The 57,671-nt window shown below is 59.8% G+C and carries 46 protein-coding genes (1 of these 46 running past the window's edge); 18 read left to right on the top strand and 28 right to left on the bottom strand.

Going from position 1 to position 57,671, the window contains the following annotated elements:
* The 5 genes from pyrH to U9R61_RS10400 all read right to left on the bottom strand — a co-directional run.
* On the bottom strand, positions 1–297 hold the 5' end (the start) of the coding sequence (gene pyrH / locus U9R61_RS10420; protein WP_322488753.1) for a UMP kinase. 438 nt of this gene lie to the left of the window's left edge; only the first 297 of its 735 coding nucleotides appear in the window; its start codon is at positions 295–297; its stop codon lies off the left edge, out of view.
* A gap of 69 nt (positions 298–366) precedes the next feature.
* The gene (locus U9R61_RS10415) at positions 367–894 is read right to left on the bottom strand and encodes an elongation factor Ts (protein WP_322488752.1); all 528 of its coding nucleotides are present in this window, start codon (positions 892–894) and stop codon (positions 367–369) included.
* 387 nt (positions 895–1,281) lie between these two features.
* A complete protein-coding gene (gene rpsB, locus U9R61_RS10410) occupies positions 1,282–1,998 on the bottom strand; it encodes a 30S ribosomal protein S2 (protein WP_322488751.1) in 717 nt (238 codons plus the stop codon).
* Positions 1,999–2,290: 292 nt separating this feature from the next.
* The gene (tpx, locus tag U9R61_RS10405; RefSeq protein ID WP_322488750.1) at positions 2,291–2,806 is read right to left on the bottom strand and encodes a thiol peroxidase; all 516 of its coding nucleotides are present in this window, start codon (positions 2,804–2,806) and stop codon (positions 2,291–2,293) included.
* 166 nt (positions 2,807–2,972) lie between these two features.
* Complete coding sequence (locus U9R61_RS10400; RefSeq protein ID WP_322488749.1) at positions 2,973–4,229, bottom strand: MFS transporter; 1,257 nt, start codon at positions 4,227–4,229, stop codon at positions 2,973–2,975.
* Positions 4,230–4,418: 189 nt separating this feature from the next.
* On the opposite strand from U9R61_RS10400, the gene U9R61_RS10395 reads away from it, so the two are divergent.
* Positions 4,419–4,610 (top strand): hypothetical protein, encoded by a 192-nt coding sequence (locus U9R61_RS10395; RefSeq protein WP_322488748.1) that lies wholly within the window; start codon positions 4,419–4,421, stop codon positions 4,608–4,610.
* A gap of 216 nt (positions 4,611–4,826) precedes the next feature.
* Here U9R61_RS10395 and U9R61_RS10390 read toward each other — a convergent pair whose 3' ends face one another.
* Together U9R61_RS10390 and U9R61_RS10385 are read right to left on the bottom strand one after the other, a co-directional pair.
* The gene (locus tag U9R61_RS10390; protein WP_322488747.1) at positions 4,827–5,549 is read right to left on the bottom strand and encodes an RNA methyltransferase; all 723 of its coding nucleotides are present in this window, start codon (positions 5,547–5,549) and stop codon (positions 4,827–4,829) included.
* Between the two features lie 329 nt (positions 5,550–5,878).
* Positions 5,879–7,249: an ATP-binding protein gene (locus U9R61_RS10385; RefSeq protein ID WP_322488746.1), complete on the bottom strand. Its 1,371-nt coding sequence runs from the start codon at positions 7,247–7,249 to the stop codon at positions 5,879–5,881.
* Positions 7,250–7,455: 206 nt separating this feature from the next.
* Here U9R61_RS10385 and U9R61_RS10380 point away from each other — a divergent pair, with 206 nt between their 5' ends.
* From U9R61_RS10380 to U9R61_RS10365, 4 genes are all read left to right on the top strand, one after another.
* Positions 7,456–8,637 (top strand): glycosyltransferase 87 family protein, encoded by a 1,182-nt coding sequence (locus U9R61_RS10380; RefSeq protein ID WP_322488745.1) that lies wholly within the window; start codon positions 7,456–7,458, stop codon positions 8,635–8,637.
* A gap of 4 nt (positions 8,638–8,641) precedes the next feature.
* Positions 8,642–9,247, top strand: a complete 606-nt coding sequence (locus U9R61_RS10375; RefSeq protein ID WP_322488744.1) for a metal-binding protein — start codon at positions 8,642–8,644, stop codon at positions 9,245–9,247.
* A gap of 125 nt (positions 9,248–9,372) precedes the next feature.
* Positions 9,373–9,864, top strand: a complete 492-nt coding sequence (locus tag U9R61_RS10370; protein WP_322488743.1) for a hypothetical protein — start codon at positions 9,373–9,375, stop codon at positions 9,862–9,864.
* Complete coding sequence (locus U9R61_RS10365) at positions 9,864–11,735, top strand: DUF5671 domain-containing protein (RefSeq protein WP_322488742.1); 1,872 nt, start codon at positions 9,864–9,866, stop codon at positions 11,733–11,735. Before U9R61_RS10370 ends, U9R61_RS10365 begins: the two co-directional genes overlap by 1 nt.
* 60 nt (positions 11,736–11,795) lie before the next feature.
* Here the strand turns inward: U9R61_RS10365 and U9R61_RS10360 are convergent, their stop codons facing one another.
* Positions 11,796–12,740 carry a cation diffusion facilitator family transporter gene (locus U9R61_RS10360; protein WP_322488741.1) on the bottom strand — a complete coding sequence of 315 codons (945 nt, stop codon included), beginning with the start codon at positions 12,738–12,740 and terminating at the stop codon, positions 11,796–11,798.
* 187 nt (positions 12,741–12,927) lie between these two features.
* Here U9R61_RS10360 and U9R61_RS10355 point away from each other — a divergent pair, with 187 nt between their 5' ends.
* The gene (locus U9R61_RS10355; RefSeq protein WP_322488740.1) at positions 12,928–13,467 is read left to right on the top strand and encodes a cob(I)yrinic acid a,c-diamide adenosyltransferase; all 540 of its coding nucleotides are present in this window, start codon (positions 12,928–12,930) and stop codon (positions 13,465–13,467) included.
* 112 nt (positions 13,468–13,579) lie between these two features.
* Here U9R61_RS10355 and U9R61_RS10350 read toward each other — a convergent pair whose 3' ends face one another.
* Complete coding sequence (locus tag U9R61_RS10350; protein WP_322488739.1) at positions 13,580–14,539, bottom strand: response regulator; 960 nt, start codon at positions 14,537–14,539, stop codon at positions 13,580–13,582.
* A gap of 534 nt (positions 14,540–15,073) precedes the next feature.
* Here U9R61_RS10350 and U9R61_RS10345 point away from each other — a divergent pair.
* Complete coding sequence (locus U9R61_RS10345; protein WP_322488738.1) at positions 15,074–17,071, top strand: tRNA uridine-5-carboxymethylaminomethyl(34) synthesis enzyme MnmG; 1,998 nt, start codon at positions 15,074–15,076, stop codon at positions 17,069–17,071.
* On the opposite strand, the gene U9R61_RS10340 is transcribed toward U9R61_RS10345, so the two are convergent.
* The 3 genes from U9R61_RS10340 to U9R61_RS10330 all read right to left on the bottom strand — a co-directional run bounded on the left by U9R61_RS10340 (position 16,959) and on the right by U9R61_RS10330 (position 21,575).
* On the bottom strand, positions 16,959–18,188 hold the full coding sequence (locus tag U9R61_RS10340) for an aspartate aminotransferase family protein (RefSeq protein WP_322488737.1): 1,230 nt from the start codon (positions 18,186–18,188) through the stop codon (positions 16,959–16,961). The two genes, U9R61_RS10345 and U9R61_RS10340, sit on opposite strands and share 113 nt — an antisense overlap.
* Complete coding sequence (menD, locus tag U9R61_RS10335; RefSeq protein WP_322488736.1) at positions 18,185–19,957, bottom strand: 2-succinyl-5-enolpyruvyl-6-hydroxy-3-cyclohexene-1-carboxylic-acid synthase; 1,773 nt, start codon at positions 19,955–19,957, stop codon at positions 18,185–18,187. The genes U9R61_RS10340 and menD overlap by 4 nt, the downstream gene beginning before the upstream one ends.
* A 169-nt stretch (positions 19,958–20,126) precedes the next feature.
* Complete coding sequence (locus U9R61_RS10330) at positions 20,127–21,575, bottom strand: isochorismate synthase (RefSeq protein ID WP_322488735.1); 1,449 nt, start codon at positions 21,573–21,575, stop codon at positions 20,127–20,129.
* Between the two features lie 192 nt (positions 21,576–21,767).
* On the opposite strand from U9R61_RS10330, the gene U9R61_RS10325 reads away from it, so the two are divergent.
* Complete coding sequence (locus tag U9R61_RS10325; protein WP_322488734.1) at positions 21,768–22,415, top strand: transposase; 648 nt, start codon at positions 21,768–21,770, stop codon at positions 22,413–22,415.
* 156 nt (positions 22,416–22,571) lie between these two features.
* Here the strand turns inward: U9R61_RS10325 and U9R61_RS10320 are convergent, their stop codons facing one another.
* A complete protein-coding gene (locus U9R61_RS10320; protein ID WP_322488733.1) occupies positions 22,572–23,339 on the bottom strand; it encodes a helix-turn-helix transcriptional regulator in 768 nt (255 codons plus the stop codon).
* Between the two features lie 220 nt (positions 23,340–23,559).
* On the opposite strand from U9R61_RS10320, the gene U9R61_RS10315 reads away from it, so the two are divergent.
* The gene (locus U9R61_RS10315) at positions 23,560–24,807 is read left to right on the top strand and encodes a hypothetical protein (RefSeq protein ID WP_322488732.1); all 1,248 of its coding nucleotides are present in this window, start codon (positions 23,560–23,562) and stop codon (positions 24,805–24,807) included.
* 47 nt (positions 24,808–24,854) lie between these two features.
* Here U9R61_RS10315 and U9R61_RS10310 read toward each other — a convergent pair whose 3' ends face one another.
* Positions 24,855–26,081, bottom strand: a complete 1,227-nt coding sequence (locus tag U9R61_RS10310) for a J domain-containing protein (RefSeq protein WP_322488731.1) — start codon at positions 26,079–26,081, stop codon at positions 24,855–24,857.
* Positions 26,082–26,228: 147 nt separating this feature from the next.
* On the opposite strand from U9R61_RS10310, the gene U9R61_RS10305 reads away from it, so the two are divergent.
* The 6 genes from U9R61_RS10305 (at position 26,229) to U9R61_RS10280 (ending at position 33,874) form a co-directional block, all read left to right on the top strand.
* On the top strand, positions 26,229–26,648 hold the full coding sequence (locus tag U9R61_RS10305; RefSeq protein WP_322488730.1) for an EVE domain-containing protein: 420 nt from the start codon (positions 26,229–26,231) through the stop codon (positions 26,646–26,648).
* A 311-nt stretch (positions 26,649–26,959) separates the two neighbouring features.
* Positions 26,960–27,664, top strand: a complete 705-nt coding sequence (locus U9R61_RS10300) for a response regulator transcription factor (RefSeq protein WP_322488729.1) — start codon at positions 26,960–26,962, stop codon at positions 27,662–27,664.
* Complete coding sequence (locus U9R61_RS10295) at positions 27,661–28,839, top strand: sensor histidine kinase (RefSeq protein WP_322488728.1); 1,179 nt, start codon at positions 27,661–27,663, stop codon at positions 28,837–28,839. The genes U9R61_RS10300 and U9R61_RS10295 overlap by 4 nt, the downstream gene beginning before the upstream one ends.
* Positions 28,836–31,022, top strand: a complete 2,187-nt coding sequence (locus tag U9R61_RS10290; protein WP_322488727.1) for a VC_2705 family sodium/solute symporter — start codon at positions 28,836–28,838, stop codon at positions 31,020–31,022. Before U9R61_RS10295 ends, U9R61_RS10290 begins: the two co-directional genes overlap by 4 nt.
* Before the next feature lie 21 nt (positions 31,023–31,043).
* Positions 31,044–31,571 carry a Uma2 family endonuclease gene (locus U9R61_RS10285; RefSeq protein WP_322488726.1) on the top strand — a complete coding sequence of 176 codons (528 nt, stop codon included), beginning with the start codon at positions 31,044–31,046 and terminating at the stop codon, positions 31,569–31,571.
* Positions 31,572–31,879: 308 nt separating this feature from the next.
* Positions 31,880–33,874, top strand: coding sequence for an acetoacetate--CoA ligase (locus U9R61_RS10280; RefSeq protein ID WP_322488725.1), 1,995 nt, complete (start codon positions 31,880–31,882; stop codon positions 33,872–33,874).
* Positions 33,875–34,041: 167 nt separating this feature from the next.
* Here the strand turns inward: U9R61_RS10280 and U9R61_RS10275 are convergent, their stop codons facing one another.
* The 10 genes from U9R61_RS10275 to U9R61_RS10230 form a co-directional block, all read right to left on the bottom strand.
* The gene (locus U9R61_RS10275; RefSeq protein ID WP_322488724.1) at positions 34,042–36,504 is read right to left on the bottom strand and encodes an ATP-binding protein; all 2,463 of its coding nucleotides are present in this window, start codon (positions 36,502–36,504) and stop codon (positions 34,042–34,044) included.
* Between the two features lie 221 nt (positions 36,505–36,725).
* Positions 36,726–37,415, bottom strand: coding sequence for a lysophospholipid acyltransferase family protein (locus U9R61_RS10270; RefSeq protein WP_322488723.1), 690 nt, complete (start codon positions 37,413–37,415; stop codon positions 36,726–36,728).
* A gap of 223 nt (positions 37,416–37,638) precedes the next feature.
* Entirely contained in the window at positions 37,639–39,117 is a 1,479-nt protein-coding gene (gene gcvPB / locus U9R61_RS10265; RefSeq protein ID WP_322488722.1) for an aminomethyl-transferring glycine dehydrogenase subunit GcvPB, read from the bottom strand.
* Positions 39,110–40,102 (bottom strand): aminoglycoside phosphotransferase family protein, encoded by a 993-nt coding sequence (locus U9R61_RS10260; RefSeq protein ID WP_322488721.1) that lies wholly within the window; start codon positions 40,100–40,102, stop codon positions 39,110–39,112. The genes gcvPB and U9R61_RS10260 overlap by 8 nt, the downstream gene beginning before the upstream one ends.
* An 88-nt stretch (positions 40,103–40,190) precedes the next feature.
* Positions 40,191–41,525: an aminomethyl-transferring glycine dehydrogenase subunit GcvPA gene (gene gcvPA / locus U9R61_RS10255; protein WP_322488720.1), complete on the bottom strand. Its 1,335-nt coding sequence runs from the start codon at positions 41,523–41,525 to the stop codon at positions 40,191–40,193.
* 136 nt (positions 41,526–41,661) lie between these two features.
* A complete protein-coding gene (gcvH, locus tag U9R61_RS10250; protein WP_322488719.1) occupies positions 41,662–42,051 on the bottom strand; it encodes a glycine cleavage system protein GcvH in 390 nt (129 codons plus the stop codon).
* Between the two features lie 11 nt (positions 42,052–42,062).
* A complete protein-coding gene (gene gcvT, locus U9R61_RS10245; RefSeq protein WP_322488718.1) occupies positions 42,063–43,166 on the bottom strand; it encodes a glycine cleavage system aminomethyltransferase GcvT in 1,104 nt (367 codons plus the stop codon).
* A gap of 15 nt (positions 43,167–43,181) precedes the next feature.
* Complete coding sequence (locus U9R61_RS10240) at positions 43,182–44,321, bottom strand: CpXC domain-containing protein (RefSeq protein WP_322488717.1); 1,140 nt, start codon at positions 44,319–44,321, stop codon at positions 43,182–43,184.
* 420 nt (positions 44,322–44,741) lie between these two features.
* The gene (locus U9R61_RS10235) at positions 44,742–46,904 is read right to left on the bottom strand and encodes a glycoside hydrolase family 2 protein (RefSeq protein WP_322488716.1); all 2,163 of its coding nucleotides are present in this window, start codon (positions 46,902–46,904) and stop codon (positions 44,742–44,744) included.
* Positions 46,905–46,965: 61 nt separating this feature from the next.
* Positions 46,966–48,030 carry a glycosyltransferase family 2 protein gene (locus U9R61_RS10230; RefSeq protein WP_322488715.1) on the bottom strand — a complete coding sequence of 355 codons (1,065 nt, stop codon included), beginning with the start codon at positions 48,028–48,030 and terminating at the stop codon, positions 46,966–46,968.
* 175 nt (positions 48,031–48,205) lie between these two features.
* On the opposite strand from U9R61_RS10230, the gene U9R61_RS10225 reads away from it, so the two are divergent.
* On the top strand, positions 48,206–50,236 hold the full coding sequence (locus tag U9R61_RS10225; protein WP_322488714.1) for a cation:proton antiporter: 2,031 nt from the start codon (positions 48,206–48,208) through the stop codon (positions 50,234–50,236).
* A 39-nt stretch (positions 50,237–50,275) separates the two neighbouring features.
* Here U9R61_RS10225 and U9R61_RS10220 read toward each other — a convergent pair whose 3' ends face one another.
* Positions 50,276–52,966: a beta-galactosidase gene (locus U9R61_RS10220; protein ID WP_322488713.1), complete on the bottom strand. Its 2,691-nt coding sequence runs from the start codon at positions 52,964–52,966 to the stop codon at positions 50,276–50,278.
* Between the two features lie 320 nt (positions 52,967–53,286).
* Here U9R61_RS10220 and U9R61_RS10215 point away from each other — a divergent pair, with 320 nt between their 5' ends.
* Entirely contained in the window at positions 53,287–53,565 is a 279-nt protein-coding gene (locus U9R61_RS10215) for a hypothetical protein (protein WP_322488712.1), read from the top strand.
* Between the two features lie 119 nt (positions 53,566–53,684).
* The gene (locus U9R61_RS10210; protein WP_322488711.1) at positions 53,685–54,377 is read left to right on the top strand and encodes a WD40 repeat domain-containing protein; all 693 of its coding nucleotides are present in this window, start codon (positions 53,685–53,687) and stop codon (positions 54,375–54,377) included.
* Positions 54,378–54,700: 323 nt separating this feature from the next.
* Here U9R61_RS10210 and U9R61_RS10205 read toward each other — a convergent pair whose 3' ends face one another.
* From U9R61_RS10205 to U9R61_RS10195, 3 genes are all read right to left on the bottom strand, one after another.
* Positions 54,701–55,474, bottom strand: a complete 774-nt coding sequence (locus U9R61_RS10205; RefSeq protein WP_322488787.1) for a PmeII family type II restriction endonuclease — start codon at positions 55,472–55,474, stop codon at positions 54,701–54,703.
* On the bottom strand, positions 55,471–56,301 hold the full coding sequence (locus U9R61_RS10200) for a site-specific DNA-methyltransferase (protein ID WP_322488710.1): 831 nt from the start codon (positions 56,299–56,301) through the stop codon (positions 55,471–55,473). The genes U9R61_RS10205 and U9R61_RS10200 overlap by 4 nt, the downstream gene beginning before the upstream one ends.
* A gap of 68 nt (positions 56,302–56,369) precedes the next feature.
* On the bottom strand, positions 56,370–57,404 hold the full coding sequence (locus U9R61_RS10195; RefSeq protein ID WP_322488709.1) for an L-threonylcarbamoyladenylate synthase: 1,035 nt from the start codon (positions 57,402–57,404) through the stop codon (positions 56,370–56,372).
* Between the last annotated feature and the right edge of the window lie 267 nt (positions 57,405–57,671).

Raw genomic sequence — 57,671 nt, 5'->3', positions numbered from 1 at the left:
GGTATCGAGGCCATGGCGCTCGAGTGCATCTTGCATCGCCAACGCATTGATGATCGTCGCTAGCATGCCCATATAATGCGACTGAGCAGCATCCATACCGCGTTCGATCGCGCGATGGCCGCGCCAAATGTTGCCGCCGCCGACCACGACGGCTACTTCAACCCCATAGCGGTGAACGCGACCGATCTCTTGGGCGAGAAAATCGAGCATGTCGTAGCTAATCACCTCGCCGTCGCTACCCTTGATCTGTTCACCACTCAGTTTGATCAAAATCCGGCGATATTTTGGTTGTTGCATGGAACTTCTCGCAGCAAAGCAGAGAACCGGGCGGTTCGCCCGCTTGGCAAACCGCCCGATCAGTGTGGGTTAGGCGCCGACTTCGTAGCGCACAAACCGCCGGACGACGATATTTTCGCCAAGTTTGGCGATCGCTTCTTTGATCTTCTCTTCAATGGTGCGGGCCGGATCCTTGATAAACTTCTGCTCGAGCAGCACCGTCTCCTCGATGAATACTTGGCGCGACTGGCCGCTCTCGGCTACCATCTCGTCGGTCACTTCGCTCGCGCTGATAAAGCGCGGGTTGAGCGCAACGATATGCTGGGCCAGATCGTTAGCCAGTTGGCCGAATTCAGCCGTGCGGGCCACAAAGTCGGTTTCGCAGCTCAGCTCAACCATCGCGGCGATGCGCGAGCCATAGTGGACATACACGCCAATCAGGCCCTCGTTCGCCTCGCGCGACGCCTTCTTGGCTGCCGCCTCGATCCCGCGCTCGCGCAGAATCTCGATCGCCTTATTGATATTGCCGCCGGTCTGTTCAAGAATATCCCGGCACTCTTTGATGCCGGCGCCGGTGCGTTCACGCAATTCTTTCACCAGTTCGATTGATACCGCCACAGTCTTGCTCCCTTTGCCTAAGAACCGCTATCCAATGCCGTTGCCGGTAGGTTAGGTAGTGCGGATCGTGCGACGGAGGGGCATGCGCCCCCCCGTGCAACGTCGGTTTGCGCTCTTATGACCGGGGTGCGGCAACCTCATGTGAGGCCGCTTGCCCAGATCTGCCCCTGAGCAACCGGTCAGGTTTGGGATGCGCCTACAGTGTAAACCGATTTGATAGGATCGGGCAAGCGGCATTGCCGGTGCGGTGGTGATGCCCTTTACCCTTTCCCTTCTCCCTACGCGCAGAGCGAAGGGAACCACTCGGTGCGCCTAGTTGCTAATGTTGCGCTGGCGCATGATGCGACGCAGTGTTGGCTTGCCGCAGCGATCCGATCCGGTTATCGGTTATTCCTGTGCCGCTTCGCGCCGCCGCATCCCCTCGATGGCCGCATCGGCGATCTTGCCGGTCATCAGCCGAATGCCCCGAATCGCGTCATCGTTGCAGGGGATGACATAATCGATCGGGTCAGGATCGCAGTTGGTGTCAACCATCGCCACGATTGGAATGCCCTCTTTCGCCGCTTCGCGCACGGCCAGCTCTTCCTTGCGCGGATCGACGATGAACACAGCGCCGGGCAGTCGCTCCATCCCTTTCAGGCCGGCGAAGACGCGATTAAGCCGGACGATCTTCTCTTCGAGCTTAGCCGCCTCAGCCTTGGTCAAGCGACTAAACTCGCCGCGATCGCGCCGCTCTTCGAGATCGCTCAACAGCTTCAACCGGCGCTTGATGGTGGTGAAGTTAGTGAGCGTACCACCCAGCCAGCGGCGATTGATGTAGAATTGACCGGCCCGCACCGCCTCTTCCATAATCGCCTCTTGGGCCTGCTTCTTCGTGCCAACGAAGAGGATCTTCTCGCCGCGCGCGGTCAGGTCAGAAATGAACTGATACGCTTGGCTCAGGCCAGTGACCGTCTTCTGCAAATCGATAATGTGGATCCCGTTGCGAGCCGTGAAGATATACGGCTTCATCTTCGGGTTCCAGCGGTTGGTGGGGTGCCCGAAGTGGGCGCCTGCTTCCAGCAATTCTCGAATCGTGACGATGCGCGGCAATGCTTGAGTCATACCTTTCTTGCTCCTTCTCTGGTCGAAACCACCTCCACCCGTCGTGTCTCGCAGCCTGTACCGGGGTTGGCCGGCAGGAGCGGCTGCGCCTCAGGGTGTGCGTATTTGGCATTTTGCAATGCCGGCGAGCAGTATAGCATAAGGGAGCGCTGGCGGCAAGCGCTCCCTGCTTGCGATTGATGAAGAATAGCCGCAAAGAGACACAAAAAGCGCAAATGGGAATGATATGCTTTCGGGCAACCGGCGCAAGGGATCGAGCAGCGCCGGTATGCCGTACATATCGGCGCGCTGGTTAGAGCAGCGCCTTCAGCGCCTCAAGCGCGGCGTCGTAGTTGGGTTCTTGTCCGGCGACCGGCACGTATTCGCTGTAGCGGATCACGCCATCACCATCCACCACAAACACGGCCCGCTGTTCGATCCGGTAGGCCGGCACGTAGGTGCCATACGCCGCACCGAAGCTCATATCGCGGTGATCCGAGAGCGTCTGGATGGCATCGGCATTGTTGGCACCGCACCAGCGCGCCTGCGCGAAGGGCAGGTCGGCGCTGACGGTGATGAAATTGGCTTGGCCGGCCAGCCGGGCCGCCTCTTCATTGAAGCGGGTGGTTTGCTTGCTGCACACGCCGGTATCGAGCGAGGGCACCACGCTGATCAGCAGCGGCTTGCCAGCAAAGTCGGCCAACGTGATCTCTTTCAGTTTGCTGTTGACCAGTTTGAAATCAGGCGCTTTGTCGCCGGGCTTCAATTCCGGGCCAACGACCGTCTGGGGGCCAAAGAAGACGAACGCTTCCGGGCGCTCGATGGTCATAGTGTGTGTTTCCTTTCCGTCAAAGGGTGGTTCCTGCATAGTGTAGTGTAGGATATGGAAGTAAGAACTGTCAATATTCAGTTGCCCGCATCCCCTCGCCCCTTCTTCCACAACGTGGGAGAAGGGGAACTGCTGGCTTAGCGCAAGCGATGCAGCGTGGGTGTCGCTAATCAGCCGCAGCGGGGGCAGTAGCTGGCGCAGGCCGGCGCCCATCGGTGTAGTTGCGCAAGATTGGCACCTTCGCGGCGACCACGCCGGTCATCAACACACAGGCCAGCCCGCCGAGCGCCACCGAGAGTTGGGTGCCAAACAAGCGGGCAGCGATGCCGGCCTCGATCTCGCCCAGTTGCGGCCCGCCGGCGAAGAAGAGCATATTGACCGCCACCATCCGCCCGCGCAGTTCATCCGGCGTTTCGAGGTTGCGGATATTGCCGCGCACGGCCATGCTCACCGTGTCAGCCGCGCCGTTGATCGCCAGCATCAGCAGCGAGAGGCCAAAATGGGTGCTGATACCAAAGATGGCCGTACTGAGGCCGTAGATCGCGACCGACCACAACAACAACGGCCCTTGCCGGTTGCCGGCGCCCCAGATCGAGCAGATCACGCTGGCGATCACCGCTCCGACTGAGGGCGCGGCGTAGAGCAAACCTAAGCCTTGCGGGCCGACTTGCAAAATGGATTGGGCGTAGATCGGCAACAGGGTCGTAGCCGCGCTGAAAAAGGTGGCGAGAAAATCGAGCAGCATTGTGCTCCAGATCAACGGGGTACGCCAGACGAACCGTAACCCTTCGATGGCCGCGCGCAAGCTAATGTCACGTTTCTCGGCAGCGAGCGGGCGTGGGCGCATCAGCAGCAGCGCGACGAGAATGGCCGTAAAGCTCACCACATCCACCCAATAGACCAACCCCACTCCACCGCGTTCGATCAGCAAACCGCCGATGGTTGGTCCAACAATGGTGGCCAGTTGCCATGCCACGATATTGAGGCTTAACGCACCAGCGAGGTATTCGCGCGGAACGAGCGACGGGATGAGCGCCTGCCGGGCGGGCAAACCGAGCGTATTGGCGGCAGCGGCGAGAGCGGTGACGGCGTAGATAACCCAGAGCGCGGCTAGTCCTAGATTCGCGGTTAGCGCCAGCGCCAACGAGCAAAGCATCATCGCGATCTGCGCGCCGATCATTAAGCGGCGGCGGTCAACTGCATCGGCCAGCACGCCGCTGCCGAGGGCCAGCAACACCAGCGGCCCGAGCCGGGCCGCGCCGATTGTGCCGAGCGCCAGTGGGTCGCCGCCGGATAATTCGAGGATGTGCCAGCTCACCGCCGCCCGCGTCATTTCGGTGCCGGTGAGCGAGACGCAATTGCCGAACCAGAGCAGACGAAAATCGCGTGAACGAAAGGCGGCCAACGGGATGTGGGTGCTCATAGTTGCTCATGAACGCAGATACGGCTTGGGCGAGTAGGCTATTTACCGGTTGAGCGGATATTTGACAATGCAGAAAAGTATACCAGAGATTTGGGATTATGGTGAGCATGGGTGCAACTCGCGCCCTCATTCTTCGTTCTATGAGTCCCACATTTCGTTGCCCCAGCAACTAAGGAAGGAGAGTGCGAGATGCAACGCCCGTCGTTCACATCGTTTGCCGCCCTGCTTGCGTTGGTGATCAGCTTGGCAAATGCCTTCAACCAGACCGGCTATGCCCAAGGCGGCTCGCAGACCGTCGGTAGAGCCTTTACCTATCAAGGCCGGCTCGACTCAACATATTCCTGCCACGTAGCTTCATTCCCGATTCCCGGCGTATCGTAATAACGTTTGCCCCAATAGTGGGGACTGGTGATACGGCAATCAATCGATTGATCAGGAAATGAACACAGGATCGTCTGTGCATTGCCAACGATGAATAACGGCGCAGTGTGTTCTTCACCGAGATATGCAGTAAGTGCAGCGGTCTGCGATGGCGAATCGACAATGGTCATAGCCCCCCAAAAATGATGAGATAGTATAGCACAGCGTTTCATCCCCCTACCGCTCGCGGGTAATCTGCCGCACTGCTTCGCGCAGCAGGGCCGTGACGATGGCGGCGTCGCGTTGGCTGAGGTCGGCGCGAGTGATAATGGCGCGCAGGCGCTGGCGGAGCGAGCGGCCTTCACCACTCTTGACGAAGGCGGTGGCAGTGATGAGTTGGTCGAACATGGCGGCAAGTTGGTCGAGCTCAGCTTGGGTGGCGGGAGGTTCAGCAGGCGGCGGTGGCAGTACGGATGGCGGCGTGACCTGTTGCAATTCGTAGAGGGTGAGCAAGACAGCTTGGGCGAGGTTGAGGGTAGGGTAGGCCGGATTGACCGGCAAACTGACGATCTCGTGGCAACGGATCAGTTCGGCGCGACTAAGACCATTGCCTTCGGCGCCGAAGAGCAACCCAACTGGCCCAGCACTCGCGGCGCGCTGGCGGGTCTCAGCGGCCCACTGCCGCACATCGTTGCGCCATGGCAAACCGGAGTGGGGGCGGTCGCTTAGGCCAACTAGATGGTGAATATCGGCCAGTGCGCTTGTAAGGTCGGGGTAGATGGCGAGCTGCTCAAGTACTAGTTCGGGGCGATGGGCAACAGCGGCAATAGCAGCGTGATCGAACGGGACTGGCTCGACTAGCCGCAGATGGTGAAAGCCGGTGTTGAGCATAGCCCGTACTACCGCGCCGATGTTGCGCGGATCTTGCGGACGATGGAGAATAACGACGATTCCGTTCATGGAATGGTATTGTACCGCAGCGGACGCAGAAGGTTTTTTACCGCAAGGGCGCGGAGGACGCGGAGAGATTGGGAAAGGGATCATCCTCGACGTGCTCGGCACATGTACCCCTCACCCTCAACCCCTCGCCTGCTGGCGTGGGAGAGGGGCTAGGGGTGAGGGCTAACGCCGAGACGCAAAGGCGTTTCCCCGCCGAGCGCGCGGGAGAGCGCAGGGGATTTTTACCGCAGGGGACGCGGAGAGTGCAGAGGGTGGGGACGATCGTTCGGCGCTCGTGGCGTGTGGGCGTGACAGGCATAATGCGGATGGGGCTGCGCGTACTGGCAGGATCACTTCAGAATATAATACGTTGCCCGCTTATTGCCCACTTTCAGCAACAAACCTCGCGACACGAGATCGGACAAATCGCGGCGAATCGTCTCGGCACTCACATCAGGATACATCTCTTGCAGATCGCGGTTGGTAATGCGCTGATGCTCAACCACGAAGAGCAACGCCGCAATTTGGCGGTCATTCAAGCCCATTCGCCGCCAAGCGGTAGTATCAACACCGCCGGGCAGTTCTTCGGCCATAGGTTGGCCGGGGAGAATAACCAAAAAGCCGGCTGCCGTCTCGCGCAAGGTGGCGGGAGGAAGGCCAGCAGCGGCCAACTGGCGAAGCATCCGGTCAATCCCGTAGCCAAGACGCTCGACCAGACCGAGATCGGCCAGCACCTGCACAAGTGCCGGATTGCGCGAAAAGCGTTCGGCGCGGATATTGTCGAGAGTGACATGGCCGGGCAGGCGCCCGGGAGAATAGACTTCGAGCCGGTCACTGAATAGCGTCATACGAATGCCTTCGCCGCGGGCCGTATAATCGCGGTGAGCCACCGCATTGACCAGCGCCTCGCGCACTGCACCGGGAGGGAATTGCGTCCAATCCTCGCGTTCGAGACCAACCATGCGCGACCCCTTCCGCATGTGCTCATTCAGCCAGCGCTCGGCGCGGCGGATCGCTTCAGGCAGCGGCGCACAAATATCTTCCCGCTCAAAGACATCAGCCGGCTCGCGCCCGCGGTAACGCACCAGCGTGATCTCAGCGTGAGGGAAACGAGCAGCGACATCGCGGCCAAACAACAGAAAACCGGCGTTGGTCGGCGCGCCGTCGATCAAGCAGCCACGGCGCGCGAGCAAGGCGAGCGGGTCGTCGCCAGCGGGAGGGCCAACGCGGCGGGCATAAGCAACGATCAGATCGGGATCGAGTTCGGTAAAGGTTGCGCCGGGAGGAACCTGCCGTTCCCAGCCGAGATCGGCTCGCTCGCTAAACAGACGGTGCAGCGCCGCCGGTGAGAGTGGTTGATTACTGGCGCCTTCGCGGCGCAGGTAACGGCCATTGACAGAATAGACATAAGGTAATCCGGCAGGAACTTCCACGACGACGACGGGCATATCGTGGTAGACAACGACTTGGGGCAATGGGATAATCAGTGGAGGCGTGCAGGCCAGCGCCGCCGATAACACCAGCTCAATAGCGGCGGCAGGATCGCGCAGGGGGGCGAGTTGCGAGCCGCGTCCGCCGCTGATCACCAGCGCGCCGCCGTGGGCATTAGCTAGCGCCGCCAGCGACTCGGCGATTTCGTCGTGGCGTTGGCGATCACCGGCAAAGGCAAGGCGCGACCCTGGCGGCTGGCCGGGCAAAGCAGCAATGGGAGACGATTCCATGCAAACCTCCGCCACAGAGCGAACACCTGTGCTATTATAGCATTACTTGGCAGGTACGGCGCAGCTTGTTACCGTAGCCGGTGCGCTCGTGCAGTATGGCATAGTACAATGCGGACGGATCGCATCCTCGCAATGACGTATAGCGTCGATAGGACAATGTCTGCTCATCCGCTGGTATACCCCAGTTGGTAGACTTAGGAGTAGCAATGTCGCGAATTGGGCGCGTGATGGGTGTTGGAGCGGCGCTTGTCATCATGATTGCCGCACTTTCGTTTATTCCACTGCCAATTCCAGCCGTGACCGATTTTCTCACCCTTTATGTGCCTACGGTTGGGCTGGCGCGAGGCATCGGTCTCTACGACTATGCCGCGCAATTAGGATTAGCGCGGCAACTCTTCGGGCCAGTCATCGACACTGTCAAATATCCTCACTACGTGTATCCGCCATGGTTTGCGTACAGCGTCTTCTTTCTCGGCTGGCTAACACCTGAGCATGCTGCGCGCATGTGGTTTTGGATCAATTTGAGCATGCTGGCTGGCAGCGTTATTCTGATCACGTTACCGTGGTCAGCCAAATGGCGAGTGGTAGCGTTGAGCGTGATGATCATATCGCCAACGGTGATTAGTCTGGTCATTGTTGGCCAGTTCACTGTGCCGATCTTGCTAGGGATTGCTATGGTCATCTATGCGGCCTCGCGCCAATCGGCCAGTTTATTTGTGATCGGGATGCTGTTGATGACCTTCAAGCCGCATGTTGGTGTATTGCCATTTGTAGCTGCAGGCGGCTGGCTCGTTATCCAGCGCCGGCCATGGCAATGGGGGGTGCTGGCCGGGGTGACAGCGGTGATCCTCGGCTTACTGGCTGGAGTAACGTTGGCTTATCCGCAGTGGCTGAATGATTATCTTGCTATGTTAGAGATATTTCGCAATCTGCCCGATTTCGGTGTATGTCCGAATTGTTCGGGCGGATCGATTATGGCCGTGCGTTTGTTGTTTGGCGCTCCCGTCATCTCATCTGCGCTTTATGCCGGATTGCTCTTTGGGCTGATGGCAGCCGGCTGGTTTTTGTGGGCAACGTCGCTCTCATTCAACATTGAGCTCGGCTTATACTGGGCAATGCTGGTAGCAATTCTCGCCATTCCCTATTTTAACAACTACGATCACGTCTACTCGCTCTTCCCCTTCCTATGGCTATTACAAACCAGCAAGCGCCGGCTTGAGTATTGGTGGTTAGGCGCAGCCTTTCTCTTGCCATGGGCTGGCGTCATATTGCAAGAACGCCAAATCTTCGCTGTTGGCCTTGTCGGACAAGCCTGCATCCTTTTTATTCTTATGGCGCTTCGGCTGTGGCACGGCCAGCGTGCCGTGAGACCATTGACCCAATCGTAAACCTATGCCATCCGCTCGCACTCATGATCTCATCACAGTACTCAGTGGCGCAGCGATCACCCCGCTGGCGTATTATGCCTATCTGGAATTCACGCCGATCGCACCAGACACAGCCCTCGGCTGTAGTCTCTGGCTCGGCGGCGCCCATCTGCTATCGGGGATCATGTTCTCGCCTGACCTCGACATTGACTCGGCGATCGACAACCGCTGGGGGATCTGCTTCTGGATCTGGCGGCCTTACATGTGGCTCATCCCGCATCGCGGCTTTTGGAGCCACAGCCTCGTCATTTCGCCACTATTGCGGCTCGGCTATTTTGCAGCGGTCGTGTACGGGTTGGCGTTTGCCGTCGTCTGGGTGCTGGGGCAACTCGGCATGACGACGCCGGCCTACCATCGCGAATGGGCAGCGTGGGTGCAAGGATTGATACGAGCGCATCCTACTGAGACTGGGGCTTTCGTCATCGGGTTCTGCACCGGCAGTGCCGCACACACGATCGCCGACTGGTTAGTGACGAACGGCAATTGGTTGTTGGGAAGCCATGGCCGGCGATTACGGCAGCGTTATCGCGACCACGATCAATGGCAGCCACGCCACGAGCGGCGACGGTGAACTTTTCGGATGTTCAATACGTCTTATCTAAGACAGAAAAAAGAGCGTGAGGAATTGCGCCGTGTGTAATATTGTGGTGCAGATAGCGTTACCATCTTGCTGGTGATAAAGAAAGGGATGATCTTATGCGCATTCAATCGGGCGACCGCTTTTTATGGGGTATTGTCGGCGGCGCCGTGGTCTTGGCGGTGATCGCCGTTGTGGTGGTGGTTACGCGCGCCGCACCGGAATATCGAGCCGGCAACGGCCCGGAAGACGTGGCGTTCAATTACATATTGGCGGTGCAACGGGGCGATTACGATCGCGCTTATAGCTATCTCTCGCCAACGTTGCCCGGCCATCCACGCAGTGCGCAAGCCATGCGCGAGCAATTGCAGCGCTTCGGTGTTTCTGATAGCGATACGAGCTACGCGATCATCAATACCGAGATCAACGATAATCAGGCCACGGTAACGGTACGAGAGACGAACGTTTATCGCGGCGGTCTGTTTGGCAGTGCCCAATCAAGCAGCACCTTTACGATGGAAGTAGAGCAGACGGCTGCCGGCTGGCAACTGACCAGCAGTTCCGGCTGGCGGATCTGGATGTGGTGCTGGGAGCAGAAGGAGGGCTGCTGATGGCAGTTGTACGGCGATGGTATCTCTACATCAGCGCCACGATCGGGTTGCAAGGATTTGCATGGTCGCTAATCTGGCTGCTGCACGGCGTCTTGGTCGCATCTATCCGGCCATCAATCAGCGCAACCGCGTTCCAACTAGCGGCGCTCGTGATCTGTTTGCCGCTCTGGTTGATCCACTGGCTATGGGGTGAGCGTCTGGCACGGCGCGATCAAGACGAGCGCGCGTCAGCGGTGCGCAAGCTCTACTTGTATGGCAATCTAGCAGCGTTGTTGATCCCGTTGACCGGCAGCGTCTATGAGTTGCTCGACACCGTATTCGCGTTGCTGAGCGGCGCTCGCCGCACCGATCTGCAAGCGCAAATCTGGTACGGTGTGATCGCCTCGCTGGTGTTAGGTGCGCTGTTTGCCTATCACAGCGTCGTGGCGCGCAACGATGCCCATCAAGCGCCGCTGGCCGGCGCAGGGGCGCTGGTGCGGCGGGTTTACCTGCTCTTTGCCGCTGGGGCCGGCTTGGTGATCTGGGTGAATGGCGTCATGGATCTCATCCGGCTCATTTTCGGCTCAGCGAGCGGCACCGCCGTCGTCCAACTCCTCATCAGCGCCATGCTGAATGTGTTTATCGGTCTCATTGTCTGGCTAGGCCATTGGTGGCGGGCGCAGCGTCTCTTTGCCAGCGCCGATGAAGACGAGCGCAGTTCGGCGTTCCGCAAGTTCTACCTCTATCTGGTGATTGTCGTCGCTGCCATTAGCGCCGTAACGAACGCCACCTTCTTGCTGGCTGGGGTGTTCCGCGGCCTGTTGGGCCTGCGGGTCGAAGGCAACCTCATCGACGTAATGGCGCCGATGGTCGTCTTGGCGGTGGTTGCGCTCTACCACGCTTCTGTCATCCAAACCGACGCGGCGGCGATTGCTGAAGGGCCGCGGCAGGCGGGGGTGCGGCGGCTGGCGTGGTATTTGGTTGCTGCGATCGGCCAAGTGGCAACGCTGGTCGGGATCGGCGGCCTGCTCAGCGTCATTATTCGCGGGCTTGCCGGCGCTGATGCGATCGCCGATCTGCGCGAACCGTTAGCGTGGTTTGGGGCGACTCTGGTCGTAGGCTTGCCAATCTGGGCAATATGCTGGCGGCAGATACAGCGTGCGGCCACCACGACCGGCGAAACCGGCGTTGCCGAACGCAGCTCACTGATACGGCGGATCTACCTCTTTGGCTTTTTGTTCGTCGCGTCGCTCACCCTGCTCTCGGCCTTGATCTACATGCTCTTCCGCTTGATTAGCATTGCGTTGGGTGAGTCATTCAGCGGCAACTTGCTGGCCGATCTGGCGCAAGCGATCGCGTTTGGCCTGATAGCGGCAGGGGTATTGGTTACGCATGGGTTCGCATTGCGCGCTGACACCCGGATGCGCGAAGCGGCTGAATTAAGCCGGCAAGCGCAGGTGCGGGTAGCGGTGGTGGCTGAGGACGAATTAGCTGAGCAGATCGCTCGCGTGTTACGCCAACAGTTTCCGCAACTGGCGCTTACGATTGCCGGTGGCGCGCCCGATGCCGATGCGCAACTGGCCAGCGCCGATCTCATTGTCGGCACGTGGCAGCCACCTGGCGATCCGAACCGGCTCAATCGCTACCCAGCGCGCAAGTTGCTCGTCCCAGTAGCCGACACCAATTGGGCTTGGGTTGGGATAGAGCCAGCAACTATGGCGAATATTCCGGCCCAGCTTGCGCAAGCCGTGCGGCAGACGCTGGCCGGCGAACCGTTACGCCCGCAGCGTGGAGTTGGGGCAGGGGCGATTGTGGGGGCGATCGTCGCAATCGTGATAGTGGTCTTCATCATCGTGGGGATGGTGCAGGTGGCGTTGTTTACGTTCACGTAACGACTGATCACCAAAACATCGCGAGACATGGGCCGCATCCCAGTGCGGCCCGCCAAGGGGTTAACGAGCAACCGGATCGACATGCTCCGATTCATCCGCCCGATCGAGCGCAATATCGGCCAGCGCCGCCGGATCGTTGCGCGGTTCGAGGTGGGTGAAGACGGTGCTGTTGGGTACCGCGGCACGCACCGCAGCCTCTACCTGTTCGGCCATCGCATGCGCCTGCTGGATGCTCCATGTGTCGGGCACGAGCAGGTGAAACGAGATAAAGCGGCGCGCGCCGGATTGGCGGGTGCGCAAGGCGTGATAATCACAGCCATGGTCACCGAGATCGGCGAGCGCGGTCTGAATAGCCGTTAGCTCATCATCGGGCAGGGCAGTATCCATCAACCCCAGCACTGCGCGGCGCACCAGTTGGATGCCGGTCACGGTGATATTCACCGCCACCGCCAGCGCAATCAGCGGGTCAAGGATATACCAGCCGGTAAGTGCCACCAACCCGATCCCGGCCACGACAGCGACCGACGTCCACACATCGGTCATCAGGTGCTGACCATCAGCCTCAAGCGTGAGCGAGTCGTGTTTGCGACCAGCGTGGAGCAACACCATCGCCACTGTGCCGTTAATCAACGTAGCGATGCCGGCTACGGCCAAACCGGCGGCGGCATGGTCGAGCGTCTGCGGTGCGAACAGGCGCTGGATCGCCGTCCAACCAATGCCACCGGCAGCGATAATAATCAGCACTCCCTCGATCACGCCGGCGAAATACTCGGCTTTGCCGTGGCCATAGGCGTGATCGTGGTCGGCGGGCCGAGCAGCGATGGTCAGCATCCAGAGCGCCATCACTGCGGCGGCAAGATTGACCAGCGACTCAAGCGCATCGGCCAGCAAACCGATCGAATCAGTCAGCCAGTACGCAACTAGCTTGAGGCTGATCGTCGCCACTGCGGCGGCAATCGAGAGCCATGCATAACGGGTTAACGTGTGTCGCTCCCTCACGTTCATACTCCTCTGTATTTCCCATCACTTGCAAGGATAGCCGGAAGGAAGCGGTTTTGGCAAGATCGCAGCCGATTCTTTAGGCGACGTGATCAGGCAATTTCGCGATAACGAAATTTGGTGATCGCTTCTCGTGTATACTACGGAGTAGCGAGTATCAGGCATAGAGACCTCTGGCAAGGAGCGCCATTCCATGAAAATTTACACGCGCACCGGCGATAATGGTGAAACAGCTCTGTTTGGCGGGCCGCGAGTGCGGAAAGACGTGCTGCGGGTGGAAGCGTACGGCACTGCTGATGAATGCAATTCAGCGATTGGCGTGGTGCGGGCCGCCGGAGTCGATGCGGCGCTCGATGCGGCGCTGGCGGTAGTGCAAAACCAACTGTTTGTAGTGGGATCGGATCTGGCTGCGCCAGAGGAATCGCCCTACATCCCGCGGGTAACGGCTGAGATGACGGCATTTCTCGAAGCGCAGATCGATGCGATGGAAGCCGAATTAGCGCCGCTCAAGCAGTTTATTCTGCCCGGCGGCACTGCCGCTGCGGCGTATTTGCATCTGGCCCGCACTATCTGCCGGCGCGCCGAGCGGGTCGTGGTCTCGTTGGCCGCCGAAGAGGCGATCAATCCTGAGATCGTGCCGTACCTCAACCGGTTGTCGGACTTTCTGTTTGTGGCGGCGCGTGTTGCCAATGCACGGGCCGGCGTGGCTGATGTGCCGTGGCAGAAGCCGTAGCAGCGGGTTGAGGATTCGAGCCGGCGGTTTGGAGTGCGACAGTGCAACTGCCGCACTCCATAATGAGAAGAGACGGATACCGATGCGACAGTGCAACTGCCGCACTCTCCAATTATGACGATAACGCCCCAAACAGTTGGTTAAAGAACGCCGGATCAAAATAGTAAATAGCGCCGCCAGCAATTGCGAGCGCCAGCACAACCGCGAGCGTAATAATCAGCCAGCGGGGCGGGGTGCGGCGGGTGATGCGCGTGTTAACGTTGCCGACGGTGAATGAGAACGCCGGCGATTTTTCGTCAACTTGATAGCGTGAGCGATACTCAGCTTCGGCAGCCGCCGAGTCGATACCGAAATAGCTCGCGTATGCGCGCATCATCCGTAGCGCTGCCGGCCCGCGCGGCAACAGCGACCACTGCTCATCTTCGATCGCCTGCAAATAATACATGCGCACCTTGATGTCGTTCTCGATCTGCACCAACGTCAAATGGCGGCGCTGGCGTTCGGCGCGCAAGCGGCGACCAAAGCTAGCCTGCTCTTCGCTTTCGGTCAATTGGCGGATCGGTTTGGTCTCAGGGTTGCGCAGCAGCGCCAGTTCCTCGGCCTCGCTCATAAAGACCGGCTCAGGCTCTTCCTCGGCGAGGCGGCGCTTGCTCGGCATCGCAGGGGTATCCTCAACGGTAGCGGCGGTCGCCACCGGCTTCGCCGGCGCGATCACTGGCGCTTCCGGCAGCATACGGGCTTGAATGCGGGCCAACAGCTCGCCGGTGCGGTACGGTTTAGTAACATAATCAGCAGCGCCAGCGGCGAACCCGCGCATAACATCTTCTTCCAACCCGGCGCTGCTCAGCACGATCACCGGTTGCAGGGCCGCCAGCCGCGGAAGCGCTTCCCAACCGGCATCGTGCTCAGTGCGCACTTCGAGCAACACCAGATCGGGGTGCTCGCGGGCACATTCGCGTTCGGCGTGGGCGATGATGCTCGTATTGAGCATGCGATAGCCAGCTTCGCTGAGTTGTTCTTTGAGTTTCGCCGTGAAGGCGACATCATCGTCTATAATGAGAATAGTGCGCATAGCGGTATCTTTATTATAGAGCGCGCACAATGATTGTTGCGCGCGGCGGTATTATACCATGCTCGTTTAGGTACTGCCGTGGCGGGTGGAAATGGCTACGGAAACATACAGGTTGTTATTGGGCGCGGGGCAGTGGCCCTACCCCAACTCTCCCTCTCCGGGGGAGGGAGACATGCTTCCCCTCCCCTAGCAGGGGTGGCGCGAGGGAGCAGGTTCTAGCGCTTGTGCCGCAGGAGACCGCGTTGCGCTTGGCGCATAATGACAACGAGGAGCGGCGATACGCTTGCTCGATGTCATTGCGAGGGAGCGGCGGCATCAAGCAGCGCCGGATGCCGCCCGACCGAAGCAATCTCTCGCTTTAGCGAGAGTCAACACTGTGCGGTTGGTGCTCGTGCTCGCAAGCGATTGCGTCACCGCGTGGGGTAAAGCTCCGTCTTACCCCTGCGATGTGTCCTCACCTTGATAAGGGGAAAGAGCAAACATTCAAAAACGTGAACGCTTTATTGATAGCACCATTCAAATAAACACACTGATATGCAGACACGTTACGATGTGATTGTCGTTGGGGCCGGCCACGCCGGTTGCGAGGCGGCCCACGCGGCGGCCCGGCTGGGGTGCCGGACACTGTTGTTGACGATTGATCTCGACAAGCTGGCCCATATGTCGTGCAATCCGAGCATCGGCGGGCCGGCGAAGGGTCATCTGGTGCGTGAAATCGATGCGATGGGCGGCTTGATGGGCCGCATCACCGACCGCAGCGCGATCCAGATTCGCTTGTTGAACGAGAGTAAAGGGCCAGCAGTGCAATCGTTGCGGGCGCAGTGCGATAAGCGGTTGTACGCACGGTTGATGAAAGAGACGCTGGAGCGGGCGTCGAACCTCGATCTGCGCCAAGCGATGGTGGAACGGATTGCGCCGCCGAGCGCTGACATCCAGTGCTTTACGGTGACGACTCACACCGGCTGGCGGTACCTCGCGCCGGCGGTGATTTTGACCACCGGCACCTTCTTGCGCGGGCGGGCGATTACCGGCGAAGCGATGTGGGGAGCGGGGCGGGCCGGCGAAGCGCCGGCGATGGCGCTGAGCGAAGACCTTGCGGCGCTGGGGTTCCCGCTGGTGCGGCTGAAGACCGGCACTCCGCCGCGGCTGGCGGCAGCGACGATCGATTTCTCGTTGACCGAATTGCAGCCGGGCAGCGATAAGCCGCTGGCGTTCGGCCACTATTACGCCGAATTGGGCGAAACGATACCGCCGCCGGACTATCACGGCCTGCCGGCGCCGGTCTACCCGCACCCGCAACTCGCTGGCTGGCGACCGCAGTTGCCCTGTTACCAAGTGCATACGACGCCGGAGTTTCACGCCATCATTCGCGAAAACCTGCACCGTGCGCCGCTCTTTAGCGGAGTGATCGAGGGGGTAGGGCCGCGCTATTGTCCGAGCATCGAAGACAAGATTGTGCGCTTCGCCGACAAAGAGCGCCACAGCCTGTTTCTGGAACCGGAAGGCTGGACAACCTCGGAAGTGTATGTGCAGGGGTGCAACACCTCGCTGCCCGAAGATGTGCAGTGGGCGATGCTGCGCTCGATTCCGGCGTTGCGCAACGTCGAGCTGATGCGGATCGGCTATGCCATCGAATACGATGCAGTTGCAACCGGCGAGATTACCGCCGATATGCAGACCCGGCGGTTGCGTGGCTTGTTCTTTGCCGGGCAGATCAACGGCACGACCGGCTACGAAGAGGCGGCGGCGCAAGGGTTGATGGCCGGCATCAATGCAGCGCGCTACGTGCAAGGCAAACCGCCGGTGATTTTGGGCCGGGCCGAGGCGTACATTGGTGTCTTGATCGACGATCTGACCACCAAAGAGATTCGCGAGCCGTACCGCATGTTTACCTCGCGGGCCGAATACCGGCTGCTCTTGCGCGGCGACAACGCCGACTTGCGCTTAACGCCGCTCGCCTATCAGCTAGGGTTAGTGGATGGCGAGCGGGCGGCGGTGGTTGAAGTGCGGCGCGCGCAGACCGATCAGGCGGTGCAGCAAGCGCGCGAGCGGCGCATCTACCCGGCGGCGGCGATCAACGCGGCGTTGGAAGAACAAGGCATTAAACCACTGAGCCAGCCGGCGACGGTGGCCGAAGTGCTAGCTCGGCCTGACGTGTGCTACGACCAGCTCCGTGCCGCCATCCCCGATCTGCCGGAACTCGCGCCGGCGGTGGCCGAGCAACTCGAAATCGCCTGCAAGTATAGCGGCTATATTGCCCGCCAAGAGCGGGAAGTGGCGCGCATGCAGAAGATGGAGCACCGGCGCATTCCGCCCGATTTCGATTACACCGCACTGCCGGGACTGCGCAACGAAGCGCGCCAGGTATTGATGCGGTTCCGCCCGGCGACGCTGGGGCAGGCCGGGCGGTTGGCGGGCATCAATCCGGCTGATGTGGCGATTGTGTTGTTTGCGTTGGAGCGGCGGGCAGAGGCGAACGCAACACCGCCGCAATCGCCGCCACTACCCGTTCCAGATCAGCCTGTTCGATAATCAACGGCGGCAACAAGCGCAACACGTTGGGGCCGGCGGGCAATGCCAGCACGCCGTGATCGAGCAGGGCGGCAATCACCGGTTGCGAACGGCTCTTGAGTTCGAGGCCGACCAGCAACCCCAAACCGCGCACCTCGCGCACGGCGGGCAAATTGAGATCGCGCAGCGCCTGTAGCAACCACGCACCCTTAGCCGCCGCCTGCTCAGGGATCCGCTCTTCGCGATAGACGCGCAGGGCGGCGCGAGCGGCGGCGCACGCCAGCGGGTTGCCGCCAAAGGTCGAACCGTGGGTTCCCGGCGGCAAAGGGCCAAACCGTTCGTGGATAGCGACAGCGCCCATCGGCACCCCGGCAGCGATACTCTTGGCCAAGATCAAGATATCGGGCGTCACCCCGCTGTGTTCAATCGCAAACAGCTTGCCGGTGCGGCCAAACCCTGTCTGTACTTCATCAACCAATAACAGCGCACCATTGGCCGCGCAAATCTCAGCTACGCCCTCGAGATAACCGGCAGGCGCGGGCCGCACGCCACCCTCGCCTTGTACCGGTTCAACCAACACCGCTGCCGTCTGCGGGCCAACCGCAGCGCGGAGCGCATCGAGATTACCGTAAGGCACATGGCTAAATTCCGGCACCAGCGGCAAAAATGGCTCGCGATACTTGCTCTCCCATGTCGCGCTCAGTGCCCCCATCGTACGGCCATGAAACCCGCGCATCGTCGCGATAATGCCGGGCCGCCCGGTAAGCAGGCGGGCAAACTTCAGTGCCGCTTCAACCGCTTCGGCCCCGCTATTGCAAAGAAAGATGCGGGACGGGAAGGGCAAGGCCGCCGCCAACTCAGCCAGATACGCCGCGCGGACATCGTTGGGGAAGATTTCAGGGCAACTGATCAGCCGTTCAGCTTGCTCGCGGATCGCGGCCACAATCGCCGGGTGACTATGGCCAAGGTTGGCCGCCCCCTGCCCGCCCACGCAATCGATGTACATCCGGCCTTCGGCATCGTACAGATGTGCCTCCTCACCGCGCACAATCGCCAACGGGCGCTTGGGGTACAGACCACTGGTATACTGCGCCTCTTGGGTAATAATATCGGCATTGGTCACGAAAGTATGGGTCACTCCGGTCTCCTTTCCACCAACCCGGCCCGCTCAAGCGTGGTACTGACTAAAGGCCAGATCGCGCGATGATCGGCCACATTCTGGTCGCGGCGAGTACGAATCTCAATCAAATGCAACCCGCCGGCCAAACTCGCTTGCAAAGCGGCTTGGGCCGCAGGCCAATCAGCGGCCAGCGTATAACGGGCACCATGCAAAGCAGCCAACGGCGCAAAATCGATCCCGTGCGGGGTGCCGAACAACAACTCAAACTGGTCGGTCTCGCTGGCTTGAGTCAAAAACGAGAAGATCCCACCGCCATCATTATTGATCAAGAGAATAGTGGCGTTGAGCTGATGCAATCGCGCCGCCAGCAAGCCATTGGCATCGTGCAACAGCGAGAGATCGCCGAGCGCCATCACCAACGGCGTTGCGCCGCCGGCAGCCAAACCGAGCGCAGTGGACACCAAGCCATCAATCCCATTCGCACCGCGATTGCCGAGCACCGCCAACGGCAACGCGCGCGGGCCGAGGAAACTATCGCAATCGCGCACCGGCATCGAATTGCCGACGAATAGCGTCGTACCGGCAGGCAGCCACTCGCCGAGGCGAGCAAACAATCCCGGCTCGCTGATCGCCGGCTGGGCCAGCAAATGCTCATTCATCGTCGCGCGAGTCACCCGCTCGGCAGTTAGCCATGCGCGCAACCACAGCGTCGGCCCCTCGCGTTGGGACGAGGCCAGCGCATCGGCTAACGCCATACAAAACCAATGCTCATCGACCGGCAGATGCTCGGCGGCGAGACTAGTCGGTTCGCGCCAACCGGCCCCGCCATCGATCACCAGTTGGCGGGCCTGCGGATGGCGCTGCAAATAGAGCAACACCGGCTTGCTAGTCGGCATCGCGCCAAACCGCAGCACCACTTCCGGCGCATACGCAGCGGCAAACCGTTCATCGCGCAAAAAGGCGTCATACGCGCCGAGCACAAAATCATCGACATGGCGGCCATAGCGCACGCCAGAGAGCGGATCGGCCAAAATCGGGAAACGCAAGCGATGGGCCAGTGTCACCAACAGCGGGCCAAGATCGGGCAGGCAATCGGGGCCGGCGATAATCAACCCGTGCCGGTACTCAACAAGGCTGGTCGCCAGCGTAGCCAGCTCGGTACCGCCGAGCATCCGGCGCGCCGGCGCCACCTGCACCGGCGTGACCGGCGCGGCCAGCAGCGACGCCAGCAGCGCGCGGTCGGGCACCAACGGCTCGCGGAAGGGCAGATTAAGATGCACCGGCCCAGCGGGAGCGCTTCGTGCTGCCCCAATCGCTCTGCCGAGCGTGGCGCGCAAAAACGGCACGAGCGGCGTATGCGGCGCCGGCAGATCAACAAACCAGCGTACATTCCGGCCAAAAATCCCAATCTGGTCAATCGTCTGCGGCGCGCCATTATCGCGCAGCTCAGGCGGGCGGTCGGCAGTGAGCAATAGTAACGGCACACGGGCAAGATTAGCCTCAACGACTGCCGGCAACAGATTCGCCACTGCCGTGCCCGACGTACAGAGCACCGCCACCGGCGCATTGCGAGAGCGGGCCATGCCCAGCGCAAAAAAACCGGCAGAACGCTCATCGAGATGCATCCACACTCGCAGGTGCGGATGGCGCGCAACGGCCAGCGCCAACGGCGTACTGCGCGAACCGGGACAGACTACCACGTCATGCACCCCGCTTACCGCCAGACCATTCGCAATCGCCGCCACCCAATGGGTCAGCGCATAGAGATGGGTTGAAGCATCGCTCATCGTTTCTACCTTGTAGGCCCTCACCCGCAGCCTCTCTCCCACGGGTACGGGAGAGGGGAGCGTAGCATCGAGCGTTGAGGCATCGCACAGCCAAAGATGTTGTTCGCCCCCCTCGCCGTACCAACGGGGCAAGGGAACCATGCTAGATTAGCAAGAACAGACTCTCGCGCTACCCAATCATCTCTTCGCCAGCCCCCAGCGCCCCCAGCATAGCGCGCAACTTAATACGAGTTTCGGCCAACTCCCGTTCCGGATCAGAAGCGGCCACAATCCCGCAACCGGCAAACAGGGTCGCCTCACGGCGGCCAATCAACGCCGAACGCAGCGCCACCGCAAACTCACCATCGCCACGGGCATCGACCCAACCGACCGGCGCAGCGTACCAACCGCGATCGAGCCGCTCGCGGGAGCGGATCCACGCCAGCGCCGCCGGGCCGGGTTTGCCGCCGACGGCAGGAGTCGGATGCAGCCGGCCAACCAGATCGAAAATATCGTAACCGGGCCTGATACATGCCGTCACCGGCGTAAAGAGATGCTGAACATTCCGCATCTGCATGATCTCAGGCGTGTCAGGCGCTTGCACATCATCACAATACTCAGCCAGCGCCGAGCGGATCATCTGCACTACAAACGCATGCTCAGCGCGATCCTTCGCGCTCTGCAACAGAGCAGTGGCCAGCGCCGCATCTTCATCAGGAGTCTTACCGCGGGGAGCGGAACCGGCCAGCGCTGAAGCGGACACCCGGCCAGCGCGGAGAGCGACCAAACGTTCGGGTGACGCGCCGAGAAAGGTACGTCCGCCGCGCGCGACTGCAAACACAAAGGTATGCGGATAATCGCGGCGCAGCACACCGAGCGTCGCCGCAGCATCAAACGGCTCAGCGCCGCGCAGGCGGACAGCGCGGGCCAGCACCACCTTCTCAAGCGCACCGGCGCGGAGATCGGCGATTGCATCGGCGACAATTGCCTTCCATTCGGCGGGATCAAGCGACACATCCACCTGCACATCGAGCGGCGGACGGCGGGGACGCCACGGCAAACCTATCAATGCTTGCAAGCGACGAGCGGCGGCGGCACCAAGCGCAAGCGTCGAACTGCGCTCATCAACCAGACCGTTCACAGTGAGGGTTGTCACCTCACCATGGCGAACGATCAGCAATCGCGGCAGCACCAGCAACGCATGAGGATAATCACGCCACAACTCGCTAGCCGGCTGAGCGGGGTCGAAGCGAAAACCGGCAATTGCCACCGGCCCCTGAACCGGCACATCAGGGTCAACATCAATCACCGCCTCAGCCACCAACTGCCGCCACGCCGCGGCGCTAGCGGCGAACCGATCAACCTCAAGTGGCGGAGTAAAACTCCATACAGCGCCGAGACCGGTCAACTCAAAACCGGCGGCGGGCATGCTCCACAACAAACGATTATGGGTCACACCAGCGCCGCGCGCAAAGAGGGCCAACGGATCGCGCAGCCCGACTTGGGTTGTCACACTCACCAACACCGGACGGCCCAAAGCGCGCGCGCGCCGGCGCGCAATCTCAGCAGCCGCCTCCATGCGCGGCACTTCCCGCAGTGCAGCGGTTGTCACCCGCACACCCACTAACGGATTTGACATAATAATTTATGAATGATATCGGGTCACACCGAAACAGCGCACTCTGCATCTCGACTCACTACATAGTAACACGTTTCCGGTCACGAATGTAAACCGCAAGCGCGCCGTTCGTGCGCTCCAGGATTTGCTCAAACTGCCAACATTGGTTAAAATTTGGTAATACCGATTCGCCCGGCACAGGTCGCCATCATCATGCAACAACTACTCAAACACTACGTCGCGCCGCCACAATTTCCTCCGGCCACCATCACCTTCATCACCTTCCCGCTGATCGATACCATCCCGGAGAAAACGCTGCTCCAACTGAAACAAGAACAAAACCGGACGCAGGCTACCATCACCGCGCAGTACACTGGCGCCGAGCAACTCCATCACCTTTACCAGCTTGTCCAGCATCACTTCGAGCGGCTCGACGCACTGTTGGATCAGGGCATTGCCGGCGGCCCGCAATGGCTGATTGAACCAGCGATTACGCAGATAGTCAGCGATGCGTTAGCTGAATTCAATGGCCGCTACTACCGGATGTTCGGCTACTGCATCATGCCCAACCACGTTCATCTCATCATTGAGCGCAGCAATGTGGTACCGATGTACCAATACTCGCTAGCCCGGCTGATCAAGCGTTTCAAAGGCCAGACTGGCCGGCTCGCGAATGAAGTGCTCAATCGCAGTGGCCCCTTTTGGCACCTCGATCACTACGAATACCCGATCTACCGGGCAGGGGAAGCCGAGCGCGTGCTGACCTACACCCAGCACAACCCAGTGCATGCCGGTCTGGTATCCCATCCGCGCGAATGGCCGTACCGGTTTGACATTGCGGAAGAATGGCGCGAGTGGTGAGGGTTTGCGAGAACATGGGTAGGAGAGACGGCTCTGCAAGTCGTCTCTTCTGATTCGGAATCCACGCCTTCCGCGAGGGAAGGCGACAATTGATCGTCGTGCTATATAAGAAACAATGGCGTGTTTCAATCCACGCCTTCCGCGAGGGAAGGCGACTCATACTTCACCACACACCCGCGGCAACGTGTCAAACAGTTTCATCCCCCACGCGCTGGATAGATACTCACGCGGATCGAAGCTGGCCGGTATCTGATAGCTCTCCTCGGTGAGTTCGGCGCGCCGGAGGCGCTCGATCTTGAGCGTCAACATACGCGCTGGCAGCCATCCACGTTTGTGCTGAAGCTGGGCTAAGCCAATGACGTGCGTGGTTTGGCCTATCGCGTACGGTTCGATGAAGTAGGGACTGAGCAGATATTCCGATACCTTCTCGCCGGTATCGCTCTGATGCCAGACTTTCACTTTGCGCTCGGCGGCCCAAGCTTCAGTGAGGGTCTCTAGCACGCTCAGATAGACCGGATCATCCCGCTGGACCGAATCGTCCATGATGTCGGCGGCCTGTAGCACATGCTGGCTAATGCGCTGCGCCCAACGCCCAATCGCATGGCCGAGTTTGCGCAGCGCGGCAGCCGCATGCCGGTTCTGCCGATCCATCCGTGTGGCTAGCAGCCGTGCTGCGAGATGCACGGCCATCGCTTCGTGCAGGTTCAGGCGGAGATTGATTAGATCGGCGTTGCGATCAATCTTGAGCCGGCCATCCGGTTCTTCAAAAATATGCTTTGGCCCATCGGCCAAATTGCGCATAATGGTCGAACGATCGACCCCTAATCGCCGAGCAATCTCAGCTTGCGTCAATCCTTCAGGATGGGCAAGGAGCAGTTGTTCGATCTGTAACAGGCGCTCGGCTTTGTTCGCGGCTCGTTTCATTGCTTGCTCCTAGGTGCGCTCATGGGCTAGGCTATGGGTAGCATAGCAGGTAGTTGTTGCACCTAACGCAACAGGTTGGATGGTTTCAGTATAAAACGAGTTTGTGACATGTACGGTCACATATTGAACGAATGTTGATAACAAGTTTATTCCCCCACCCCACCCCAAATCTTGGTATACTACTTAATACACCGTACAGTCCCCCAGAAAGGAGCGAAGCATGGCTGCGCGCCGGATTCTGCTGACGCTGATTGGCCTGTTGAGCGTGGTGATTCTGATCGGCAGCCTGAGCGCCGGTGTGTTGACCGTTTTGCTGATCACGAACCGGCCCGTCGATCAGAAGCTGCTGGTGGTGGGACCAGAACGCCGGTTGGCGCTGGTTGATCGTCACGGTACGGCGCAGGTGCTGGCTGATGATCGCAGTCCAGAGTTGTTCCGTTACCCGGCTTTGGCGCCTGATGGCAGCCGGATTGCGTATATTAGCCAGAGCGGTAATACCAGTGTGTTGCGGGTGATCGATCTGCGTACTGGCGTGCGGGTGGAACTCTATCGCTCGGCGACGAATCCGCCGCTGTATATGGTCTGGTCGCCCGATGGTCGTTATCTCTCGTTTTTGTCGAACCGCGGTGGCGGCGGCTTGGGGATGCATGTTGTGGCGGCGGATGGTTCGCGTCCTGCTGAGTTGGTCAGTGTTTCGCCGACATCGCTCTATTTGGCGTGGCAGCCTGATAGTACGGCTCTGCTGGTGCATATTGGCGGTTCGACCTTTGAAGATGGCCGTTTAGTGACGGTGCAACCCGGCCGTTCGCAGCCGTTGTATGAAGTCAGCGATCCCGGCTTTTTCCAGACGCCGGCGTGGAGTGTTGATGGTCAGAGTTTCTTTTATGTGGCGCAACCCCCGATTGATGGCCCGCCGGCAGTGGAAAAAGTTGAGAGTGTGTTGACGCGGGTGAAGGTGGGTGAGACCCAGCCGCAGGCGTTGGCCCGTGAGCCGCAGGCGGCGATTATCTTTAGCCGTTCGCCGCGCAGCGATGAGATTGCGTACACCACGATCGGCCCCAATGGGTTTGGCCCGCTCAAGCTGGTGGCGCTCGACGGCAAGGTCTATACCTTGTCGGCGCAGGATGATAATGTCGTTGCGTTTTTCTGGTCGCCGAACGGTGAGCAACTGGCGTATCTGACCCCAGCCGGGCGCACGTCGAATGGTGCGGTGCAGTTGCGCTGGCAGTTGGTCAACCGCACCGGCGGCGCGCCGCGCGCGTTGACGACCTTCGCGCCTTCACAGGAGTTTTTGGCCCAAATTAATTTCTTTGATGCCTACGCGCTGTCGTTCGATCTCTGGTCGAGCGATGGCCGGGCCTTGGTCTATAGCGCGCGCGATGGGGTGTATGTGCTGGATATTGGTCGCGGGATCACCAGCCGGCGCAGCGATGGCGTATTGGCGATGTGGTTGCCGCCGGAGAGATAGGGAGTGGGGAGTAGGGAACTCTGCATCACTGTATTTCCTACTCCCTTCTATCGCAGGGTACGAATCACGAGATTGCTGAACGTCGCTGTGGTGGCGTTCCGTTCGGCGCGGGCCAGCAGGCCGTAGCGCGCATCAGGTGGCGGGGCGGCACTGGTGACGATGCTCACTACTTGGTCGTTGATCCGCAATTCGATGCTCTGGCCTTCTAGTCGCGCGCTGAGACGGGTGCGTTCGGTGAAAGTGAACGCTCCTTCGGCGAGGAGGGTGCGTTGGTCGCCGTTACGTTCATCGCAACGGAATTGGCCGCTGACCGGATTGATCAAAAAGCTGAGGTAGCGCTGCGGGCCATTGAAACGCAGCATTAAGCCGCCCCAATCCCCAACGACGCTGGCTACCACTTCGATCACCATATCGGCCCCGATCGGCGAGGTGCGGAAGGCCCAAATGTCGCCGAGGCCGGCGTTGGCTTGAATACGATAGGCGCCATTGTCTGCGCTGACGCTCCAGCCGTTGCCGCTGGTCGTGGGCCAGTCGCTGTCGGGGCCAAAGCCGGCCTGATAGATGATCGGCCCGCTGGCAGCGATCGTTGTGGGCGATGGCGCGACGGTGGGTGTGGTAGTAGGTGATGGTGCGGCAGTGGGTGTGGTAGTAGGTGATGGTGCGGCAGTGGGTGATGGCGCGATAGTGGGGGCGGGCGCAGCGGCCGGCGCGGCAGTGGTGGACGGGACGGCGGTCGGCATATTCTCTAGCTCTTGCGCCGTCATTGCCCCCTGAAGTTGGCGCCAGCCGTACCAGCCGAGGAGGGCTAATGTCAGTCCGCCTACTGCTGCCGTTAACAGAGTGCGACGCGAGATGGTTGGCCCGGTGGCAGGAGTCGGGGTTTGGTATTCCGCTTCCAGCTCGGCAATCAAGGTTGCGCAATCACGGTACCACGGGTTGATGCGTTGTAGTTCGCGCAGGGTAGCCAGCGCCTGCAATCGTCTGCCGGTGGCGAGATGGGCTTGCGCTTGCGCGTACAACTCGGCTTGGTAATCACGCTGTACCGGTGTAACTGGCGCGGACGGTCGCCGCCGGCGCAGGTTCTGATACGCCTGATTGATCCGGCGCGCGCGGCGGGCAGCATACTCTTGCTCGGCGGGTGAGGCGCCGGCATACCGGTCAGGATGGTAAAGGCTGATCTGTTTGAGGTACGCCTGTTTAATGTCGGCTGGCGCTGCGCCGGGCCGGATGCCGAGGATGGCGTAGTCGTCAAGTTGTTCAAAATCGTCGTTCACGCAACCCCCTTTCGCGCCGGGCATTATAGCATGCCGCCGGTTTATGCGGTGGCAGATGTACGCTCTCATTGCGCAATTGTTGCTGGTACCATGAAAATGGTATCATGGCACATGGTTCATGCATTGCAATGTTCAAGGAATGCCTCTATGCCGAAGTATTGGTTGCTCAAGACGGAGCCAACCGTCTATAGTTTCGCCGATTTGGTGCGGGAAGGTCGTACGGTATGGGATGGCGTGGAAAACAACGTGGCCCTCAAGCACATGCGAGATATGCGCAGTGGTGATGAGGCGCTGATTTACCATACCGGCGATGAGCGGCAAGCGGTTGGCTTGGCACAGGTGGTAAGCGATCCCTACCCCGACCCGAAACAGAACGATCCGAGTCTGATTGTGGTTGATGTTGTGCCGGTGAGGTCGCTAGCGCGCCCGGTGACTCTCGCGGCGATCAAGGCCGATCCCTTCTTTGCTGATTTTGCGCTGGTGCGGCAAGGCCGGTTGTCGGTTGTGCCGGTGACGGCTGCCCAATGGGAGCGACTGCTGGCGATGGCCGAATTAGCTGGCTCGTAATGCAGCGGGCAAATTGTGGTATACTTCACAGCACGAATGGGAATGGTTTCATTCTGATGGCCGGCTCGGCGTGAATGCCAGTATCCAGTGCTGCGCATCATCCTTTGCCGGCGTAGGGTGGCGCAGCCAGCCAAAAACAAGTATTTCTTCCCCATATTCGGATTGTTTCTCGTTTGCTAGCGTGTGGTAACGCTACCGTTGTCACGTGACTTGCCCGCTTCCCGTCTGGGAAACGGCTCATCTGGCATAAGAACTGTTGCCTGCATCTCTACGACATACTGCCGCCATTGAAGGAAGCAGGGAGCGCTGCAATGGAAGCAGCTACGATTCTAGTGGTTGATGACGAGCAACCGATTGTCGATCTGGTGAGCAGTTATCTGAGCAACGAGGGCTTTGTCGTGCATCGGGCCTTCGATGGGCCGAGCGCGTTGGCCCTTGCTCGTAACGTGAAACCCGATCTGGTGGTGCTGGATGTGATGCTGCCCGGTCTTGACGGGATTGAAGTGTGCCGGCAGTTGCACCGCGGCACGTCGGTGTATGTCTTGATGTTGACGGCCCGCGCCGATGAAATCGATAAGTTGATCGGCTTGTCGGTAGGGGCCGATGATTACCTGACCAAGCCATTTAGCCCGCGCGAGCTGGTGGCGCGGGTGAAGGCGATTTTGCGCCGCAATCGGGCGTTGCGTTCGACCGAGACGAACCAGCGGCCAGTGTTGCAATTTGAAGGGTTGCTGATCGATCCCGAACGGCGTGAAGTCGAGCGGAATGGCGTGCGGATTGATCTGACGCCGCGCGAGTTCGATCTACTCTACGCGCTGGCCAGTTATCCGGGACGGGTGTTTACCCGCGAAGAGTTGCTGCAACGGGTGTGGGGCCCCGATTTCGCCGGGATAGACCGCGTGGTCGATGTTCATATCGGTACGTTGCGCCGGAAACTGGATGATGATCAGCACGGAACGCCGTTGGTGCAGACGGTGCGCGGCGTGGGGTATAAATTTATCGGCGGCGCGCGATGAAGAAGTGGTTGAATCAACTTCGCTGGAAGCTGTTTATCTCCCATCTGATTATTGTCTTGATGGCGTATGTGGTGCTGTTGGCGGCATCGAGCGTGCTGGCTGGTCTCGGCTTGACCGGTTTTGCGCCGCTGACCCTTGGCTCGGCAGCGGCGGAAACCGGGCAATTGGGCGCTGTCGGCACCAACGCGGCGCTTGAGTTGCAAGAGCAGGTGCAGTCGGTAATCCAGCAGGCGTTGCTGATTAGCGGTTTTGCGGCATTGGCTGCGGCAGTCGTGGTGAGCCTCTTTGTCTCGCGCCGGATCGTTGAGCCGATTCAAACCCTCTCGCATGTCAGCCGCCGCTTGGCGCAGGGGTTTTATCGCGAGCGCACGAGCATTCAAGCCGATGATGAAATTGCCCAATTAGCCCAAAGCGTGAACCAGTTAGCCGATGCGCTCGATCAGACCGAGCGCCGGCGCTTGGCGTTGCTGGCCGATGTCACCCACGAGTTGCGCACGCCGTTGGCAACCATCGGCGGGTATATGGAAGGCTTGGTTGATGGGGTGGTTTCGGCGAATCCAGCGACGTTCAATCTGATTTTGCGCGAGACCCGCCGCTTGCAACGCTTGATCGAAGACCTTGAACTGTTGTCGCGGGTGGAAGCCGGCCAGTTGCCGGTAGTGGCCCGCGCCATTGATCTACGTCCAGTGCTAGAGACGCAAATCGCGCAGTTTGAGCCGCTGTTTAGCAGTAATCAGGTCAATTTACGCCTCGATGCGCCTGAACACTTGCCGCAAGTCTGGGCCGATCCCGATCGGGTGGCACAGGTGGTGATCAATATTCTGGCCAACGCCTATCGCTATACGCCATCGGGCGGGACAGTAACGGTACAGGCGCGCGCTGATGATCACGAGGTGCGCGTGGCTATTATCGATACCGGAATCGGCATTGCTGCCGAACATCTGCCGCACCTCTTTGAGCGTTTCTACCGGGTTGACAAGTCGCGTGCGCGTAACAGCGGCGGCAGCGGGATCGGGCTGGCGATTGCGCGTCACCTGATTTATACCCAAGGGGGCGAGATTTGGGCCGAGAGTGATGGGATCGGTAAGGGGTCGCGGTTTATCTTTACCCTGCCGCTTGCCCTGCAGATGGCGGTCGTGCGGGTAGAACCGGTGACAACGGCTGATGTAGCATGAGCGCAAGTTTCTGGATTGGCCTCTTTCAGCTCTTTCTCGTGGTTGGCGGCGCATTGGCAGTGTCGCTGTTTATTATCGACCGCTTGTTCCCGCCGGTGCGACAGGTGCAAGGATCGGTGGAACCGTACAGCCCCCGCACTCCGGTCACGCGCACGGCGACCGTACCGCCGCCGCCGCTGCAATGGCCGCTGGCGCCGGAATGGTTGTCACAATATTGGCAGGAGAATCTGCGCTTGGTCGGCCCGCTGCTGATTATCTGGCTGTTAAGCGTGGTGTTGCCGGTTGTGTTGGCTGCGCCGCTGAATCAGATCAGCGTCTTAACCGGGTTTCCGCTCGGCTACTATATGGGGGCGCAGGGAACGCTGATCTGTTTTGTGCTGTTGACCTTTGCCTATAACTGGCGGATGCGGCTGCTTGACCGGCGCTTTGGCATCGATCCGGCTGAGTCTGCCGAGGAACGTCTTGCCCGCCGGCGCTATTCAGTGCGGTACCTCTTGTTCGCGGCTGGCCTGTTGGGCTTGATGGGCCTGTTCATTGCCCTTGAGACTTGGTTTGATCTGCCGGTGAACCTGATCGACTGGAGCTTTCTCGCGCTGGCGATCGGTCTCTACGCCGTGATCGGCATTCGCTCGCGTGCCGATACGCTCGATGCCTATTACGTCGCCGATCGCCAAGTACCGGGTATGCTGAATGGCTTGGCCACCGGCTCGGATTGGATGAGCGCCGCTTCGTTTATTAGCATGGCCGGCGCGCTCTATTTGCTTGGCTTCGAGGGGCTGGCCTACATCACCGGCTGGACAGGTGGGTACGTGTTGTTGGTGCTGCTGCTCGCGCCCTACTTGCGCAAATTCGGCCAATACACGCTGGTCGATTTTATCGGCGCGCGCTACCCCGGCGCCGGCGCGCGCGTGATCGCCGCCGTGTTCAGCATTATCATCTGTTTTACCTATGTCACTGCCCAAGTAACCGGAATTGGCATCATTATGAGCCGGTTTCTCGGTCTGAACTATATGGTCGGTGTGATTGTCGGTTTGGCGGCGGTGTTGATCTGCTCGTACCTCGGCGGTATGAAGGCGATTACGTGGACGCAAGGCGTGCAGGGGATTATCCTCGTCTTCGCGTATCTGTTGCCGGTGACGTGGCTGGCCTATAAGCTGACTGGTGTGGCGTTGCCGCAGGTGATGTACGGCGAGGCGCTGAGCAATATTGCCCAACTGGAAGAGGCGCAGGGCTTGCCGAGCTATGTCGCGCCGTTTAACGATTGGTCGGTCTGGAATTATCTCGCACTCAGTCTTTGTCTAATGCTGGGTACCGCCGGTATGCCGCATATTCTGGTGCGCTTCTATACGGTGCCAACCGTGCGCGATAGTCGGAGCAGCGTGGCATGGGCGTTGTTGTGGATCTGTGTGCTCTACTTGACTGCGCCGGCGTATGCGGCTTTCTCGCGTTGGGAGATTCTCGGTTCGGTGGTTGGCCAACCGGTGGCCGACTTGCCGGGATGGACGAACCGGTGGGCGAGTACTGGCTTGCTGACGATCGCCGATAATCTCGATATGGGGGGGAATGGCGACGGCGTGTTGCAATACCAAGAGTTGCAGATCGACCAAGATTTGGTGGTCTTGGCGACGCCGGAAATTGCCGAGTTGCCGGCCACGGTGGTGGCGCTCGTTGCGGCAGGCGGTATGGCGGCAGCCTTAAGCACCGCTGATGGCTTGCTGATGGTGATTGCTTCGGCAGTGGCTCACGATATCTACCATCGCACCCTCAACCCGCGAGCCGGCTCCCGCGAGCGATTACTCTTAGGGCGACTGGCAATACTGGTCGTGGCAATTCTGGCCGCCTTGACCGCTTTGCAACGGTTAGCGATCATCGTACAACTGGTGGCATGGGCTTTCTCGTTTGCCGCCGCGACGATCTTTCCGGTGTTGGTCTTAGGTGTGTTCTGGCGGCGGACGAATAGCCGCGGCGCAGTGGCCGGAATGCTGAGCGGTTTCTTGGTAACGGCTAGCTATATGGCGCTGACCTACCTCGCGCCAGAGTGGGCGATTTTGGGGATTTCCAGCTCGGCAGCCGGCATTTTTGGTATGCCGGTCAACTTTCTGGTCACGTGGCTGGTGAGCCGGCGCGGCCCGCCCCCCGATCCGGAAGTGTCGGCGTTGGTTGATTATGTGCGTTATCCGTGAACGTACTTTTGGTAAGGCTCTATGTCACACACCCGGTCGATTGAAGCGGTCATTTTGCAGACCGATGCGAGCGGCGCGCCGGTACGCTTGGAATATGTGCGCGGGCAGCCGCGTTGGGAAGCCTTGCCGTCGAGCCGGCACCAGAAGGCGTTGCAGCAGATCGAACGTTCAGTACGGCCAGCGCTTGCCGATCTGCCCGGTTGTGTATGCTTTACCCTCGCCGATGTCTTGATACGGTTTCCTGATCCTGATCGATCGTTGAAACGGCCTGATTTAGCCCTCTTTTGCGAGCAGCCTCCTGATAGTGATGAGGCGATTGAGCTTATCCCGGCAGCAGTGGTTGAGATTCTTAGTCCGGGGTATGAAAACAAGGATCTCGGTCCTGATGGTGCGCCGTTTTATCTGACGTATGGTGTGCGCGATGTGGTCGTGTTTGATCCGCGCCAGAAGTTGGCGACGCACTTTCAGGCCGGTGCGACGCCGGTGATACGGCATGGGCCGGCGACCATTACCTTGCTCTGTGGCTGCCTGCTTGATCTGCCGGGTTGAAGGAATGGCTGGTTCGATGTGACGAAATGGACACAGTGCCGCGATCCCGATGAGCGGATGCGTGCCGCACTCGCGGGGGATTGCTGCGGGCGCTGGCGCGCCCTCGCAGTGGCAGGAGGCCCCGTTTGTCATTGCGAGCCGAGCGGAGCGAGGCGAAGCAAGCTCCTCCGTTAGCGAGGGTGGTACCGCTATGCCATGGGTCTGCGCTTGAGCAGGGGATTGCTGCAGGCGCGGTGTGAATGCGCTATGATATGAGCATGCCCTTGCAGGAAAAGGAGTAGATGACACATGCTACACGGAGACCAACGATGACCACCGCGCCACGTTTGTTGTGGGAACCGCCGGCGGAATTGCGCGAAAACTGCACGATGCGCGCATTGATGAGCTGGCTTGAGCAACGGCACGGCTTACACTTCACCGATTACGATAGCCTCTACCGCTGGTCGGTTGATGAATTGGAAGCGTTTTGGGCGGCGTTGTGGGAGTATTACCAGATCAAGTCCTATACTCCCTATACAGCGGTGCTGTCAAGCCGCGAAATGCCGGGGGCGCGTTGGTTTACCGGCGCGCAGATCAACTATGCCGAGCATGCCTTCCGCCACGCTACCCCTGACCGTCCGGCGGTGATTGTGGCGTCGGAACGGCAAGCGCCAACCCCGCTGAGCTGGGAGACGTTGTGTGCGCAGACGGCGGCGCTTGCGCAGACGTTGCGTAATGCCGGGGTAGGGCCGGGAGATCGGGTGGTGGCGTATGTGCCGAATACCCCCCACGCGCTGATCGGCTGTCTGGCTACCGCCAGCCTTGGCGCGGTGTGGTCGAGTTGTTCGCCCGATTTCGGCAGCCCCAGCGTAATTGACCGGTTTAGCCAGATCGCGCCGAAGGTGCTGATCGTCGTTGACGGCTATCAATACGGCGGCAAGCCGTTTGATCGCCGGGCGGAGGTGGCGGCGATTCAGGCGGCGTTGCCTAGTGTCGAGCTGACCATCTTTATTTCGTACCTCGACCCGGCGGCGGAGCCGACCGGCTTGCGCAGCCCGCTGTTGCGCTGGGAAGAGGCGGTGCAGACGCCGGCTGAATTGACATTTACGCCGGTCGAGTTCAATGCGCCGTTGTGGGTGCTCTATTCTTCCGGCACCACTGGCTTGCCGAAGCCGATTGTGCATAGCCAAGGCGGGATTCTGCTCGAACATATCAAGTCGCTCGATCTTCATTTCGACATGCGGCCTGGCGATACCTTCTTTTGGTACACCACGACCGGCTGGATGATGTGGAACTTCTTGATCGGCGGCTTGTTGGTCGGCGCTATTCCGATTTTGTACGACGGCAGTCCGGCTTACCCTGATATGGGAGTGTTGTGGCGGCTGGCCGAGCAGACCAAGATGCGCTATTTCGGCACCAGCGCCGGCTACATCATCGCGCTCATGAAGAGCGGGGTTGAGCCGGGGGCGCAGTTTGATCTCAGTTCCATCAAAGTGATCGGCTCGACCGGTTCGCCGTTGCCGCCGGAAGGGTTTGAGTGGGTCTATGACCATATCAAGCGCGATGTCTGGTTGATGTCGTACAGTGGCGGCACCGATGTGTGCAGCGGCTTCGTTGGCGGTTGCCCGCTCTTGCCGGTGTACAGCGGCGAGATTCAGTGCCGCATTCTCGGTTGCAAGGCTGAGGCCTACGATACCGACGGCCACAGCGTGATCGGCGTGATGGGAGAATTGGTGATCACGGCGCCAATGCCCTCGATGCCGATCTATTTCTGGAACGATCCCGACAATGCGCGCTACAAGGCCAGCTATTTTGAGCAGTACCCCGGTGTTTGGCGGCACGGCGACTGGATCGTGATCAACGAGCGGGGCGGGATCGTGATCTATGGCCGTTCGGATAGCACGATCAACCGGCAAGGCATTCGCATGGGCACCAGCGAGATCTACCGCGCCGTCGAGACCATTCCCGAAGTGCTCGATAGTCTGGTGATCGATCTGGAAGGTCTCGGCGGGCGTTCGTATATGCCGCTGTTTGTCGTCTTGCGCGAGGGGGTGACGCTCGACGATGCGCTGCGGCAGCGGATCAAGCAAGCGATCCGCACTGCGCTCTCGCCGCGTCATGTGCCTGACGATATCTTCCAAATCACAGCCGTGCCGCTCACGCTCAGCGGCAAGAAACTAGAGGTGCCGGTGAAGAAGATACTAATGGGCGTGTCGGTTGAGCGGGCGGCCAATCCTGACTCGCTGCGCAACCCTGAGTCGCTCCAATTTTTTGTCGAGCTGGGGCGTACCTTGGCTGAGACGGCCAATCGCGGGAACGGGTGAGCTAGGTAGATAGAAGTTATGGCTTTGCGATGAGCCGATTCACCATCACCCCCAGCCCCTCTCCCACTGGCGCAGGAGAGGGGCAAGGCCGCAACGCGCGCAAAGACGCAGAGACGCAAAGGCGCGAAGGGCGCAAAGATTTTGAGGTGAGATCTGCTCACCGCTTGTCATTGACGGATCGTTGTCCGTTGCAGCAGGAGGCTGAGCTTTTCGAGTAGGTCACGTGAACGGTACGGTTTAGGCAGGAAGTCAGTATATTGGTTAATCGGCAGCGGTTGGTTGGTAATCTGTTCGGGATTGCCGCTCATCAGCAACACCGGTAGGCGCGGCGAATGGTGGCGAATGGCTTCCAGTAGTTCGAGACCATTCATGCCGGGCATTGCCAGATCAACCAAGGCGATATCAATATTCATCGCTGATTCGTTCAACAGGGTCAAAGCAGTGCGTCCGTCAGCCGCTTCGAGTGTCACCATCCCGGCCCGTTCGAGGATGCGGATGATAGTTCCGCGGACTGCTGCATCGTCATCGACAATCAATGCGGTGCCGGTAAGGATAATCGGTGCCGTCGCAGTCGCAGTCAGCGTCGGGGTTGTGGTGTTCGCGGCTGGCAGGTAAACGGTAAACGTTGATCCTAGCCCCGGCGTGCTCTCGACCCGGATAGCGCCGTGATGGCGGCGCACGATGCCTTGTACAGCAGCCAGCCCCAGCCCGTGACCTTTCGGTTTCGTGCTGAAGAAGGGGTCGAAGATACGGCGTTGGGTCGCTTCGTCCATCCCGATCCCGGTATCGCTGACGGTGAGGGTGACGTATTTACCCGGTGCAATGCTTGGTGTCAAGTTTAAGCGACGTAAATCGGTTGCGGTAAGCTTGGTCACGCTTGTGCTGATGGTGACCGTGCCACTGCGTTCGCCGATGGCTTCAATCGCATTGGTAAGCAAATTGAGCACGACTTGCCGGATCTGACTGGTTTCGACCACAATCGCCGGTAAATCAGGCGCTAGATCGTAGGTAATCGTGACTTGGCCGCTACGACTGGCCGGCAAGCGCAAGATGTTACCCATTTCGCGCACTAGCGTTGATAGGTCAACGGGTTCGAGCGAACGTTGGCCGCGGCCAGCGTAGGCGAGTAGTTGGCTGCACAATTCAGCGGCTCGTTGGGAAGCCTGATCGATGGCTGCGAGATGGAGTTGCAATTCGTGGTTAGACGGCAGATCGAGCAAGGCAAGGCTGGTATGACCCATAATGCCGGTCAGCAGATTGTTAAAATCGTGGGCAATACCGCCGGCCAGCAAGCCAAGACTTTCGAGTTTTTGCGTTTGCAGCATCTGGGTCTCGATCCGGCGCCGTTCTTGTTCAGCGTTAAAGCGTTCAATTGCTACTGCGAGCACATTGGCGACACCGCGCAGAAAGAGGATGGCCTCGGTATCTAATGGATGCTGTGCGTACGCCAATAGCGCGCCGAACAGTCGCTCTTTCCCACGAATAGGCAGACCGGCGCCGTACATAGCCATATCGTCGATCCGTGCAGCCAAGATTGGCGGTAGCCGGTTCCAGCCGGGATGGTCATTGGGAAGGTCGCGGAATACCTCCGATGGCAACAGCTCATCCGGCGCATTGCCCCATTTTGCGCGTACATACGGCTGATAATCGAGATCGAGTTCAACCAGCTCGATCCCGCTGAGGCGCAGCGTTTGCGCCGTTTGTTCAGCAGCGGCGGCAAACAAGGTGTTGAGGTCGGTATTTGCCAGTGCTTCACGGGCTAAGGTTGCCAACTGTTCTTGCCGTGCAGCGAGTTCGGCAAGGCGCTCGTTGGCATGGCGCAGCGGGGTCACGTCTTGAAACGCGACGACAGCGCAGAGATCTTCGGGCAGCTCAATCAGCTCAGCCGCTAGTTGGGCAAAGCCGGGAGCGCGATCATGCCGCTGAAAACTAAACTCGACGCCACTAATGGTTCCCTGTTTTTCTAACACTTCGGCGATAGCTGGCCATCGTTCGGGCAACTGCGACCGGCTCAGCATCCGAATCGGCTGCTTGATAATCTGTTCGCTGCTCAACTCAAAAAACTCACGGCAGGCCGCATTTGCATTCAGGATGAGTTCATCGTTGATCCGCACGATCAACATCGCAAACGGCGCCGATTCGAAGAGCCGGGCCAGCTTCTCTTCCGAAAGGCGGAGTTGCTGTTCAGCAGTACGGCGTTCATGGAGTTCTTTATCGGTGTCGCGTAATGACTGGCGAAAATGACTGATGAGCTGATTGATGATGTAAGCCGCAAGTAACAGATACAACGTATAGGCAACAAACCACGACAGTGGCGAGTGAGGGGTTAGCAGTTGGTGCAGCCGCTCGGCAAACAACGTAAAAATGACGCCGGCAGCGATTGAGAGGATCGCAACTGTCCACGTGCCACGCTGCCCGAAAAGCATGCCAGCCATCACGACCACGGTGGGCAATGCTGCAAAAGCTGGCGCAAGAATACCGCCGCTGATCGCCGCCGAGCCGGTTAATATCAACCACAATGAACTAATGACGATCAGACTCGCTTGCCCAACCCGGTTTTGGCGCAAGAGCCAGAATGCTGTAAGGAGGGCCACTATCAGAGGGACGACAATGATCAGGCGCTGTGGCATGAGTGACGGGTCAATTGGGCTAAATATAGTGTATCCAATGACCGCAAGGAGAGTGAGCCCGATCAGGAAGCGCAGTAATTGTGCGGTATGTTGCCGTATCCGCTCAGTGTTTGGGGAGGATGGATCGGTGAAAGCATCCATGGTTTGCTCCCGATTCGAACCTATCGTGAGATGAGATTCGCGCCGATCGTTGCCGATCCATCCATTTACCTACCGACCTATCACGTATCCTGATCGGATGACCTGTCAAGGCTATGGGCCAGCACTGTCCCGCTGAGTTGGATGATCGCCTCGCGCACCTCATCGGCGGCGGTTTGCCATGTCGCGCGCAGTTTTGGATGTGCTTTTAGATACAGCGGTTCGCCAAAACGCACGGTGACTTTGTAGGGGCGTGGAATGACTTTGCCTTTTGGCATGACGCGATTAGTACCGCCGACATAGGTAGGAATGACCGGCGTGCCGGGAAATTCGGCGATCAGGCGGCCCACACCACTGCGGAAGGGGCCAATTTCGCCGGTTTTGCTGCGCGTGCCTTCAGGGAAGAGCAAGAGAGCATAGCCTTCGCGCAGCGCGCGCGCCGCGTGGCGGAGCGGGTCTTGGCCGCCGCGCCGGTCGCGGGCGATCGGAATGGCATTAAACAAAATGCGCGAAAGGAACTGCATAACTCCACCGCGAAAAAAATAGTCTTGTGCGGCGGCAGCGACGAAACGAGGGCGCACTTCGCGTGGCAAGACGGTATAAATGACGGCCGTGTCAGCATGGCTAGCGTGATTTGAGGCAATAATGAAGGCTCCCTCATAGGGAATATGTTCAATTCCTTCGACTCGCGGCCGTACGTAAAGCCGGACAAAGATCCGAAACAGGGCCGGCACGAAATGGGCCGCAACGTGGCGGCTGCGGTAGAGACTCATAGCCCTTTCCCTACGATGATGGCACCCGCCAGAATAGCAAAGCGGCGGGATATTCTGCAAAACCGGCGACTCTTCATCTGTACGATATTATACTGTGCTGCGCCTCGCTTGGCGAGGGGAGGCTTCCGTTGTATCGATAGTTGGTTCTGAAACCGCCCTACCGGAGCGCCGCATAGCGTGCGACGCTCCAGTTTCCAGTTGTCCAAGACATGTGCCCGCTATTCTACGAAGCTGTTTGTAAGCGGCTGATCGCCTCGGCGTCGTAGCGCAAAATCGGCTGGCGAGCGGCACGTACTTCATCCAACCGGCGCACCGGCGCTTTGGTCGGCGCGGCGTGCAATACGTCCGGCGTCTCGACCGCTTCACCGGCAATCTGGCGCATTGTGGCGATGAAGCGATCGAGCGTCTGCTTGCTCTCGGTTTCGGTTGGCTCGATCATCAACGCTTCCGGCACGATCAGCGGGAAGTAGATCGTCGGCGGGTGGAAACCGTAATCGATCAGCCGCTTGGCAATATCGAGCGTGCGCACATCCTTGGGCGCGCCGGCAATTTGGCCGCGCAACACCACTTCATGCATGCAGATGCGATCGATCGCCTGCGGGTAGATATCCTTCAGCATGACCCGCACGTAGTTGGCGTTGAGCACCGCCGTTTCGCTGACAGTGCGCAACCCGGCGGCCCCCATTGAGCGGATGTAGCTCCATGCTCGCACCAGCATGCCGAAGTTGCCGTGGAAGGCTTTCATACGGCCAATGCTCTTTTCGGGGGTAAAGAACTCGTATGTGCCATCGTCGCGCCGGCGCACCCGCGGGCCGGGAAGGTACGGGGCTAATTCGGCGGTGCAACCGACGGCGCCCGAACCGGGGCCGCCGCCGCCGTGTGGGGTGGTGAAGGTCTTGTGCAGGTTGTAGTGCATGAAGTCGAACCCCAATTCACCCGGCTTGGCAATGCCGAGAATGGCGTTGAAGTTGGCGCCGTCGCCGTACATCAGGCCGCCGGCTTCGTGAACGAGGCGGCAGATTTCGACGATGTGCTCTTCAAACAACCCTAGCGTGTTGGGGTTGGTCAGCATCATGCCGGCGGTGCGCGTCGAGAGTTTGGCTTTGAGGTCGTCGAGGTCAACATTGCCGCGCGCGTCGCTCTTTAGCTCGATTACCTTCAAGCCAACCATGGCCGCGGTTGCTGGATTGGTGCCGTGGGCCGAGTCGGGCACCAACACTTCGGTGCGCTGGGTGTCGCCGCGATCGTGGTGATAGGCCCGGAAGACCAGAATGCCGGTCAGTTCGCCTTGCGCGCCGGCGGCAGGTTGCAGGCTGACCGCATCAAAGCCGCTGATCTCGCCAAGGTAGCTCTGCAATTCATACATTAGTTGCAGCGCGCCTTGGCTCAATGCTTCATCTTGCAGCGGGTGCGCGGCCGCAAAGCCGGGCAAGCGGGCGGCTTCTTCGTGCAGCTTGGGATTATACTTCATCGTACACGACCCCAGCGGGTAAAAGCCGGTGTCGATCGAGTAGTTGCGCTGGCTGATGCGGGTAAAGTGGCGAATCACTTCCGGCTCGGTCAATTCGGGAAAGCCGGCCAGATCGTCTTGGCGCAGCAGCTCGGCGGGCAACGGTGTGGTCTCAACGCCGGCTGACGGTAGATTAGCGCCGATCTTGCCCGGCTGCGAGTACGTAAAAATAGGCGGTTCTTCGTTATTCATTGCTCTGCACTCCATCTATCGGTTCATCAGGGGTGGCAATCACTGGCGGCGCATGCACCTGATCAAGCTGATCGGCGATGGCAAGCGCGAGATCGGCCCGCTCGCGCTCAAGCAAGAGGGCCAGCCGGTAGGGCAAGAGCGCAAACTCGCGCACCTGATCGTAGCGGCGGTCGGTCGTTTCGTCGTAGGCCACGCCATATCCGGCGCGCAGGCCAAAATACTCAGGATCGGCGAAGTTGAGGTGGAGGGTGGCATGATCCCACGCCGGACGCCATGCTTGGGCGAAACCCCAGCCAACCACGCCAACCAGCCGCCAGTCACGTTCCCACCGGCGGACAATAATCCGGCGAGGGTGGAGGTCGCCGTGGACGAGGCAGGCCGGGCGTCCGGTGGTCGTGATCCAACCGGCGAGGCGGACGTGCAGCCACTCGCTCTGTTCGGCGGTGAGGCTGCCTTGCGCTACGGCGTCAGCCGCTGCCGCCGCCACCCGCTCGCGCAGGTAGGCGACATCGGCATCAAGCATGGCTGGTTGTGCGGTGGGAGCCGGCAAAGCTTCGGCGCGCACCTGGCCGTAGGACGGGGCCAGATAGCTATGCACGCGCGCCATGACGCGCGCCAGCGCCTGCCCAATCGCAAAACGTGATTCTTCATCAATGGCGGTGATGATCTCGGACAGCGGTGTGCCGGCAAGGTAGCTCAAGGCGAGTGCCGGCGGGTCGTCGCCACTGGCAGCCGCTTCACCGACCACGCTCGGCAGTGGCATATCGATCTCAGCTTGCAGTGCGCGCAGCACGAGCGTCTCGGTTCGCAGCGCTTCGCCGGCCCAGCGATCGACGCCAGCCGGTAGGCGGAGCACAAGCTGCCGGTCGCTGAGCGTGACCAGCAGGCTTCGCGCGCCAAGCGGCGCAGCATCACGCACCCGCGCTCCCGGCAGGATGCGGGTGACGATGCGCTCGATCTGGTTGGGTGCAATCGCCTCGATCATCGGATTGATATTGCCCCTCCTAGTCCCTCTGCTGGGGGGGAGGAGGAAGTTAGGTTGTTAGCGGGCCGGCGGCCCGCGCCCCACTTTGTCACAGAGCAGCCAATGCGTATATCAACCGGTCAATCTCTGCTGGCGTATTCATCTCGGTGACGGCGAGCAGCATCGCGTTACCGAGCTGCGGTTCGTCGGCGCTGAGGTCATAGCCGCCAATGATATGCTGCGCGCGCAGCGCGGCATTGATCTCGGCCACCGGGCGCGGGCATTGCACCACAAACTCGCGGAAGAAGGGCTGGTCATCAAGCACGCGATAGCCGGGCAGGGCAGCAATCCGCTTGGCGGCGTAGTGGGCGCGCTGGTAGGTCACTTCGGCCACCATCCGCATGCCGCGCTTGCCCATCAGCGACAAGTAGACCGCTGAGGCCAGTGCCATCAAGCCCTGATTGGTGCAGATATTGCTTGTTGCTCGTTCGCGGCGAATGTCTTGCTCACGAGCGCGCAGGGTCAGCACATACCCCATGCGACCATCGATATCTTTGGTTACGCCGACAATGCGGCCGGCGATCTTATGCACGTACTTTTGGCGAGTGGTAAAGATGCCGAGGTACGGGCCGCCAAAGACCAGACCCAAACCGAGCGGCTGGCCCTCGCCGGTGGCGATGTCGGCCCCGACTTCGGCAGGAGTTTGGAACAGACCGAGCGCGATCGGGTCGAAGTGAACCGCAAGCAACGCGCCGCGGGCCTGCACCTGTGCGCCGAGACCGCGCAGATCGTGCAACCGGCCCAGAAAATCGGGGTTCTGCACAATGAGCAGCGCCGTCTGATCATCAACCAGCGCCAAGGCATCGGCAAGCGACGAACCCGGCATCTCATCACCGACGATCTCGACATCAAGCCCTTGCAGGTAGGTGCGAAGCACGGCCCGGTACTGCGGATTAACGCTGCGGGCCACCACAATCTTGCGCCGGTTGCGCACCACATTGAGCGCCATAATCGCCGACTCGGCCAGTGCGGTTGCGCCGTCATAGTGCGAAGCGTTCGCGATCTCCATACCGGTCAAGGCGCAGATCAGGCTCTGATACTCGAAAATGGCCTGTAAAGTGCCTTGGCTGATTTCCGGCTGGTACGGGGTGTAAGCAGTATAAAACTCGCCGCGGCGCAGAATCTGGTCAACCGCTGACGGCACAAAATGGTTGTATGCGCCTGCACCCAAAAAGATGCTATACCGGCGGGCATGGGCATTCAACTCGCTCAACCGGTTCAGTTCCGCCATCAGCTCCGGTTCCGACAGCGGCGGCGGCAGATCGAGCGACGGGAAACGATGGCTGGCCGGCATATCAACAAACAGGTCTTCAATGCGCTCAACTCCGATTGCTTTGAGCATTTCTTGCCGGTCGGCATCGGTAATCGGAATATAGTGAGTCATGCTTGGTTCCATCTAGACTAGAATGATCACTGGCGGTTGCGTTGTTGTTTAGTTACTTCCCTACCGACGATGTTAGCGCTAGAGTAGGGAATTTCGGCGGGCGCTGCGCGCCCGCGCAATGACGTTCAACCTCCGCCTAGTGATCAATCTCGGCTACAAACGCAGCATACGCCTCGGCATCGAGCAATTCCTCGCTCTCGCCGGTTGGCCGCACCCGCAGCATCCAACCTGCGCCGTAAGGATCGTTGTTAATCGGCGACTGATCGCTCTCAAGAGCGGTGTTGACCGCGACCACCTCGCCGCTGACCGGCGCATAGAGATCCGAACTCGCCTTGACCGACTCGACTACGCCGAAGCTTTCACTGGCAGTGACGGTTGCGCCGACTGCGGGCAATTCGACGTAGACCACATCGCCAAGCGCATGCTGGGCATAGTCAGTGATCCCGATCACCACCTCATCACCTTCGTGGCGCACCCACTCGTGGGTTTTGCTGTACCGCAGATCGGACGGAGTGTTGTAAGCCATATCGAACTCCTCTAGCGCTTGTAGCGCGGCTTGTAGAAGGGCATCTTCACGACGCGCGCGCGAACGGGCCGCTCGCGCACGATAACATCAAACTCACTGCCTTCGCTGCTGAGGTCGGTTGGCACGTAGGCCATGCCGAGCGGGCGGCCAAGAGTTGGTGAGGGCATGCCGCTAGTAACAAAACCAACCGGTTCGCCGGTCACGCGCTGCACTTGGTAGCCGCCACGGGCAATTCCTTTGCCGACCATCTCGAACCCGACAAGGCGACGGGTGACGCCGGCCTCTTTAATCGCCTGCAAGGCTGCGCGCCCGATAACATCATCCTTATCGAGCTTCACCACCCAACCGAGACGGGCCTCGTAGGGGTTGATCGTTTCGTCAATCTCATGGCCATAGAGGGCGAGACAAGCCTCAAAGCGCAAGCTATCGCGCGCGCCGAGACCGCAGGCTTGCACCGCATTGCCGCCAAGCGCCAGCAAACCGTACCAAAAGCGTTCGGCATGCGCTGCCTCGAAAAAGATTTCAAAGCCGTCTTCGCCGGTATAGCCGGTGCGAGCAATCAAAGCGTTTTGGCCGAAGATGGTGGTCATCGCCACCCCGTGAAAGGGGAGCGAGCCAATCTCAGCCGTAGTTGAATCCTCTGCGGTGGTGAGCAGGTGCTCGGCGTGCGGCCCTTGTAGCGCCAGCATTGCCCAGCGCTCAGATCGATCTTCTATCTCCACCTCAAACCCGGCGGTATGTTGCTGCAACCAATCCCAGTCTTTGGCGCGATTAGCAGCGTTGACCACCACCATAAACTCATCGGGCAGGTGGTAGATAAAGACATCATCAACAATCCCGCCATTGGGCCGGCAGAGCAGACCATAGCTGGCGTGACCGAGTGGAATGGAGCTGACATCGCACGTCACCATGCGTTGGAGGAACGCTTCGGCATTGGGGCCGCGCACCATGAACCGGCCCATGTGGCTGATATCGAACAACCCGGCCCGGTTGCGCACGGCGTGGTGTTCCTCGATGATGCCGCGATACTGGACCGGCATCTCCCAGCCGCCGAATTCGACCATGCGCGCGCCCATTGCAAGGTGCGCGTTGTAAAAGGGGGTTCGTTTCAGCATACGCATTTCCGTTGGTTATGAACGGTCTTCTTCCAAACCGACGCGCAGCCGGCGCAACAGTTCCCGGCAGGCAATCGCGTGACGGGCCAACTCTTCATCACCGCTAGCGCGAGCTTCGGCAGCAAATTCCCACAACGCCTGTTCAGCCGTCGCACTGAGCAAGAGCGGGTACTGGTCGATCACCTGCGCAATCGCATCTTCGTCATCGGCCACCAACAGCGCCTCGATAGCGGTCTCTAAATCGTTGGCGGGGGCAGGTGTCGTGCGAAAAGCCGCCAACATCGAGCGCCGCGCCTCTAACAGTTGGGCCAGCCGCTCAGCATCACTCGCCAGCGCCATCTCGATTTCGGCGGCCAGCAATGCATCAATTTCAGGGCGCAAGAGCAAGGGATGGCGGGCAATCACTTGTTCGAGCTCAGCGTCGCTATGGGCGCTCAACAGAGCTTGCAGGGCGTCGGGCGGAATCGCCGTGAGGCGTTCCGGTTCGGCGCGGCGGCTCATACGGGCGAGCAGATCGCGGGCATTGCGCAGGCCCTGCGCGATCTCGGCTTCACCTTGGGCGGCGGCGACGTCGGCCAATTGGGTGAGGGTCGCGATGGTCGCTGGTTCGAGCAGTTCGGGATGCTTGGCCAACACCAGTTCGAGATCGGCGGCGGTATCGGCGGCCAACAAGGTTTCGACCGCGGCCAGCAACGGTGGCGGTTCGGCAGCCGGCGCCGCAGCCGGCGGGGGTGAGGGCGGGGCGGACAGTGCGCGCCGGCGGGCATCGAGCCGGCGCAGCAGGTGGGCTAACCCGCTCATATCTTGGGCGATGTCAATATCGGCTAAATAAGGCCGCCGCTGCTCGATATCAATCGAACCGACCAGCAAGGCGTGCAGCTCGCGGGCCTGCTCGCGAATCTCGTGATCAGCCGCGCCGGGAGCGGGCGCAAACAACACCCGGCGGGCTTGGGCATCGTGATACAGCAACGGCGCGCCAGCCGGCCCACGCGCGCCACAGTGCGGGCAAGCGACCATGTTCACCTCTTCACGGCGCAGCGCCGCTGCCGCTGCCGGCTCCTCGTCGGCGTCGATAATCAACCAAATTTCGGCGCTAAAATCATTGCCGCAATGCGGACACGTCAATGGCGCCTGCTCGCGGTACGAAATGGGCATACGTTCTTGCAACCTTGCCGATCGGCGAATCCGTTTCCTCCGCTGTATTGTACCATCAGTAGACGTTCTGCATTGCGTTAGTGCGCGGATCCCAACGCTAAGGCGCAGAGTGGGCAAAGGCGGTCAACGCAAAGACGCAAAGCACCCAAAGGCGCTGTAGAGCCGGATGGTTGTCCGAATCCGCAGAGGGCGCAGAGGTTTTTGGGGAAGAGCCGCTCCCCGCTTGTCATTGCGAGCCGAGCGGAGCGAGGCGAAGCAAGCTCCTACTTCAGCGGGAGGGATGCCTTTACGCCATTGGTCGGCGCCTCAGCGGGGGATTGCTGCGGGTGCGGCGCGCCCGTGCAATGCCGTACTGCCGCTCCTCATCATCCTCTGCGTCCTTAGCGCTCTCGGCGGTAACAAAAGGGGCACGGGCTTTGCTCACTGGCCCGCCGCAGCTTCTACGACAGTCAGATGGTAGCGGTTGGTGAATTCCGGCCCGGCCCCGATCAAGCGGAACTCGATCGTGTACCGTCCGGGGTGAAGAAGAGTGAGGCGCAGATGATCGATCTCGGTGGCGAGTGAGTCGGCGGGCAGGTCGAGATAACGCACGACGGTGGCCAATTCAGCGTCAGCAGGATCGCGCATCGTGATGGTGACTTGCGCGCCGGCCAACGGTTGGCGGGCATCGTTGACAGCGTAGATTGGTACATCAATCACTTCGCCGATCACGAAGTCACGCGGTTCGATCAGGGTAAAGGCATAGTGCGGGCGGAAGCAATCGCGCAGGGCGTAGTACGAACGCTTGGGCACCCGCCAATAATCGATCACGCTCCACAGCACAGCCGGGTAGGGATCAACAAACAGAAACGCAATCATCCCGCCGGTCGGGCGATATTTGTGGTAACGCAAGCGATCGACGTAAAAGCGGTTGAGTTCGGCTTGATAGTTCTGCGACATCTCGATGACTTCGGCCAGCGAGGCGGCTTGTCGCCACGGATACCACGCCGACATAATCTCGGCCTGCAATCCGTGCCGTTCAACAAGGCGGGCAATAGCGGCATCATCGAGCGGGTCGGGCATGAAGCGCAGACTGCTTTCGAGGTTCGGAAAGCTCTGCGCGCCGAATTCGGTCACAAAGCGCAGGTTGTTAGGGAAGCGGGCGCGCACGATTTCGCCAAACGCCAACGTGCCGTAGGTGCGGTACCAACCAAAGTAGGCATGGGCATCGGTGCCGATGCGCACATAGGGCACGTCTGGCTCACCCGACGAGCGGATCACGGGGCGAGTTGGGTCTTCCTCTTCGACGATCTGCTTCAACTGCACATCCATCACGTCGCGGTTCCAGCTAAAAATGAACGCCGACTGGTAAGTGCGCAGGCGGGCGCCTAGCGACTCATCGGCAGTGTCTTCGAGATAGATCGCCTCGTTGTGCATGCACCAGATCGCGATGCTGGGATGGTTGCCGAGCAAGCGCACCATAGCCTGCGCCTGATGGCGCGCCGCCGGCAACACCTCGGTGCGATAGATCCACTGAAGCGGAAAATCTTGCCAGAGCAAGATGCCGGCGGCATCGGCGGCGGCGTAGAAGGCCGGATGGTCAATATGGGCATGGACGCGCAGCATATTCATGTGGCACTCGCGGGCCAAGGCGAGATCGCGATCGGCCCGTTCGCGATTCATCGTCGCGATGCGCATATCGCCGGGAGGGTAGTTATTGCCCTTCGCGAGGAACCGTTCACCGTTCAGGTGCGGAATCCAGTCGCGCAGCTCGAAGGTGCGCACGCCATAGGCAAACGACTGCTCATCGCTGAGCGCATCATCAAGCCAGATCCGCACCGTCACTTGATAGAGATCAGGCCGGCCAAGATCGTGCGTCCACCAGCGCCGCGGCTCGCGCAGTTTCAGCAAGCCCTGCACCGTCTGCGCGCCGGTGCGCAGACGCCGTTGCACGGTGAAGACCTGCGTCTCGCCGTGAAAGGTCAGCGGAGCAAAGACGATTTCGCTGCGGATCGCCACAGCCTGCGCAGCATCGAGGTCAAGGGCAAAGCGCAACTGGGCCAGCCGGGCATCGCAATGCTCGGTGCGCAGGCGGGCAGCGCGCAACCGCACCGGCCCGCTACGGTGCAACTCGACCGGCAGCCAAATCCCGCCCGGATTGGCTTGCGGATCGAAGCAATCCCAGTGGGAAAAGACGCCGGTAATCATGCGCTTACCGATTTTATTGTGCTCGTCGGGGCAATCGAGTTCGATGATAAGGGTATTTTCAGGCTTCAAGAGCGTGGTAAGCTCGTGCTCGGACGGCTCGAAATAGCCTTCGTGCGCGCCAAGATCGACCCCGTTGAAATAGGTATGGCGGTAATAGAACGCGCCGTTGATCCGCAACCAGCGCCGTTCGCCGGGCAGCGAGTCGGGTGCGGGATGGTTGGCAAACCGGCAGCGGTATACAACTTTGCCGCTGTGGGTTTCAAGGCCGGGCAATTGCTGCCAATGGGCCGGCACAATAGCCGGCAACCACCCCTGATCATTGCGTGGATAAATGCCTTGGGTAAATTCGGCTAGCGGGCGAATCTGCCAGCCGTCAGCCAACGTATCAAGATGCATAACGTTTAGCGTCCTGTAGCGCCGCACGGCGGTGCGGCTCCAACCGAACGGCCGTGCGGCGTCAATAAGTGTTCACATGATCGCCAATCTGTAATCTGTCGAGTGCATCCAACACCTGCCGGTAGGTCATAATCCGTTGCCGGCGCAAGGTGGGCCGGTGGCCCAACGCCAGTTTAAGCGTCTCGACAATCAATTCGTACTGATAGCCGAGCCAGATCAATCGGTGCAGCAGCGCCGCTGCCGGCCAACCGTACCACATCCGGGCCAGCAGCAAGCGGCTCGCTTGGAAATAACGGTAGCGGCCAACCGGAACCTGTTCACTGCTCTTGCCTTCGTGATGGATGACCGTAACCTTAGGCAAGTACCAAATCTGGCTACTGACTTCGACACTCTCGCATCGGGTATCGTTGGGAGGCGGCGGTGCCGGATGGCGCCATTGCAACCGCCACTGCCATTCCAACTCCTCACTATACATAAAAAATCGCTCATCGAGCAAACCGGCTTGGCGGATAGCGGCGGTGCGCACGAGCAAGGCTGCACCAACTAGCCAACCCACGCGCTGGACGCGGTGAGGATCGCGATCGGCGCAGTGATACCGGCGCTTCCACGGGTTGTTCGGCCACAGCCGTTCCCATGGCGTACTCTCCCAGACCATCGTAAGCGGGGTGGGGAAGCGGCGGCACGATGATTGGAGTCTGCCATCGCTGTAGAGTAAGCGCGGGCCGACTGCGATCGCGGCTGGATGATTCTGGAGAAAGGCGACCAATTGCGGGATCGCATCGGCCACCGGCTCGGTATCGGGGTTGAGCAAGAGGACAAACTCAGGGCCGCCGTCAGGCCGTTGCAACAACCTGCGCAGGGCCAGATTATTGCCGGCGGTAAAGCCAAGATTGGCGCCGGCTTCGATCACCTGCACATCGGGAAATTCGCTGCGTACCATTGCCGGCGTGCCATCGTGGCTATCGTTGTCAACCACAATGATCTCGGCAGCGAGATTGCCAGCCGCAAGCGAGGCCTTGACGGCGGTGAGGCAGCGGCGGAGCAGCTCTTTCACATTCCACGACACGATCACGATGGTCAGCATAGCGGTATGAGCGCAGCGACTATGGCGCAGTGATGGTAGCACTGGTATGTATCTCGTAGCTTTCAGTGTACCACAGCTCGGTTGCGCTTTTGACAGTCATTCATTCATTCTCTATCATGCGTATTGCATTCCATCTGTGCCACGCTGCGCAGGTTTCTTCCCCAAATCCCATTCCTACGGATGTGCTTCCGCTGCGCTTGGTGACCGGAGCTGTGCTATGCATCACAACATTTCATTGCTGGCAAATTTGGCCATTGCCTTGGTGGTAGCATTCACCGGCGGGGTGCTGGCTCGGCGGCTCGGTCTGCCAACGATTGTTGGGTATTTAGTGGCTGGGATGGCGATCGGTCCGTTTACGCCGGGCTTTGTCGGCGATGTGGAAGATATTAGCCAACTGGCCGAGATTGGCGTGATCTTTTTGATGTTTGGGGTTGGCCTGCATTTTTCGCTCAAAGATTTGTGGGCAGTGCGGCAAGTCGCCCTCCCCGGCGCGATCTTGCAGATGGCGATTGCCACGTCGCTCGGTTTTGCGCTCAGCCAGTTGTGGGGCTGGGCGCCGGTGTCGGGCCTGCTGCTCGGCATGTCGATTTCGATCGCGAGCACGGTGGTCTTGTTGCGCGGATTAATGGACAACGGCTTGCTCAATACCAGCGCCGGGCGGATTGCGGTGGGTTGGCTGGTGCTGGAAGACCTTGCAACCGTATTGATTTTGGTCTTGTTGCCGATCATCTTTGGCAGCCAGAGCGAACAATCGCTGCTCTCCGGCGCTTTTTCGCTGCTGAAGGCGGCCCTCTTCGTGGCGGTGATGCTGTTTGCCGGACGGCGACTTTTGCCGAAGTTGCTGGATGTGATCGCCGGCACGCGCTCGCGCGAACTGTTCATTCTGGCTGCGGTGGCGATTGCGCTCGGCACCGCTTTTGGCGCGGCTGCCTTTTTCGATATCTCGCTGGCGCTCGGCGCATTTTTGGCCGGCGTGGTGCTGAGCGAGTCGCAGTTTAGCCATCAAATCGGCGATGATGTCTTGCCATTCCGCGAGACGTTTGCGGTCATCTTTTTCGTCTCGGTCGGCATGATTATCAACCCGCTCTACTTGTGGGCGAATGCGGGGCAGGTACTAGCGCTAACCGCACTGATCGTGCTCGGCAAGGCCTTCATTACCCAACTGCTCGGCTTCTTTTTGCCGGCAAGCGGGCGGACAATGTTGGTGGTTGCAGCGGGACTCAGCCAGATCGGCGAGTTTTCGTTCATTCTGGGCAGCGGTGGGATGGCGTTGGGCTTGCTCAATCAAGAGCAGTATTCGCTGATTTTGGCCGGTGCGTTGCTGTCGATCATGGTCAATCCGCTGATGTTCCGCCTGATCAAGCCGATCGAACGGGCCATGCAGCGGGTTTCCCCCCGGCTCTGGCAATGGTTCGACAGCCATCCTTTGCAGCCGGCTGAGCTCGCCTTGCCACGTGAGGGCCACGTGGTGGTGGTCGGCTATGGCCGGGTGGGCCAGCATATTGTGACCGTGCTGGAGAAGCTAGGGATACCGCGACTAGTCATCGAAATTGACTCGGGCCGTGCTGCCGAATTTAATGCTCACGGCGTGCCAACCCTCTTCGGCGATGCGGCCAATTCGGATGTGCTCGTGCATGCTGGGCTTGAACGGGCGCGCGCGTTGGTAGTGACGTTGCCTGATGAGATGGCGACCGAAATGGTGGTGGCGGCGGTGCGCAAAATTGCCCCCAATCTGCCCATTATCGCTCGCGCTGCCACTACCAAAGGCGTTGGGCGCCTGATCGACCTTGGCGCGCGCGATGTGATTCACCCTGAACTAGAAGGCGGGTTGGAGGTCATGCGCCATACCTTGCTCTGCTTGGGGTATCCGGCTACCCAAGTGCAAGGTTACACGGATGCCGTGCGGCGCGATGAGTACGATTTCACCGTCTCTAGTCCCGCCGAACATCAGGCGCTCGATCAGATGGTGCGGGCCGTGCGCGGGATCGAGATCGCGTGGCGGATGGTGGGCGAACAGAGTCCGATCGTTGGTCAGACGTTAGCTGAAGCAAATATTCGCGCGCGCACCGTCGCTTCGGTGATCGCGTTGATCCGCAATCAACAGTTGATCGCCAACCCGAAATCGAGTACAGTGTTTCAGGCTGGCGATCTGGTTGGATTGATCGGTGAGAGCGACCAGATTGCTGCCGCCGAGCAATTGATCAGCGGCGCGACGGTTGCGCGCGAAGCGGTGTTGGCCGACAGGTAAGTAGAGCCGCACAGCGGTGCGGTTCCACCTAGCCAACAATCACTCATACACCAATTCCACCGCACCGCTGCGGTGTTGTTCGACAAAGAGCAGCAGCTCGTTGTGTGCCGCTAACCATGAGACCGGCAGCTTATACGCTTCCTGTGGCCCAATCTGCCAGAATCGCCCGCAATTCTGGCCGTTGAGCCAAATGTGGCCTTTGTCGAGGGTGCCGGGGCGCAGCGCGAGGCGCTGAATGGCGGCGGGTAGATCGGCGCGGGCAAAGATTGCTTGTACGAAAGCTGGGCCGGCAGGCGGGGCCGGTTGGTCGCTGACGGTCACACCGGCGCGAAAGCTCCACTGGGCCGGTAGCGGTTGGTTAGCGTCGTAGCTGATCAGCGTCGCGCGCCACGGCGCGCCAGCGTAGTTGAGAATCTGCAAGGCGAGTGTGTTGGTTCCCGGTTTCAGCAGATCGGTGATGTCAGCGTCAATCAACCCGCCGCTGCGATGGCGGCTAAACCGTTCGACAGCGACGCCGTTGACGAAGAACGCGCCAGAGTTGCGGTCGCCGGTGATATGCACCCGGTAGCGCCGCCCGGCCTGCACCTCGATCAGACGGATCAGCCACACCATCGGCCCAGCCCACGCAAACCGGCTCAGGTGAACGTTGCCGGCGTCGGGACGCGCGGCCCACGGCTTGATGTTGGCAACCGCTTCGCCGGCAAATTGCACCTCTTGCCAATAGGCATACCAGCCCGCCGAGATGTCTGCTTGGTTGCCATTGAGATACAAGGGGGCGAGCAAGCCTTTTCGTTCCCCCAGATTCAGGCCATAATTGAACCGGCCCAGATTATCGACTAACAGGCGCAGATCATGGCGGCCAGCCGGCAAGTCAAGCGCGATCGTGTAGCGCGGCCCGGTCGGCGCGACGCCCAAGACACCGGCGAACTCGCCGTTGATCAGCACCAGCGCCCGATCGCTGAGTTCGGGTGCGGCGATCGTCGTGTCTAGCGGCGCGTCAAGCTCGATCTCAGCCCGATACCACCCATAACCGTAGGGGCAGCCGAGCTGTTCGAGCGGCGCAGGGGCAGCGATTGGCTGCCAACCAGTGTCGTCAGTCGCCTCTGCCACTGCAAATGCGCGGGTGGTAAGGACGCTGCGGTGCGGTTGGGAGGGTGGTGGCAATGGTTGGCTGCCGTAGCGTTCGGCCAGCGCCTGCGGCAATAGTTCGATCAAGAGCGCGTGATCCTCCCACGCTACCTCGATCCGGCGACCCTCAGCAGTGATCCAGTAATCGATCCGGAGCAGATCATTGCATAGCGTCACCCGCGCTGTCAAGCTAACATCATCAGCGTAGATGCCATCGGGCGATGACGGCAATCGCAGGGTGAGCGATCCTTGCTCGCCTTCACGGCCATAGATAACGAATGTGCCCTGTTCCGGCCAATAACCGAGAATGCGACCGGTATGGCTGGCAATGGTAATCCCGCTCTCGCCGAGCGGCAGGTTGGCAAAGATCGGGCGAATGCTGGTTGGTTCAACTTCAACGCTCAGATGCTCACCCGAAGGCATGAACACTTCATAAGTCGTGGCTTCGAGGCCGGGGTTGGCAAGGAAGGTGGTGCAGAAGTCACGCCATGCTGGCGGTGCGGTGGGGCCGGCGCGCACGGTACGGTAGGGCTGCGCGCCGCCCTCGCTCCTGCCAGCAATCGCCGCTGGCGGAATCACGGTGATCCCGCCGGGCATAGCATCGGCTAATACCGCTGACAACGCCGCGCCGAAGCAGCTAAGGAAGAGATGATGGCGGCGGGCAACCAGCGCCTTTTCGGTCAAGCGGCCATACTCATCGACCGGCGCGTCATAATCGTAACTCGTAGTCATGTGGATCAAATCGCCGCCGACGGTGCGCCCGCCCCAATAGCCGAAATTGGTGCCGCCAGCCCACATCCAATGGCTGAATCCGGCGCACCCCACCGCCGTCAGTTGGTGCAGGGTTACATCGAGTTTGGCCGCCGTCTTGCGAGTTTGGCGTTGGCCGCCCCAATTATCGAACCAACCACTCCACAGCTCCGAGACAATCATCGGGTTGTCAGGCCAAAGCTGGCGCGTCTGCACCAACTTCTCAGCGATCCCGCTCCAACCATTACGGAACTCGGGATAGCCGGGGGTAGCTCCCATACAGGTATACTGCGGCACCTCGATCCCGTGTTCGAGCGCGGCGCGGGCCAGTGTCAATTGATGCTCATCGGCCCCGTAGACGCCCGATGCCCAGTGCTCATTTTCGATCTGGCAAAGGATAATCGGCCCGCCGCGGGTATGCTGGCGTGGCACAAGGATTGGCATTAGGGTGTCAAACCAGCGCAACACCGCGGTTACGAAGGCTGGATCATCGGTGCGCAAGCGCACATCGCCGCTAGCCGTCAGCCATGCCGGCAACCCGCCATTTTCCCACTCGGCGCAGATGTAGGGGCCGGGGCGCACAATTGCCTTCAAACCCAGCTCGTGGCAAAGGTCGAGGAACGCGCCAAGATCGGCTTCATCACTAAAATCGAACACGCCGGGTTGCGGCTCGTGGCGGTTCCACGGAATCACGGTATCGATTGTGTTGATCCCGGCCCACCGTGCCTGTTCAAGCAGCGGGCGCCACTCGGCGCGCGGCCAGCGGAAATAGTGAATACACCCAGAGAGGAGATAGAAGGGTTGGCCGTCAAGTTCGATCCCGTTGCGGCCAACGGAAACAGTAGCGCTCATATTCAACCTCGCTCATCACACCACATCAGCTTTGACGCGGTATGCCCTTAATCATGACATAGACGGGTGGAACTGTCGAATGCAAACATTGTGCGTAGAAGCGCAAAAAACTGCTTGATATACGGTGCTTTAGCAAGAGGCAAGCGTGTTATGAAACCTTAAAACGGTGCGTAAAACGACCGCATTTCGGGTACTCGTGCGCTCATAATAAAGGCCATACGGTCATCCCGCGCCTAAGCTGCGGTGTTGTTCAGATAGACGCATCAAGCGATTGGGGGGGGTGTATGTAACGATCACTGCGGTTTGGGTTAGCCGCCCTCATGCTGGCACTCTTTTTCGGACTTGCGATTGTGATGGGTGTCGTCTTGTGGCAACTCCTGTCATCAGTCACTGATGAGCAGGCCAATACGCGCCAAGCGACGGCGACGGCGGTACCGCCGGCATACATCTGGGAGTCCGGCGGGTATCTTTCGGCAGTCTTTGTGCCGGATGGCCGGTTAGTGGTAGCGAGCAGCTACCAGACCACTATCCTCAGCTTTCCAGATAACCAACCGCTCACGTTCTTTCCCACTTTCCCACCGGCAGCTATCTGGCCGTGATTCCCGATAGTTCACGGTTGGCGGTCGGGCAACGGGGCGCGGTCACGATCTACGATCTAGCCAGCGGCAAGGTGCGCGCGTACCTTGTTTGTTGATTAACGCCGGAAGAGTTGACAGAGATGTGGCTCGCGTTTTCACTCGATGGCTGTACCTTGGCCGTGACCGAAGCGAACCCTGCCCATGGCCCCGAAGTGCAGCTTTGGGATGGCGTGAACCAAGACCAACTGTGGTCAGTGCGCATCGACGACCCAGCTATCACGGTAGCGCGGCAACTGGCTTTTAGCCCCGATGGCCGGTATATCGCCGTCACAACTTTGCCGGAGGGAGTCTGGCTGATTGACGTGGTGCAGCCGGCAGTGGTGCGCCAAATTCAGGCGGAACCGGTGGGCAGCATCGCGTTTAGTCTCGACGGTTCCCGGCTCAGTGTGGGGGGCTATACGATCAAGACCTATGATACCACAACGTGGGAGCTCGTTCACGAACAAACGTTTCCTGTATCAGAGGTGCCAACCGTTACCGAACCGTCGACCTTGACCAACACCTTCCGCTTAGACAGCATGCGCGCTGTCATAAGCCCTGACGGGCAATGGTTAGCTGCGCCGGCTGCCGATCCTGCGTCGGGATCTGACTTCTTCGTTGGCCGATATCCGCTAAGGCAACCGATTACGCTGCGCTGGCTGGCTGATGACCGGCGGGTGCGGGTGTTGAGCGGATCGCCGCGCAGTTTAGATAAGCTTTTGGTTGGTCCTGACAGCCGGTGGTTGATCGACGTTGGTCTCAGCGAGATTCGGGTCTGGCGAGTAGAAGAGTAGGCCATCTGTCACGGCGCATCTTCGCCGCAACGGGGCACGGGACACGAATAAACACGGGTGTAACGGGTGGGGATGGATCGGGCGCGGCGCGCAATGACAGACGGGGAGCGGGACATGTGCGCGTGTCATTGCGAGGACGCACAGCGCCCGAAGCAATCTCCCGCTTCGGCGCAGACCAATGGCGTACAGGCATATCTTTCGCTGACGCAGGAGATTGCTTCGCCGCCGTTGGCGGCTCGCAATGACATAGGCTAACCGTCACATCGCTCTGTCCCTCTGCACGGCTCGCAACGACAAAGATAGAGAAGCAACGTTAATGCTATTTATACGTGATATTTTTTCTTCCGTTCGCGTATTGTCAATTGCGATGAGTTGAACTCTATCAACTTATCCCAATTAATCGCACCTCGCTCATTACAGAAATCGGAAATAAAATCAGCAGTGAATGCATTAATAATCTCAGCATATGCTTGCTGAAATGCTTCATTGCGCTCACGCGCTTCAAATCCGAGCGGCTCGATAATGTGCTTGTACAGTTCCTCTTCACCGTTTGAGATAAACGACCAGAAGGCTTGACCACAGAGTTTCCAATAGTCGCCTTTATCTGGATTGGCATCTTGGCCATAGCAACAGCCATTAATGGCAACTACCTCGATACCGGATTGTTGTTGCCGGATTTTATCGGCTGCCTCACGAAAGTTTTCACGCATCTTGCGAATTTGATCGGCATTGCCCCAATTGGGACCTGACTTAATCGAAACGATGTAATAAACGCTTTCCTTACTGAATTCAAGATCAATGCTGGGAAAAGCAGATTTTTTGCCGGCGAATGTTTGATTGCATACGTGTATCGCCAGACCTTCTAGAAATTCACCAAATAGAGTCTCTTCCTGCGAAGACAAGTGTGCTTCCAGCAAGAGACGAATGAGATCGGAAGCAACGAGAATATTTTTAGCGCGGAAGAGGTAAGGGTTTTTACGCTTAAGAATCTGCTTGAGCTCGAGATTGCGTAAACTATTGAGGCGCTTTTCATGAAATGCGCCAATATGCGCTCGGACGTAATGCCGAGCCTCGGCGACAAGATCATTACTGCTTATAGTAATCTCGGCGCCTCTTTGGCCATTTCTTCTTCGGCCAGCGCAAAATACTCCGGCAGAATCTCAATCCCGATCCCACGCCGGTTCATCCGGCGCGCCACTTTGATGGCGGTTCCCGATCCCATAAATGGATCGAGAACCGTATCGCCTTCTTGGGTAAACAGTTTGATAAACCACTCAGGCAACGCCTCAGGGAAAACGGCGCTATGGCGACGATTTTTAGTTTCAGTGGCGAGATGCAGGACATTCGTCGGATACACGTTATCGCGGCTCAACCAATTTGCCACTCGTTTCCCAAAACCGCTGCCAACCCGTGAGTTGTCTCTGATGAGATCGGTTTGGCTCAGGTTTTTGAGCCGTTTCTCAGCCCAGTCACCCATCGGCGCCATAACCGCTTCTTGAAACATCTTGAAGCGCTTGGTTTTGTTAAACTGAATCAAGCGTTCCCACGCATCACGAAAGCGATTCGGCCACTTACCGGGATAGCAATTTTTCTTATGCCAAATAAATTCTTCCGTCCATAACCAGCCTTGTTGGCGTAACGCTAAAATAAGCTCAATCACATAGGTGTGGCGTTCACCATGTTCAGCTTTCTCTTTGATATTGAGAATGAACGTACCATCTGGTTTGAGAACACGCAACAATTCTTGACCAATTGGCAGAAACCAATCCACATATTCTTCAGGAGCAATACCGCCATACGTGTGTTTACGCCGATCGGCATACGGCGGCGAGGTGAAAATAAGGTCAACCGAATCGGATGGCAACGTTTTTAAGACATCTCGGCAATCGCCAAGGATAAGTTGCACAGTGTTTGGTGCTTCCATAGTGGTCAAGACATCCTTTGGTAAACATAGAACATCTTTTCAGATTTTAGCTTATTGCTCGACCCTCGTCAAACCTCCACCACCCTTGCCGCTGCCCGTCGCAGCCGGTCACGGAGGGCGCGGCCAAGGCCAGCGTCGTCGAGGTCGCGGGCCAGCATGCGATCGGGCTGGCGCGCGTCGAGGGCGCGAAGGGCGGCGTAGAGGCGGTGGGCCATCGTGGCCGGGTCGTTGGCCGGGCCGAGCGATTCGATCGCGACCGGTAGATCGTGTATGAAGGTGAGATCGTCGTCGGGCAAGAGCACGCCGACCCGCAACCCGGCGCGTAGCGCCGCTTCCGCTTCGGCGCGCAGGCGGGCTAGGGCTGCTGCCGGCGGGCCGCTGAACAGCCATAATTCGTGATCGGGCGCGTAGTGGCGGTCGAGCAGGCCGGGTGACGCAAGTCCGTGCTGTTCGGCAGCAGGAGGGCGGTTGCGCACCTGTACCGGCCCGATCACGGCACCCAACGCTTCGAGGCTGATCCCGCCGGGACGGAGCAGGGTGGGTGGGGTGGTGGTGCAGTCGAGCACGGTCGACTCGATCCCGATTGGGGTGGCGCCGCCGTCAATGACGGCAACAATCCGGCCCGCGAGATCGGCCAGTACGTGGTCGGCGGTAGTGGGGCTGGTATGGCCGAAACGGTTGGCGCTCGGCGCGGCTACTGGCACACCGGCGGCGACCAGCAGCGCATGCGCTACCGGGTGGGCCGGCACACGAACAGCCACCGTTTCGCGTCCGGCGGTGACGGCGAGCGGCACCCGCGGGTGACGGGGCAGAATGAGCGTGAGCGGGCCGGGCCAGAAGGCGGCGGCCAGTTGGGTGGCTAGCGGCGGTGTTGCAGCGGCTACGATTGGCAAGTCGCTGGCATGGGCCAAATGCACGATCAGCGGATCGCTGGCCGGCCGGCCTTTGGCGGTAAAGATCGCCGTGACCGCTGTCTCGTCGAGCGCGTGACCGCCTAGGCCGTAGACGGTCTCGGTCGGGAAGGCGACAAGTTCGCCGCGCCGGAGTAATTCGGCAGCGTGTGCAATTGCCGCCGGGGATGTGTCAAGCCGTTGGGTTTGCATCAATCTACTGTCATGCGTTTAGACGTACCGCAGAAGGTTATGATCAGGTATTGTACTCTATGATCCGGATAGCGATTTTTACCGCATAGGGCGCAGAGGACGCAGAGGGGGGGTAGGCGGTGGGGACATGTACCTCACTTCCCGGTTGTCATTGCAAGCCACGCCATGCGCGGTGAAGCAATCTCCTGCGAGCACGGGAGCGGATCCTGTCCGCCGAAGGGGGAGATTGCTTCGGTCGGGCGGTGTCCAGCCGCGCTGGACGCCGCC

It is taken from the genome of Chloroflexus sp., assembly GCF_034431535.1.
GTDB lineage: Bacteria > Chloroflexota > Chloroflexia > Chloroflexales > Chloroflexaceae > Chloroflexus.
Note: the sequence above shows the minus strand (reverse complement) of the source record. Positions and strands in the feature narration are given on the sequence as shown.

Coding starts and splice junctions, on each gene's coding strand:
- rpsB (WP_322488751.1), bottom strand. CDS start 1,998: ATGACTCAAGCATTGCCGCGCATCGTCACGATTCGAGAATTGCTGGAA.
- tpx (WP_322488750.1), bottom strand. CDS start 2,806: ATGACCATCGAGCGCCCGGAAGCGTTCGTCTTCTTTGGCCCCCAGACG.
- U9R61_RS10400 (WP_322488749.1), bottom strand. CDS start 4,229: ATGAGCACCCACATCCCGTTGGCCGCCTTTCGTTCACGCGATTTTCGT.
- U9R61_RS10395 (WP_322488748.1), top strand. CDS start 4,419: ATGCAACGCCCGTCGTTCACATCGTTTGCCGCCCTGCTTGCGTTGGTG.
- U9R61_RS10390 (WP_322488747.1), bottom strand. CDS start 5,549: ATGAACGGAATCGTCGTTATTCTCCATCGTCCGCAAGATCCGCGCAAC.
- U9R61_RS10385 (WP_322488746.1), bottom strand. CDS start 7,249: ATGGAATCGTCTCCCATTGCTGCTTTGCCCGGCCAGCCGCCAGGGTCG.
- U9R61_RS10380 (WP_322488745.1), top strand. CDS start 7,456: ATGTCGCGAATTGGGCGCGTGATGGGTGTTGGAGCGGCGCTTGTCATC.
- U9R61_RS10375 (WP_322488744.1), top strand. CDS start 8,642: ATGCCATCCGCTCGCACTCATGATCTCATCACAGTACTCAGTGGCGCA.
- U9R61_RS10370 (WP_322488743.1), top strand. CDS start 9,373: ATGCGCATTCAATCGGGCGACCGCTTTTTATGGGGTATTGTCGGCGGC.
- U9R61_RS10365 (WP_322488742.1), top strand. CDS start 9,864: ATGGCAGTTGTACGGCGATGGTATCTCTACATCAGCGCCACGATCGGG.
- U9R61_RS10360 (WP_322488741.1), bottom strand. CDS start 12,740: ATGAACGTGAGGGAGCGACACACGTTAACCCGTTATGCATGGCTCTCG.
- U9R61_RS10355 (WP_322488740.1), top strand. CDS start 12,928: ATGAAAATTTACACGCGCACCGGCGATAATGGTGAAACAGCTCTGTTT.
- U9R61_RS10350 (WP_322488739.1), bottom strand. CDS start 14,539: ATGCGCACTATTCTCATTATAGACGATGATGTCGCCTTCACGGCGAAA.
- U9R61_RS10345 (WP_322488738.1), top strand. CDS start 15,074: ATGCAGACACGTTACGATGTGATTGTCGTTGGGGCCGGCCACGCCGGT.
- menD (WP_322488736.1), bottom strand. CDS start 19,957: ATGAGCGATGCTTCAACCCATCTCTATGCGCTGACCCATTGGGTGGCG.
- U9R61_RS10330 (WP_322488735.1), bottom strand. CDS start 21,575: ATGTCAAATCCGTTAGTGGGTGTGCGGGTGACAACCGCTGCACTGCGG.
- U9R61_RS10325 (WP_322488734.1), top strand. CDS start 21,768: ATGCAACAACTACTCAAACACTACGTCGCGCCGCCACAATTTCCTCCG.
- U9R61_RS10320 (WP_322488733.1), bottom strand. CDS start 23,339: ATGAAACGAGCCGCGAACAAAGCCGAGCGCCTGTTACAGATCGAACAA.
- U9R61_RS10315 (WP_322488732.1), top strand. CDS start 23,560: ATGGCTGCGCGCCGGATTCTGCTGACGCTGATTGGCCTGTTGAGCGTG.
- U9R61_RS10305 (WP_322488730.1), top strand. CDS start 26,229: ATGCCGAAGTATTGGTTGCTCAAGACGGAGCCAACCGTCTATAGTTTC.
- U9R61_RS10300 (WP_322488729.1), top strand. CDS start 26,960: ATGGAAGCAGCTACGATTCTAGTGGTTGATGACGAGCAACCGATTGTC.
- U9R61_RS10295 (WP_322488728.1), top strand. CDS start 27,661: ATGAAGAAGTGGTTGAATCAACTTCGCTGGAAGCTGTTTATCTCCCAT.
- U9R61_RS10290 (WP_322488727.1), top strand. CDS start 28,836: ATGAGCGCAAGTTTCTGGATTGGCCTCTTTCAGCTCTTTCTCGTGGTT.
- U9R61_RS10285 (WP_322488726.1), top strand. CDS start 31,044: ATGTCACACACCCGGTCGATTGAAGCGGTCATTTTGCAGACCGATGCG.
- U9R61_RS10280 (WP_322488725.1), top strand. CDS start 31,880: ATGACCACCGCGCCACGTTTGTTGTGGGAACCGCCGGCGGAATTGCGC.
- U9R61_RS10275 (WP_322488724.1), bottom strand. CDS start 36,504: ATGCCACAGCGCCTGATCATTGTCGTCCCTCTGATAGTGGCCCTCCTT.
- U9R61_RS10270 (WP_322488723.1), bottom strand. CDS start 37,415: ATGAGTCTCTACCGCAGCCGCCACGTTGCGGCCCATTTCGTGCCGGCC.
- gcvPB (WP_322488722.1), bottom strand. CDS start 39,117: ATGAATAACGAAGAACCGCCTATTTTTACGTACTCGCAGCCGGGCAAG.
- U9R61_RS10260 (WP_322488721.1), bottom strand. CDS start 40,102: ATGATCGAGGCGATTGCACCCAACCAGATCGAGCGCATCGTCACCCGC.
- gcvPA (WP_322488720.1), bottom strand. CDS start 41,525: ATGACTCACTATATTCCGATTACCGATGCCGACCGGCAAGAAATGCTC.
- gcvH (WP_322488719.1), bottom strand. CDS start 42,051: ATGGCTTACAACACTCCGTCCGATCTGCGGTACAGCAAAACCCACGAG.
- gcvT (WP_322488718.1), bottom strand. CDS start 43,166: ATGCTGAAACGAACCCCCTTTTACAACGCGCACCTTGCAATGGGCGCG.
- U9R61_RS10240 (WP_322488717.1), bottom strand. CDS start 44,321: ATGCCCATTTCGTACCGCGAGCAGGCGCCATTGACGTGTCCGCATTGC.
- U9R61_RS10235 (WP_322488716.1), bottom strand. CDS start 46,904: ATGCATCTTGATACGTTGGCTGACGGCTGGCAGATTCGCCCGCTAGCC.
- U9R61_RS10225 (WP_322488714.1), top strand. CDS start 48,206: ATGCATCACAACATTTCATTGCTGGCAAATTTGGCCATTGCCTTGGTG.
- U9R61_RS10220 (WP_322488713.1), bottom strand. CDS start 52,966: ATGAGCGCTACTGTTTCCGTTGGCCGCAACGGGATCGAACTTGACGGC.
- U9R61_RS10215 (WP_322488712.1), top strand. CDS start 53,287: ATGCTGGCACTCTTTTTCGGACTTGCGATTGTGATGGGTGTCGTCTTG.
- U9R61_RS10210 (WP_322488711.1), top strand. CDS start 53,685: ATGTGGCTCGCGTTTTCACTCGATGGCTGTACCTTGGCCGTGACCGAA.
- U9R61_RS10200 (WP_322488710.1), bottom strand. CDS start 56,301: ATGGAAGCACCAAACACTGTGCAACTTATCCTTGGCGATTGCCGAGAT.
- U9R61_RS10195 (WP_322488709.1), bottom strand. CDS start 57,404: ATGCAAACCCAACGGCTTGACACATCCCCGGCGGCAATTGCACACGCT.